This window comes from Myxococcus sp. AB025B (assembly GCF_006518215.1).
Taxonomy (GTDB): Bacteria; Myxococcota; Myxococcia; order Myxococcales; family Myxococcaceae; genus Myxococcus; species Myxococcus fulvus.
Map to the genome: position 1 here is coordinate 1 of NZ_SRLW01000050.1, position 42,283 is coordinate 42,283.

The 42,283-nt window shown below is 70.0% G+C and carries 39 protein-coding genes; 15 read left to right on the forward strand and 24 right to left on the reverse strand.

What is annotated here, in order from left to right; all coding sequences use genetic code 11:
- From FL311_RS10840 to sppA, 8 genes are all read right to left on the reverse strand, one after another.
- Nucleotides 1-439, reverse strand: a 439-nt coding sequence (locus tag FL311_RS10840) for a hypothetical protein (protein ID WP_228556806.1), incomplete at its 3' end; no start/stop codon positions are given.
- A 95-nt stretch (nt 440-534) separates the two neighbouring features.
- On the reverse strand, nt 535-1,311 hold the full coding sequence (locus tag FL311_RS10845) for an enoyl-CoA hydratase/isomerase family protein (protein ID WP_141324917.1): 777 nt from the start codon (nt 1,309-1,311) through the stop codon (nt 535-537).
- Nucleotides 1,312-1,335: 24 nt separating this feature from the next.
- Nucleotides 1,336-2,184: a 3-hydroxyacyl-CoA dehydrogenase family protein gene (locus FL311_RS10850; RefSeq protein ID WP_141324919.1), complete on the reverse strand. Its 849-nt coding sequence runs from the start codon at nt 2,182-2,184 to the stop codon at nt 1,336-1,338.
- Nucleotides 2,185-2,253: 69 nt separating this feature from the next.
- Entirely contained in the window at nt 2,254-2,688 is a 435-nt protein-coding gene (locus FL311_RS10855) for a hypothetical protein (RefSeq protein ID WP_141324921.1), read from the reverse strand.
- A gap of 2 nt (nt 2,689-2,690) precedes the next feature.
- Nucleotides 2,691-3,218: a hypothetical protein gene (locus tag FL311_RS10860; RefSeq protein ID WP_141324923.1), complete on the reverse strand. Its 528-nt coding sequence runs from the start codon at nt 3,216-3,218 to the stop codon at nt 2,691-2,693.
- Between the two features lie 19 nt (nt 3,219-3,237).
- The gene (locus FL311_RS10865) at nt 3,238-4,323 is read right to left on the reverse strand and encodes an Mrp/NBP35 family ATP-binding protein (protein WP_141324925.1); all 1,086 of its coding nucleotides are present in this window, start codon (nt 4,321-4,323) and stop codon (nt 3,238-3,240) included.
- A 201-nt stretch (nt 4,324-4,524) separates the two neighbouring features.
- Nucleotides 4,525-5,127, reverse strand: coding sequence for a hypothetical protein (locus FL311_RS10870; RefSeq protein WP_141324926.1), 603 nt, complete (start codon nt 5,125-5,127; stop codon nt 4,525-4,527).
- Nucleotides 5,124-6,911, reverse strand: coding sequence for a signal peptide peptidase SppA (sppA, locus tag FL311_RS10875; RefSeq protein WP_141324928.1), 1,788 nt, complete (start codon nt 6,909-6,911; stop codon nt 5,124-5,126). Before sppA ends, FL311_RS10870 begins: the two co-directional genes overlap by 4 nt.
- Nucleotides 6,912-7,014: 103 nt before the next feature.
- On the opposite strand from sppA, the gene FL311_RS10880 reads away from it, so the two are divergent.
- Complete coding sequence (locus tag FL311_RS10880) at nt 7,015-7,368, forward strand: hypothetical protein (RefSeq protein WP_141324930.1); 354 nt, start codon at nt 7,015-7,017, stop codon at nt 7,366-7,368.
- A gap of 49 nt (nt 7,369-7,417) precedes the next feature.
- On the opposite strand, the gene FL311_RS10885 is transcribed toward FL311_RS10880, so the two are convergent.
- From FL311_RS10885 to FL311_RS10925, 9 genes are all read right to left on the reverse strand, one after another.
- Nucleotides 7,418-8,437 (reverse strand): hypothetical protein, encoded by a 1,020-nt coding sequence (locus FL311_RS10885; RefSeq protein WP_141324932.1) that lies wholly within the window; start codon nt 8,435-8,437, stop codon nt 7,418-7,420.
- 74 nt (nt 8,438-8,511) lie between these two features.
- Nucleotides 8,512-9,810, reverse strand: coding sequence for a hypothetical protein (locus tag FL311_RS10890; RefSeq protein WP_228556807.1), 1,299 nt, complete (start codon nt 9,808-9,810; stop codon nt 8,512-8,514).
- A gap of 20 nt (nt 9,811-9,830) precedes the next feature.
- A complete protein-coding gene (gene rtcA, locus FL311_RS10895) occupies nt 9,831-10,907 on the reverse strand; it encodes an RNA 3'-terminal phosphate cyclase (protein WP_141324934.1) in 1,077 nt (358 codons plus the stop codon).
- Nucleotides 10,908-11,318: 411 nt separating this feature from the next.
- Complete coding sequence (locus tag FL311_RS10900; RefSeq protein WP_141324936.1) at nt 11,319-13,259, reverse strand: CocE/NonD family hydrolase; 1,941 nt, start codon at nt 13,257-13,259, stop codon at nt 11,319-11,321.
- 89 nt (nt 13,260-13,348) lie between these two features.
- Complete coding sequence (locus FL311_RS10905; RefSeq protein WP_228556808.1) at nt 13,349-14,779, reverse strand: sigma-54 dependent transcriptional regulator; 1,431 nt, start codon at nt 14,777-14,779, stop codon at nt 13,349-13,351.
- A complete protein-coding gene (locus FL311_RS10910; RefSeq protein ID WP_141324940.1) occupies nt 14,769-16,112 on the reverse strand; it encodes a HAMP domain-containing sensor histidine kinase in 1,344 nt (447 codons plus the stop codon). Before FL311_RS10910 ends, FL311_RS10905 begins: the two co-directional genes overlap by 11 nt.
- 12 nt (nt 16,113-16,124) lie before the next feature.
- Nucleotides 16,125-17,339, reverse strand: a complete 1,215-nt coding sequence (locus tag FL311_RS10915; protein ID WP_141324942.1) for an MBL fold metallo-hydrolase — start codon at nt 17,337-17,339, stop codon at nt 16,125-16,127.
- Complete coding sequence (locus FL311_RS10920) at nt 17,336-17,887, reverse strand: TetR/AcrR family transcriptional regulator (protein ID WP_194869157.1); 552 nt, start codon at nt 17,885-17,887, stop codon at nt 17,336-17,338. Before FL311_RS10920 ends, FL311_RS10915 begins: the two co-directional genes overlap by 4 nt.
- A 125-nt stretch (nt 17,888-18,012) precedes the next feature.
- Nucleotides 18,013-18,198: a hypothetical protein gene (locus tag FL311_RS10925; RefSeq protein ID WP_141324945.1), complete on the reverse strand. Its 186-nt coding sequence runs from the start codon at nt 18,196-18,198 to the stop codon at nt 18,013-18,015.
- A gap of 303 nt (nt 18,199-18,501) precedes the next feature.
- Here FL311_RS10925 and FL311_RS45915 point away from each other — a divergent pair, with 303 nt between their 5' ends.
- From FL311_RS45915 to FL311_RS10955, 6 genes are all read left to right on the forward strand, one after another.
- A complete protein-coding gene (locus FL311_RS45915; protein WP_141324947.1) occupies nt 18,502-19,566 on the forward strand; it encodes an HlyD family secretion protein in 1,065 nt (354 codons plus the stop codon).
- A complete protein-coding gene (locus FL311_RS10935; protein ID WP_141324949.1) occupies nt 19,563-20,324 on the forward strand; it encodes an ABC transporter ATP-binding protein in 762 nt (253 codons plus the stop codon). Before FL311_RS45915 ends, FL311_RS10935 begins: the two co-directional genes overlap by 4 nt.
- Nucleotides 20,321-21,259 carry an ABC transporter ATP-binding protein gene (locus FL311_RS10940; protein ID WP_141324951.1) on the forward strand — a complete coding sequence of 313 codons (939 nt, stop codon included), beginning with the start codon at nt 20,321-20,323 and terminating at the stop codon, nt 21,257-21,259. Before FL311_RS10935 ends, FL311_RS10940 begins: the two co-directional genes overlap by 4 nt.
- 4 nt (nt 21,260-21,263) lie before the next feature.
- Nucleotides 21,264-22,397 carry an ABC transporter permease gene (locus FL311_RS10945; protein ID WP_141324953.1) on the forward strand — a complete coding sequence of 378 codons (1,134 nt, stop codon included), beginning with the start codon at nt 21,264-21,266 and terminating at the stop codon, nt 22,395-22,397.
- Nucleotides 22,398-22,413: 16 nt separating this feature from the next.
- Entirely contained in the window at nt 22,414-23,550 is a 1,137-nt protein-coding gene (locus FL311_RS10950; protein ID WP_141324955.1) for an ABC transporter permease, read from the forward strand.
- A gap of 111 nt (nt 23,551-23,661) precedes the next feature.
- Entirely contained in the window at nt 23,662-24,948 is a 1,287-nt protein-coding gene (locus FL311_RS10955) for an MFS transporter (RefSeq protein ID WP_141324956.1), read from the forward strand.
- Nucleotides 24,949-24,950: 2 nt separating this feature from the next.
- On the opposite strand, the gene FL311_RS10960 is transcribed toward FL311_RS10955, so the two are convergent.
- Both FL311_RS10960 and FL311_RS10965 read right to left on the reverse strand, forming a co-directional pair.
- On the reverse strand, nt 24,951-25,145 hold the full coding sequence (locus FL311_RS10960; RefSeq protein ID WP_046713785.1) for a hypothetical protein: 195 nt from the start codon (nt 25,143-25,145) through the stop codon (nt 24,951-24,953).
- A 92-nt stretch (nt 25,146-25,237) separates the two neighbouring features.
- Nucleotides 25,238-26,464, reverse strand: coding sequence for a low specificity L-threonine aldolase (locus FL311_RS10965; RefSeq protein WP_141324958.1), 1,227 nt, complete (start codon nt 26,462-26,464; stop codon nt 25,238-25,240).
- A 284-nt stretch (nt 26,465-26,748) separates the two neighbouring features.
- On the opposite strand from FL311_RS10965, the gene FL311_RS10970 reads away from it, so the two are divergent.
- The 6 genes from FL311_RS10970 (at nt 26,749) to FL311_RS10995 (ending at nt 33,757) form a co-directional block, all read left to right on the forward strand.
- Nucleotides 26,749-28,089 (forward strand): AHH domain-containing protein, encoded by a 1,341-nt coding sequence (locus FL311_RS10970; protein WP_141324960.1) that lies wholly within the window; start codon nt 26,749-26,751, stop codon nt 28,087-28,089.
- Nucleotides 28,090-28,108: 19 nt separating this feature from the next.
- Nucleotides 28,109-28,684, forward strand: coding sequence for a DUF1629 domain-containing protein (locus tag FL311_RS10975; protein WP_141324962.1), 576 nt, complete (start codon nt 28,109-28,111; stop codon nt 28,682-28,684).
- Between the two features lie 82 nt (nt 28,685-28,766).
- A complete protein-coding gene (locus FL311_RS10980; protein ID WP_141324964.1) occupies nt 28,767-30,539 on the forward strand; it encodes a hypothetical protein in 1,773 nt (590 codons plus the stop codon).
- A gap of 127 nt (nt 30,540-30,666) precedes the next feature.
- The gene (locus FL311_RS10985; RefSeq protein WP_141324966.1) at nt 30,667-31,755 is read left to right on the forward strand and encodes an endonuclease/exonuclease/phosphatase family protein; all 1,089 of its coding nucleotides are present in this window, start codon (nt 30,667-30,669) and stop codon (nt 31,753-31,755) included.
- Nucleotides 31,756-31,813: 58 nt separating this feature from the next.
- A complete protein-coding gene (locus FL311_RS10990; protein WP_141324968.1) occupies nt 31,814-32,803 on the forward strand; it encodes a bile acid:sodium symporter family protein in 990 nt (329 codons plus the stop codon).
- Nucleotides 32,804-32,830: 27 nt separating this feature from the next.
- The gene (locus tag FL311_RS10995) at nt 32,831-33,757 is read left to right on the forward strand and encodes a helix-turn-helix domain-containing GNAT family N-acetyltransferase (RefSeq protein ID WP_228556809.1); all 927 of its coding nucleotides are present in this window, start codon (nt 32,831-32,833) and stop codon (nt 33,755-33,757) included.
- Nucleotides 33,758-33,872: 115 nt separating this feature from the next.
- Here FL311_RS10995 and FL311_RS11000 read toward each other — a convergent pair whose 3' ends face one another.
- The 5 genes from FL311_RS11000 to tesB all read right to left on the reverse strand — a co-directional run bounded on the left by FL311_RS11000 (nt 33,873) and on the right by tesB (nt 40,776).
- Nucleotides 33,873-36,284 carry a hypothetical protein gene (locus tag FL311_RS11000; protein WP_228556810.1) on the reverse strand — a complete coding sequence of 804 codons (2,412 nt, stop codon included), beginning with the start codon at nt 36,282-36,284 and terminating at the stop codon, nt 33,873-33,875.
- 147 nt (nt 36,285-36,431) lie between these two features.
- Nucleotides 36,432-38,324, reverse strand: coding sequence for a methyl-accepting chemotaxis protein (locus FL311_RS11005; RefSeq protein WP_141324972.1), 1,893 nt, complete (start codon nt 38,322-38,324; stop codon nt 36,432-36,434).
- Between the two features lie 17 nt (nt 38,325-38,341).
- Nucleotides 38,342-38,881 (reverse strand): PDC sensor domain-containing protein, encoded by a 540-nt coding sequence (locus tag FL311_RS11010; RefSeq protein ID WP_141324981.1) that lies wholly within the window; start codon nt 38,879-38,881, stop codon nt 38,342-38,344.
- A gap of 266 nt (nt 38,882-39,147) precedes the next feature.
- On the reverse strand, nt 39,148-39,843 hold the full coding sequence (locus tag FL311_RS11015; RefSeq protein WP_141324983.1) for a type 1 glutamine amidotransferase: 696 nt from the start codon (nt 39,841-39,843) through the stop codon (nt 39,148-39,150).
- Between the two features lie 54 nt (nt 39,844-39,897).
- Nucleotides 39,898-40,776: an acyl-CoA thioesterase II gene (gene tesB / locus FL311_RS11020; protein WP_141324973.1), complete on the reverse strand. Its 879-nt coding sequence runs from the start codon at nt 40,774-40,776 to the stop codon at nt 39,898-39,900.
- A 101-nt stretch (nt 40,777-40,877) separates the two neighbouring features.
- On the opposite strand from tesB, the gene FL311_RS11025 reads away from it, so the two are divergent.
- Together FL311_RS11025 and FL311_RS11030 are read left to right on the forward strand one after the other, a co-directional pair.
- Nucleotides 40,878-41,075, forward strand: coding sequence for a hypothetical protein (locus FL311_RS11025; RefSeq protein ID WP_141324975.1), 198 nt, complete (start codon nt 40,878-40,880; stop codon nt 41,073-41,075).
- Between the two features lie 222 nt (nt 41,076-41,297).
- Entirely contained in the window at nt 41,298-42,188 is an 891-nt protein-coding gene (locus tag FL311_RS11030) for a bile acid:sodium symporter family protein (protein ID WP_223748601.1), read from the forward strand.
- Nucleotides 42,189-42,283: the final 95 nt, after the last annotated feature.

The window sequence follows — 42,283 nt, forward strand, 5'->3', positions numbered from 1 at the left end:
CCCCCGAGCCGTCCTGACCCCACAGGCCCGCTCCCTCGGCGAGCACCCCGAGGCGCGCCCGGTCCGGGAACATCGACACGCGCGCCCCCGCGAGCAGCCGCCACCTCGCCGGGGCCAGGCGGACCTGGGGCTCGAGGAAGGGCGAGACGAGCAGCGTGGGGCCGGGGAGGTCCCACGCCCCGAGCGCCCACGGATGGATGGGCCAGGACAACACCCAGTGGTCCGGAGCGCCCGAGGCCCACTGATAGCGGACATCGGGAATCAACGGCTCCAGGAAGCACCCGGTGTAGATGCACAGCGAGCGCTTCCACGAGACGAGCGGCGAGGCGCGGCCGTGCTCGTCGTCGGGCGGGGCTTCGGAAACGGACTCCGGTGGCTCGCCCGCGCTGGCGGACAGGCGAACCGACACGTCGGCGAGCGCGTGGCTCGAAGGGCGCAAGCCCCCCTCCAGGACGCTCGTCGGGACAAGCTCGGCGCGGGCCGGCGACGCGGCCAGGAGGACCGTGAGGAGACTCCTGACCGCGCGCGCGTGAGTCACTTGCCCGTGAAGCTCGCGGGGCGCTTCTCGAGAAACGCCTTCATGCCCTCGCGCTGGTCCTCGGAGCCGAACAGCTCCGCGAAGCCCTGGCGCTCGAGCGTGTTGGCCTCCGTGAGGTCCTTGTCCGCGCCCTGCTCGATGACCCGCTTGGCCTTGCCGATGGCCAGGGGGCTGTTCTTGAGCATCTTCGCCGCGACGGCGCGGCAGTGCGCGAGCAGCCCGTCGGCCGGCAGCACCTCCAGCACCAGGCCGAGCTCCTTCGCCTTGGCCGCGTCGATGCGCGCGCCCGTGAAGATGAGCTCCTTCGCGCGGGCCCGGCCCACCACGCGGGTGAGCCGCTGCGTGCCGCCGAAGCCCGGGATGACCCCCAGGCCCACTTCCGGCAGGCCGAGCTGCGCCTTCTCGGACGCGTAGATGAAGTCACACGCCAGGGCCAGCTCACAGCCGCCGCCCAGCGCGAAGCCGTTCACCGCGGCGATGGTGGGGATGGTCAGGGACTCGAGCAGCGCGAGCGCGCGGTGTCCCAGGGCGGCGAACTCCTGCGCCTGGGACTCGTTCAGCGCCGCCATTTCCGCGATGTCCGCGCCCGCGACGAAGGCCTTCTCGCCTCCGCCGGTGACGATGAGCACGCGCGTCTCGGCGCCGAGCGAGCGCACCGCCGCCTCGAACTCCTGCAGCGTCTTGTTGTTGAGGGCGTTGAGCGCCTTGGGACGGTCGATGGTCAGCGTGGCGACCGCGCCGTCGTGCTCCAGTCGGAGGTTCTCGTAGGTCATGTCCGGTGTCCTCTCGCAGGAAGCTCAGTACTTGTAGAAGCCGCGGCCGCTCTTCTTGCCGTACCAGCCGGCGTCCACGTACTGACGCAGCAGCGGGCACGGGCGGTACTTCGAGTCACCCAGGCCCTTGTGCAGCACCTCGGCGATGTAGAGCACCGTGTCCAGGCCGATGAAGTCGGCCAGCTGCAGCGGGCCCATGGGCTGGTTGGTGCCCAGCTTCATCGCGGTGTCGATGTCCTCCGCGGAGCCCAGGCCCTCCATCAGCGCGTAGCAGGCCTCGTTCAGCATCGGGATGAGGATGCGGTTGACGATGAAGCCCGGGAAGTCCTTGGAGACGACCGTCGTCTTGCCCATGCGCTCGGACAAGGCGCGCGTGGTGGCGTAGGTCTCGTCGGACGTCGCGGCGCCGCGGATGAGCTCCACCAGCTGCATCACCGGCACCGGGTTCATGAAGTGCATGCCGATGACGGACTCGGGGCGCTTCGTGGACGCGGCGATGCGGGTGATGGGGATGGAGGAGGTGTTGGTGGCGAGGATGCCGCCCGGCCGGACGACGGCGTCCAGGTCCTGGAAGATGCGGCGCTTGAGGTCCTCGTTCTCCGTCACCGCCTCGATGGCGAAGTCGACATCCTTCGCCTCGGTGACATTCGTGAGGGTGGCGAGGTTGGCCTCGGCGGCCTGCTGCTTCGCGGCGTCGAGCTTGCCCTTCTCCACCAGCTTCTTCAGGCCCGCGCGGATGCGGTCCTCGCCCTTGGCGAGACCTTCCTTGGACACGTCCGCCAGCGTGACGCGCAGACCCGCCTGCAATGCCACCTGCGCGATGCCCGCGCCCATCTGCCCGGCGCCGACGACGACGATGTGCTCCGTTGCCATGGTGCTCTCGAACCCCTCGGTCGGAATGTGAATGACGTCGAGCGGCCTTAGCCCACGCCCCCGGGGCGGTCAACGAGTCGCGGCGGGCAACTCCACCTGGCGGACGATGTAGCGCTCCTCCCCCACCGACAGGCGCTCCTCCACGCGCTGGCGCTCCTCGCGGCCCGCGAGCTTCACGAAGAACACCGCGCGGAAGTCACCCTCCGGCAGGTCCACCTTGAAGGTGAGCTCCGGGGGCGCGCCGGTGTCGCCGAAGAAGCGCTCCTCGCGCTTGATGAGCTCGCCGTCCGCGCCGCTCACCTGGAGGTCCAGGGCGCGCGCCTGTCGCCAGCCGTCACCCGAGGGATGGATGACCAGCTCGCGCTCGGGGATGCCGGTCACCTGCCAGAACCACAGGCCCAGCCCGACGGCCACGAGCAGCGGCAGCCGCTTGGCGAGCGGCGAGGAACGGAAGCCCTTCCGCGCGGGCGCGGCGGGTGTTTCAGGGGGAGGCGTGTCCGCCACCACTACTCCTTCTTCGAGCGCCGGGAGCCGGGGCGGCGGGCATTGAGCTCGGAGATGACCACGCGCGCGGTGGGGGCCGCGGCGTGCTTCTTCTCCTTGGGGCGCGGCTCGGCGGCGGGAGGCTCGGGCTCATCCTCACCGAGCTTCTCGGCCTTGTCCGGCGGGACGAGCCGGACCTGCGCCTTGATCTCCAGCGTCATGCCGGAGACCAGCTTGAGGAACTCGTCGCGCAGCTTCTCGGACTGGAGGAAGCGGCGGAGCTCCTCGGTGATCGCGCCCGTGACTTCATCCTTGGTCTTCTCCGCCTGGGAGAGGATGAAGCCGAGGGCTTCTTTCGGGAGCTTGAGCTGGCCGGCGAGGTTGCGGATGCCCTCTTCGGTCATGAAGAGGGCGCCCAGGCCGGCGACGGCCATGCGGCGGACGAACTCCGGGACGAAACCCGCGGGCCCCGAGGCGCGCCCTTCCCGGCCGGAACGGTCCTCGTCGATGAGCGGGTCGTCGGGATACTCGTCGTTGCCGGCCGGGGGCATGAAGCGTCTCCTGGGTGGGTCAGCGTGCCTGCACCACCGGCAGCGGGATGCTCTTGGCGCTCTGCGCGGACACTCGGCCCGCGATGTTGCGAGCGACCTCCAGGAAGGCCTTGGCCTCCGGGCTGTCCTTGGCGCCCACCACCACCGGTACGCCCGAGTCTCCCGACACACGCACCTTCAAGTCCAGCGGAACTTCCCCGAGGAACGGGATGCCGAACATCTCCGCGGCCTTGCGACCACCGCCGTGGTTGAAGATGGGGGTGACGTGCGAGCAGTTCGGGCAGACGAACTGGGACATGTTCTCCACGATGCCCAGCACGGGGATGTGGACCTTGTCGAACATCTGCTTGGCGCGGACCACGTCGGCCAGGGCGACGTCCTGCGGCGTGGTGACGAGCACCGCCCCCGCGGCGCGGATGGACTGCGACAGCGACAGGGCCACGTCACCGGTGCCCGGGGGCAGGTCCAGGACGAGGTAGTCGAGCTCGCCCCAGTTCACGTCACGCACCAACTGCATCAGCGCGCCGTGGAGCATGGGGCCGCGCCAGATGAGCGCCTGGTCGGCCTCGACGAGGAAGCCGATGGACATGACCTTGAGGCCGTGCGCGATGAGCGGATCCAGCGACTTGCCGTCGGGGCTGACGGGCTTCTTGTCGCCCAGGCCGGTCATCAGGGGGACGGAGGGGCCGTAGAAGTCGGCGTCGAGCAGGCCGACCTTGGCGCCGTGCTGGGCCAGGGCGGTGGCCAGGTTGACGGCGACGGTGCTCTTGCCGACGCCGCCCTTCCCCGCTCCGACGAGGATGATGTTCTTCACCTTGGGGAGCAGCGCGCCCGCGGGGACACCGCCGCCGGCGGAGCGGACCTGTGCGCCCCACTCGATGTTGAAGGACTTCAGGCCGGGGACGGCCTTGAGGGCGGCCTCGGAGTCGGCCTGGATCTTCCCCTTCATGGGGCAGGCGGGCGTGGTGAGCTCGATCTTGAGTTTGACGGTGTCGCCGGTGACGCGGACGTCCTTCACCATTCCGGCCTTCACCAGATCCACGTGCAGCTCGGGATCGATCACCTTCGACATGGCCGCGAGGACGTCGGCCTCGGTAACGCTCATCGGGACACCTGAAACCTTTTGGAAAACGGGCGCTTGGGAGCACCCCCAGGGGCGCGGAACATGCCAGTCCGGGAGGAGCTGTACAACGTCGTTTAACGCGGTGTGGCCCAGGACGCACCCTGGCGGCGGACTGGAGGGCCGGAGGGTGTCGACGGGCTGAAGGTGTCCATCAGGGACACTGTGGGAACGGGCAGGCGGGCCCTACTCGAGAGCGGAGACGCGGTACTCGCCGTCCTCGAGGACCAGGCGGACGGCGCGCTCGTCGCCCAGGGGGAAGGTGGCCTCTCCAGCGCCGACTCGCACGTGGGTGTTGAGGGCGAGCCGGGCCCGGCGCAGGCGCTCCTTGGCGAGAGGCTCGCGCTCGAAGTCCTCCTTGAGGCGCTCGGGGGTGTAGCGGGCGCGCAAGGGAGCGGCGAGGAGGCCGTAGGCGGTCTTCCAGTCCTTGGCTTCGGAGGCGTCGAGGAAGCGGCGGAGCGCGGCGCGAGGGACATCGGCCGGGCGGGCCTCGACGACGCGCCAGTCGGGGCCGGAGCGCGCGAGGGTGAGCGCGGGAGCTCGGGCTTCGAGGACCTTGGCGCTGGAGCGGACGGCGGCGGCGCGCTCGCGGCGGGCGGCTTCGTCGGAGTAGCGCTCCAGGAAGGCCGTCTCCCCGTCGGGGCCGTTGGTGGTGAGGGCGTAGGCGTCCTGGAGCCGTCCCTCGTCGAGGGCTCGCGCGTAGGCCTCCGCGACGGAGACGGGCTCCCGCGACGGCGTGGCGCAGGCGGGGGCCAGCACGAGGAGCCCTGTGAGGACGGTGCGCTTCATGGGGCGCGGACCGTACCACGGAGCTTGTGCGCGAACCGGCGCAGCCACGAGTCGACCTCGGGCTCGTCCGCCAACGACACGAGCGTCTCCTTCGCATCGCCGCTCAGGTCCCACGACACCGGGCACAGGGCATACGTGGCCGGGTGCGCTGCGCCCATCAGGAGCTTCAGCAATGACATCCGCGGCGCGGGCGCACCGTAGGACTTCAGTTCGAAGTCACCCGGCGCCACCTTCGCGAGCGACAGCGCGTACCGGCACGCCTCCTCGAACCCGCCGAGCTTGTCCACCAGCCCGGCCTCCTTGGCGCGCAGGCCCGAGTACACGCGGCCCTCGGCCAGCGCGTGGATCTCCTCCTTGGTCCGCCCGCGCGCCTTCGCCACGTGCCCCAGGAAGGATTGGTACATCTCCTCGATGTCCGCCTCGAGCGCGGCCCGCTCCCCTTCCGTGAAGCTTCGCGAGAACGACAACAACCCCGCGTTCGCCCCGCGCGTGATCACTGTCTTGTGGATGCCCAACATCTGCATCAACCCGGATGTGTCGAACTTGCCCGCGAACACACCAATGGAGCCCACCACCGCGTGCGGCGCGCTCCACAGCTCCTTCGCGCCCAGCGCCACCATGTAGCCCGCACTGGCGCAAACCCTGTCCATGTATGCGATCACGGGCTTCTTCTTCGCCACCCGCTGCACCACCTCGAGGATCTGCTCCGAGGCAATGGCCGCCCCACCCGGGCTGTTCACATACAGGAGGATGGCCTTGGACCGCTTGTCCCGCGCCGCCGCCCTCAACCCCTTCACCACCGCGTCCGACGTCGCGAACCGGCCCCCCGCGTTCCCGCTCCCCGGGACGATCATCCCGGACACCGGCACGAACGCCAGCCGGGGCTTGCGCTTCCACCGCCGCCACTTCACCGGCGGAAACGGCACCGTCTCCAGGTACATCTCCATCGGCTCCAGCTCCGTGTCGTCATCCTCCGGAGCCGCGCCGTCCTTCTTCTCCACCATCCCCAGGTGCAGCGGCAGGTCCACCTCGCTCACCAACCCATCCACCAGCCCCGCCGCCTGCGCTCGCTGCGCGCTGTACGGTCCCTGGTCGATGAGCGCCCTCACCTCGTCCGGCGTCTTCTTCCGCGCCGCGGACACCGCCTCCACCAGCGCGGCGTAGCGCTCGTCCAGGAACGACTCCACCGTGCGCCGCTGGATGTCGGAGACCTCCGGATGCGTGAACAGCTCCGGCGCCGTCTTGTAGTCACCCCGGCGGATGAACTGCGGCCGGATGCCGATGCGCGACAGCCCCTCCCCCAACGCCGTCGACTCCGCCGCGTACCCCACCAGCTCCAGCCGCCCCATGGGCGCGAGCAGCACCTCGTCCGCCGCGCAGAGCACCGGATACGAATCCGTGTCCACCATCACCGCCCACGTCACCACCCGCTTGCCCGCAGCCCGGAACTCCGCCAGCAACGCCAGCAGCGCGTCCCGCTTCGCCTGGGGCAACCCCAACCCCTCCACCTCCAGCAACACCCCCTTCACCTTGGCGTCCCGCGCCAACAGCCGCAGCGCCTCCCCGAACGTCTCCAGGGACGTCACGTCCGAGGGCTCCGGCTTCGAGCCGCCCCCCAGTGAGAACCGGGGCTTGCGCTGCTCCCGGTACGGCGGATCCCCCGTCAGGCGGAAGCGCACGTAGGCTGGACGGCTCCCGGCCGCGAACATCCGGAAGGGCGCACCCAGCAGGGTTCGCAGGAGCAGCAACAGGTTGGCGATGGCGAGGAAGGGCAGGCGCAGCATGGCGTCCCGAGGTCGATGTGGGCACCCAGGCGCGTACTGGACACGCTCTCCCGGTGCAAGCCCTGTTCAGCAGGCCCGTTGGGTCGTGATAGCCTCCCCCACCATGCGAACCCCTTCCCTTGCCCGACTCCTCCTCGTCCTCGCGCTCGCGACGGGCGGAGCCGCGCTGGCCCAGCCGCGCAAACCGGTCCAGGAATTCAACGCCCCCCGTGAGCTCACCGCCGAGGAGCGCGAGGCCGCCAAGCAGCGCGCCATGGGCAACAACCTCAACAACTACGGCAAGGACATCCAGGTGAAGACCCAGCCCTTCCCCTGGAAGGCCGCGGGCCTCGCCGGCATCGTGTTCCTCGTCGCCATCCCCTTCGCCATCCGGGCCTTCCGGAACACGTCGAAGGACATGGACAACATCAATACCTTCGGGAACAACTCCAACCGCGCCGACGACGAGGCGGCCTGAAGCACCCTCGCGCTCCAGCTCTCCGTGGAGCTGGAGCCGACGGCGCGGCCTACGGCTGCGCCACCCCCGTCTCGTAGGCCGTGCGGATGCTCTGCGCGCAGGCCCGTGACTTCTCGCCCTCTTCGCTCCCGAGCTGACGCAGCCGCGCCAGGACCATGTACCGCGTCCGCGCAGCGTTCACCCACGGGTAGAAGCCGAAGGCTCCCGCGGACGAGTGCCCCGTCACCGTCCAGGTGCCGCCGACGCGCTCCCCTTCAATCCAGTGCCCCAGCCCGTAGTACGCCTCACCCGCGGTCCACGGCGTGAACGACACCCCCGTGCCCCCGGGCCCGGCCGGCACCGCGTCCACCGTCAGCCGGGTGGCCAGCGCGGTCTGGTTGTTGAGCAGCTTCAAGAGGAAGACGCGGTACTGCGCCGCGCTCCCGGAGAAGCCCCCCGCAGGGGCCACGTCGCTGTCGGACTCCGGGAAGGTGGTGCCCAGCAAGGGGTTGAGCCAGTCCATCACGCTCGCGATGCCCGTGCCCCTGCGCAGGGGCATGTCATCCAGCGCCAGCTTCTGCATGTGGCCGCCGTTGTAGAAGTAGCGGCCATTCTGCAGCGGGCGGTAGGTGACGCCCTTGAACGACGCTCCGTAGCACGTGGACACGTTCGTCCCGGCCACGTCACACAGCGTGGTGTTCTCGTCGATGTAGCCGCTGGTGAAGTTGAGGCGCTTCTTCTCGTCCACGGTGAGGTTCGCGTAGCCCTTGGACTCCACGTAGGCGCCCGCGTAGAGCCACTTGCTCGCGGAGGCGATGGGCATCACCGTCGTCGCCGTGACGCCGCTCCCCTTCGACAGGCCGTAGAGCGGCCCTGTCCCGGTGCCGATCTCCCAGTAGAAGTTCCCGAGCGACTTGCAGCCCAGCGCTTCGTGGGCCGTGTCGAACGCGGCCTGCTCGTACACCGTGAGGGCCGAGCGCGTCGTCCCTTCATTCGCTTCGAGCGCGGCGTCGGGATGACCACAGCCGGCACTGCCCAGGGACCACAGCGCACACGCCCAGATGAACCGCGTCGTTCCGCTTCGCTTCATGGGACCTTCCTCCTGAAATGGCCCCATGAGAACCCGCACACAGCGCGAAGGTTACGCGGCGAAGTCGCCGTTCTTCAGACCTCCTTGAAGTTCCAACCCGCGAGGTGCTTCAGGTCCTTGGCGCCACCGACGGGGATGCGCATCGGCATGGGTTGGCGGTGCGCTGGCGCGGGCACGCCCACCGCGATTCGCTTGATGCCGGTCGTCTTGTCGAGGCTCGCGCACCAGGTCTGCCAGCGCTCGCCGTTCAAGCGGTCCCGGAACTGGAGGCCCACGACCTGCTCCGCCGTGGGGGGTGTGGGGGACAAGAGGTCGAGGAACTCCATCCGGCCGCGCAGGGTTCCGGTGGGCTCATCGGTGCGAACCTGATGGCAATAGGCCGCGCCCCAGAGGTCCTCTCGGAACTGGATGGCATACACGCTGCCCGGCGTCGGCGGTCCAGGGAGGGACTTCGGTTTCGCGCCGGCGGGAGTCGCCGCGCTGGCCGGCTTGCGTCGCTTCGTGGCCGGCGGTGCCGGGGCGGCGACGGGTTCCTTCTTCGGTCGCTCGAGGTGGCCGAACAGCTTCTCGACGTTCTCCTTCCGGACGCCGTCCTTGGCCGACCACCACGCCAGCGGGGCCGGGACCTCGACCCGAATCGTGGGGCGCTGGTCGCGCTCCACGGCCCGGGTGAAGCGGGTCAGCAGACCCGGGTGCTCGGGCGTCTCGAGGATGCTGATGAACGCGAGCGCCTCCAGCACCGTCTCGCAGCGATAGGTGCTGCTGGCGCTCAGTAGCTTCGCCTTGTGGAGCGCGGTGCGCGCATGGCTGTAGCGCGACGCGGGCGGAAGGCGGCGCAGCAGGTCGAGAATCTGGTGGAACACCCAGACATCGCGCGGCGTGGGCTTGGGCCACTCGGCGGCCTTCTGGTCCAGGGCCCGCGTCAGGGTGAGCACGCCCTCCGTCGGCTGCGCCACGCCCCACATCGCTCCCTGGACGTGATTCAGGTACGCGGTGCAGGTGGCGTCGATGGAGTCTTCCTCGAAGAAGCAGACCCGGCAGTGACCACCGCCCATGGGGTCTTCCTTGTGGGTCGGCATCGCGCGCCCGAGGACCGCTGCGGGCAGGACCGCCAACCAGGCGACATCGGCGGAGGTCATCGAGGCCACGAACGCGTCCGCGGCCCGCTGCAGGTCCACGGCCTTGGCGGCCTTGCGCAGCTTCTGGATGACCGCGTCGTGCTCCCACTGCACGAAGGTGTTGGGCACCAGCCCCGCGGCCTTCAGGCGCTGGTGGTCCTCCATCGTGAAGGTGGTGGGGATGCGGTGGCAGTAGTTCCCGTCGTCGTCGAAGAAGGTGTTGTTCGTGCCGTAGACGCGCGCCAGCAACGCCATGACTGCGGGGTCTGGAGGACTCATCCCGCGGGGCGTACCTCGACGGCCCCGCTCGCGTCCACCTGGACACGCACCGGCAGGAAGCGCTCCACGACGCGCGCGTGTGTCGTCAGGTGGTCCGTCACCCGCGCCGCCGTGAAGCGCGTGGTCCCGGGCTCCGCCTTCCCCAACCGGCCCGAGGCCAGCAGCGCCGCGGGCAGGAGGATCTGATCCGCGAGGTACTCGTCCAGCGCGCCGCCGGTCTCCATGAAGTGCGCCAGGGCCTCGCCCGCTTCTCGCCCCACCTCTTCCGCGGGACGGCCCTTCTCTCCCAGCGCCGTGAAGCCCGCGATGGTGTGCTCGAACTGGGCGAGCACGAAGGTCACCGTGCCCGTCGAACGCGTCACGGGCAGCGGCCGGTTCTCCGCCTCCGCGACGATGCCTCGCTCGCGCAGCGTCGCCACCGTGGCTCGCGACTGTCGCTCCGCGATGCTGAAGGGCAAGCCGCCCACGAAGGACGAGACATGCACCTCGTGCAGCATCCCGCGCGCGGGCAGCTCCACCAGCAGCGGCGGCTGCCTGGGCGCGCCCACCTCCGCGACCAGCTCCCCCGCGCCCTCGGGGTAGAAGCCCGCCTGCGGCATGGTGAGGTGCACCGGCAGCCCGTACGCCATGGCCACCGGCTGCCAGACCGTGGCCACGTAGTGGAAGCTGGGGCTGTGCGGCAGGTGCGTCCCACCGCGCAGCGTCAGCCGTCCGCCGCCCGCGAGGGCCAGCGGATAGACGAGACACTGGAACAGGAGCGGTGTGCTCCCGGCGGTGCCCACCTCGACCAGGTAGTCCCCGGCGCGCACGGAGCCTGGGGTGAAGGAGAGCTCCGAGGCGCCCACGGAGGCGCCCTCGCTCGTGCCGCCCAGGACCTCCGCGCCACGCACACACGCCAGATGCTGCGGACGCAGTCCGGGAGGGTCCCTCCGCGAGCGCAGGTGGGTGATGTGGAACGGCCGGCCGGTGATGAGCGACAGCGACAACGCCGAGCGGAGGATCTGCCCTCCTCCCTCGCCCTCTCTCCCGTCGAGTCGCACCAGCCCGTTGTCGGGCCCCTCGGTGCCAGTCACTGTCCCACCCTCCCGTCCGTCGTCCCGCGATGCGGCGGAACCTAACAGGAACGGGAGGGGATCTCCCGTCCGTCAACCCTCACGCCTCGTCGAGCGGGCGATGCCTGACACATGCACCCTCGGGCCAGCCACCCTGTGTACCAAGGGGTGGCGCCATGCCCACCTCGAGTGCGGCTGCGGCTACGAGCCAGGGCGCATCGAGAGGTCCTGGGTGTCCGGCGCCGCTCGCCGTGCCTCCTCGGCGGGCGCCGAAGGCGAACCGAATGCCGTGTCATCCTTCCACCGTCGTCGCGCTGGGCGGCTGTTGACGGCGCGTCGTCCGCCACAGAGCGGACGACCGTGCCGCGCCCCCGCCTCAGGCCTCCAGCGAGGGCGAGTCCTCCGCCACGGAGCGAGCGGTCAGGCAGGGCCTCACCCGCCCTGCGCGTCCAGCGATGGCAGCACGCCCACCTTGAGCGAGCTCGGGTGCGTGGAGGAGTGGTACACGCGATGGAAGGCGCGCGTGAAGTCCGACTCCTTCGCCTCGAAGATGTTGGGCACGTAGGTCTGCGGGTTCCGGTCGATGAACGGGAACCAGCTCGACTGGACCTGGATCATCACCCGGTGCCCGCGCTGGAACGTGTGGAACACGTCGTTCATCGTGAAGCGCACCTTCGTCACCTCGTTCGGTTTGAAGGGCTTGGGCTCGCTGTAGCTGTCGCGGAAGCGGCCGCGGAACGGCTCGCCGCGAATCAGCGTCTGCTGCGCGCCCCGGTTCTCCATGCCCTTCTCCGCGTCGGCGCGCGACCAGCCGCGCATCGTGCCCGGGTTCACGTCCACCAGCTTCACCACCCAGTCCGCGTCCGAGCCCGTCGTGGAGACCCACAGCTCCGCCTCCAGCGGCCCCGCCACCGTGAGGTCCTGCTCCAGCGGCTCCGTCTGGAACACCAGCACGTCCGGCCGCGTCGACGCGAAGCGCTGGTCCTCCGCCATGAAGCTGCTGCTCCAGCGCGTCAGGATCTCCTGCGTGTACGGCACGGGCTTCGCCGGGTCGCTGATGTACTCGGCGAAGGACTCCGCTGGGTTCGTCCCCGCGGGCGCCTTCATCGACAACCCACCCTTGGGCTGGAAGAACAGCCGCGTCTCACGCAGCCCCTTCGGCGGCCACGCGTCGAACTGACGCCAGCGGTTGGCGCCCGTCTCGAACACCATCGCCTCCGGCACCTCGGGCTTCGCGCCGCCCTTGAGGTGGTACTTGAAGAACCCCTGCGCCAGCGTCTGGAACGCCTCCGCCGTGTTGAAGCCGAACTCCGTGTCCGCCAGCCTGTCGACCTCGCCCCGCGCCCAGCCACCGTGCGGCCACGGTCCGATGAGCAGCGTGTTCTGCGTCCCCGGGTTCTGCTTCTCGATGGCCGCGTACGTCCGCAGCGGTCCGTACAGGTCCTCCGTGTCGTACCACCCGCCCACCGTCAGCACCGCCGCCTTGATGTTCTTCAGGTGGGGCAAGAGGTTCCGCGCCTGCCAGAAGGCGTCGTAGTTGGGGTGCGCGACCACGTCCTTCCAGAACGCGACGTCCCCCTTCATGTGCTTCGTCTCCGCGTTGCTCAGCGGCCCCAGGTCCAGGAAGAACTGGTACCCATCCGGCGTGCCGAACGGGAAGCGGTTCCAGTCCTCGTTGTCCGTCGGCGCGGGCCTCGGCTTGCCGAAGCTGGAGAAGAAGTTGAACGCCAGCGTCAGGTTGAACGCGCCATGCCGGTGCATGTCGTCCCAGAACCAGTCCGCGATGGGCGCCTGCGGCGACACGGCCTTGAGCGCCGGGTGCGAGTCGATGGCGCCCGCCGACGTGTAGAAGCCCGGATACGAGATGCCCCACTGCCCCACCTTGCCGTTGTTGTTCGGCAGGCGCTTCACCATCCAGTCGATGGTGTCGTACGTGTCCGTGCTCTCGTCGATGTCCTTGGGCCCGCGCTTGTTCGGGTTGTGCGGCCGCACGTTGACGAACTCGCCCTCCGACATGTTCCGGCCGCGCACGTCCTGGAAGACGAAGATGTAGCCGTCCTTCTCGAACTCCTCACCCGGCCCCAGGGCGCCGCGGTACCGGTCCAGCCCATAGGGCGCGACGCTGTAGGGCGTGCGGACCAACAGGATGGGGTACTTCTTCGCCGGCGACGCATCCACCGGCGCGTAGACGGACGTGAAGAGCTTCACGCCGTCCCGCATGGGGATGCGGTACTCGAACTTGGTGTAGCCCTTGCGGATGCGCTCGGCGCGCTCCGGAGGCGGGCCCTCGGGCGGTTTCGAGCGCTGGGCCACCGCGGGACTGCCGAGGACGCACAGCAACACTGCCACGAGGCGACGGGATACGGGGGACATGCACGCTCCTGGAAGAGACGCGACATCGTGGGGGACGCAAGCCGGCCCCGAACTCCCCGGAACGACGTTTGTTCCCGAGCCGCCCGGGTTCAGCCCTTCCCCTCTCCGCCTTCCTCGGGGGCGCTGTCCAGTCCGTATTTGCGCAGCTTGTCGTGGAGCGTGGCCCGGCCAATGCCCAGACGCCGCGCCGCGCCACTGCGGTTGCCGCCCTCGATGCGCAGCGCGTCCAGGATGAGCCCGCGCTCGTAGGCCTCCACCCGCTCCTTGAGCCCCAGGCTCGCCCCAGCCTCCTCGCCGCGAGGTGGCACCTCGGACTGCGCCATCGTCGCGGGCGCACCGGTGGTGACGGGGGTCGGCAGGAGGGCCAGGTCCAGCTCGCCGTCACTGGACAGCGCCACCAGGCTCTCCAGCGTGTTCTCCAGCTCGCGCACGTTGCCGGGCCATGGCAGCGCGGAGAGCCTCTCGAAGAACCCCTCCGGCAGCGCCAGTCGTCCCGTGTGGAAGCGGCCGCTGAAGCGGTCCAGGAACATGCGCGACAGCACGGGGATGTCCTCGGGCCGCTCTCTCAGCGGTGGCACGCGGAGCTGCACCACGTTGAGCCGGTAGTAGAGGTCCTCGCGGAACTGCCCCTCCGCCGCGCGCTTGCGGAGGTCGCGGTGCGTCGCCGCCAGGATTCGCACGTCCACCTTCACGGGCCGATCCTCTCCCACCGGGCGGACCTCGCCCTCCTGGAGCACTCGCAGCAGCTTGGCCTGGAGCGGCGGTGCCAGCTCGCCGACCTCGTCCAGGAGCAGCGTGCCGCCGTCCGCCTCGCGGAACAGCCCCTGGCGCGACTTGACGGCCCCGGTGAAGGCGCCCTTCGAGTGTCCGAACAGCTCCGCCTCCGCGAGCTCCTCGGTGAGCGCCGCGCAGTTGAAGCGCAGATAGGGGCGGTTCGCGCGCGGCGAGGCGCGCACCAGCGCCTCCGCCACGCGCTCCTTGCCCGTGCCGCTCTCGCCCGTGATGAGCACCGTCACGTCTCGCGAGCCCGCGCGCTGGACCAGCTGCGCCAGCCGCCCCATGGACTCCGAGGAGAAGACCAGCGAGCGCGACAGGTTGAGCTCTCCGGTCAGTCGCTCATTCTCGTCCCGCAGGCGCACGGACTCGAGCGCGCGCGTGACGACGGCGAGCAGCTCGTCCACGTCGAAGGGCTTGCGGAAGTAGTCGTAGGCGCCGGCCTTCACCGCCTCCACCGCGAAGCGCTCCGAGCCATGCGCGGTGATGACGATGAGGCGCGGAGCCCTCGGCGTCGCGCTCACGCGGCGCACCAGCTCCAGGCCGTCCATCCGGGGCATGCGCAGGTCCGTGATGACCAGATCGAAGGGCCGCGCCGCGAGCTTCTCCAGCGCGGCAGCGCCGTCCTCGGCCTGCTCCACCTCCACGCCCCGCAGGCTCCGGAGCATCTCCTTGAGCGTGAAGCGCACGCCCGCGTCGTCATCCACCACGAGCACGCGAGTCGTCTCGTTCGCTTCAGCCCGCACGCGCCACCTCCCGCTCCCGCACGCCATCGAGCGTGCCCGCGGGCAGCTCCCGAGGCAACATCAGCTCCGCGACACAGCCCCCCGCGTCCTCGTTGCGCAGCGTCACGTCGCCCCCGTGTTGCCGCGCCAGCGCGCGCGCCACCGTCAACCCCAGTCCCGAGCCCCGCGCCTTCGTGGTGACCCCCGCCTCGAAGACGCGGTCGACCAGCTCCGGCGACAGCCCCGTCCCCGAGTCGCGGACGGTGACGCGCACGTCACCCGCGCTCCCAGACTCGACATCCATGGACACCTGGCCTCCCGGAGGGCTGGCCTCGATGGCATTGTGGAGCAGGTTCATCACCACCTGCTTCACCTTGCGAGCGTCACACACCGCGAGCACCGGCCCGTCCCCACCGCGCGACAGCCGCACCTGGTGCTCGGTGGCCAGGCCCTCGTGGAGCACGAGCGCCTCGTCACACAGCGACGCCAGGTCCACCTGGTTGACCGAGAGCGGGACGAGCGGGCGTGAGAAGTTGAGGAACTCCTCCAGGATGCCCTGCATCCGCGTCACCTCGCCCGCGAGCACCTCCAGTCGCTCGCGAGGCTGCGCGCGCCCGTCCTCTCGGAGCATGAGCTGCGTGAGCCCCTTCACCGTGGCCAGGGGGTTCTTCAGCTCGTGGGCAATCTCTCCCGACAGCGCCTTCAGCGTCCGCGCGTGGGTGCGGTGCGTGGCGAAGAGCTCGTCACGCTGGAGGAAGGACTCGGTGAGCATGTCCTCGAAGGTGCCGCGGATGGCGGCGCCCACGATGTTGGCCGCGACGACCAGGAACAACATCCCCACGGCGATGGCGATCAACAGCGCCTTGGGAGGCTCGCCCAGGAACGACAGGTGCAGCGGCGGGGTCCACTCGAACAGGTGGGCCGCGGACAGGAGCGACACCAGGACCAGCTCCGCCGCCATCAACGCCCACCGCTGCCGCTGGGGCAGCACGGCGGCGCCCACGAAGGCGAGCGGCAACACCAGCGGCAGCAGCGGACTGGCCAGCCCTCCCGTGCCCCACGTCAGGCTCTGCTCCAGGAAGATGCCCACCGCGAGGTTGCCGGAGATGCTCCGGGTGGTGAGCCCCTCGCGCTCGTAGCGGCGCAGTTCGTAGAAGAAGAACGACAGCGCCACCACCACCTGCCCCACCAACCAGTAGCGCCGCCAGGGCGCGCCATCCGCGAGCGCCGCGGTGGACACGGCGAGCATCAGCACCGCGCCGCCGTACGCCCTCAGGCGGACCATGCGCCCGAAGATGTGGGCGATGTGCTTGAGCTGGATGGCCTGGAAGCTGCGTCGACTTCGCGGTTCCATTTTCGCCTTCGGTCAGCGAGCGGCGGGCCCGCCTGGAGAGGTGACGGTGACAGGGCCGTCCATGCCCGTCGAGAGCACCGGATGCTGCGCCGCCGTCTCCCACGTCAGCGTGGGCCACCACTGCTCGCGGACGGGCTCCGCGCCCGGCTCCACGCTCTGCCCCGGCCGGGGCAGCAGCAACGTCACGGAGGCGCTGGTGGCCGCCGCGCGCACCCGCTCGGCGGGCTCCGTCCAACCGTGGTAGGCGAGCCCGAAGAGGGCCCAGTGGATGGGCAGCATCACCTGCCCCCGTAGCATCTGGTGTGCCAGCACCGCCTGCTCCGGACCGATGTGCCAGTCCGGCCACGCCCGGTGGTACTGCCCCGTCTCAATCATCGTCACGTCGAAGGGCCCCAGCTTCTCCCCGATGTCCTTCATCGCCGGGAACAGCCCCGTGTCGCCGGAGAACCAGGCGCGGCGCGTGGGGCCCACGAAGGCGTAGCTGGCCCAGAGCTTGGCGTCGTTGTCGAACAGGTACCGGCCGGACGCGTGGCGCGCGGGCGTGGCGACGATGTCTACGTCTCCCACCTTCGTGCGCTCCCACCAGTCGAGCTCCACGATGCGGTCCACCGGCACGCCCCAGTACTCCAGGTGCGCCCCCACGCCGAGCGGGACGATGAAGACCGCCTTCGTCTGCTCCTTCAGCGCCGCCATCGTCGGCTGGTCCAGGTGGTCATAGTGGTCGTGGGAGACGACGACGGCGTCGATGGGCGGCAGGTCCTTCATCGCGATGGGCGGCTGGAACCAGCGCTTGGGGCCCGCCCAGGTGAAGGGGGACACGCGCTCGCTCCACACCGGGTCCGTCAGGATGCGCAGGCCGTCGAGCTCCACCAGCTGCGACGAGTGCCCCATCCACGTCACCCGCAGGCCCGACGCGGGCGGCGTCTGGAAGCGCTTCGGGTCGATGGGCGCCACGGCGAGCGGGGCCTCGGGGCTCGCATGGGGACTGGCGTCGAGCAGTCCCCCGAACATCTCCCCGTAGTGGTTCACCAGGGGCTGTGGGTTCACGAAGCGCCCGTCCTTCCACTGGGGCGAGCGCTCCATGCGAGCCCTGCGCTCCCCCGTCGCCCGCTTGCCGAAGGCCGTGTAGCCATCCACGACCAGGAAGAGCGTGCCCAGCACCAGCGCCGCGCCCAGTCCCATCGCCCCGCGACGCAGCACGCGTCGGGCCGTTCCTCGTGTCTTCATCGTGCCGCTCCCAAGGGCATGCACAGCGCGCGCACGGCGAGGGTCAGCCCATCGACGAAGGCCTCGCGTGTGTCACCGCTGTGTTTGAGTCCTCGCGCCGTGGCGTTCAGCGTGTCCACGAGCTGCCGGGCGGACAGTCCCGCCGGCTTGTAGGCGGCCGCGAGCCCCGAGGCCCGCACCACCTTCGTCACCGCTTCCACGAACAGGGCCTCGTGCTGGACGACGACCTCGCGCGCGGCGGTGCCGTTCACCGCCTCGGTCAGGTCCGAGGCCCCCGCGCCCACGCTGCCCACGAAGTGTCCCATCCACGCGTCGAACCCGCGCACCAGCCGGGCCTCGATGGACAGGGAGCCGTCCGAGAGGCCCTCGCGGGCCCGCTGGAGCGCGCCCTCCATCGCGTGCCGCAAGGTGGCCTGGAACAGCTCCTCCTTCGTCGCGAAGTGGAGGTACAGCCCCTGGCGCGAGATGTCGGCGGCCCGGGCCACCTCGTCCATGGACGTCTTGCGGAAGCCGTAGCGCAGGAAGACGCCGAGCGCCGCGTCCAGCAAGCGGTGCCTCCGTGCGTCCTCCGCCGCGGGCCTGGCGGGAGTCTTCGTGTCCGTGCCCATTCTTGTCAGATTTGACAAGATGGACCCAGATTGTCAACTCGACCTGCCGGGCCCGTGGCTGGGGCTCAGCGGAGGCTGGAGCGGCCGCCGTCGATGGCGCGCAGCGCGGGCTTGGAGGTGCGACGGGCCGAGGCCTTGGGCTTGCTCGCCGCCTTCTTGGGAGGCGCGGCGGGCTTGGGCTTCTGGGCCGGCAGGCGCCTGCGTGGGTGTGGGAGTGGCAGGCTGAAGAACAGGTACATGTCGAGCAGCATGGGGCCTCTTCGCCTTCGGGACTTGCGCGTGGAGCGTGGCGCGCGGCCGTAGAGCAATGGCGGTGCCACGGCGAGCGCAAGGTGCCATGGCGCTGCGTCCACGGGCGTGAAGAAGCATGAAGAAGGGATGTTGGACTGTCGTGGGGTGTCGGGCTTCCGGCGGGGGTGCCGGATATCCGGCGGGGTGGCCGCGCGGGACTCCGACACCTGGCGGGCGGCCCTGGTGTGGAAACCCTGGCATGCGGTTTGCCATCGAGGGCGGTCGTCACGCGGCGCGAGGCCGCGGCATCGAGGGGAGACTCCATGCGACGTGCCGTCGTGTTGTTCGTGGTCCTGGTGGTGGCGCTCGCCACGCTCCTGGGCGTGCGCATCCTGAAGGACCGACGGGCCGCGGAGGGGCCAGCGGGAGGCTCGGGGGTGGTGGAGGGCACGGCGGTGGACCTCCGCGCCCGCATCAACGCCCGCGTGCTGTCGCGGCAGGTGGAGGAAGGCGCTCGCGTGGAGAAGGACGCGGTGCTCGTCACGCTCGACTGCACCGAGCCCGAGGCCGGGCTGGAGGAGGCCCGCGCGAGGTTGGCCATGGCCCAGGCGCAGGCGGACGCGGCGCGAGCGGCGGCGGTGGCCGCGGGCCGCAGCAGCGAGGCGGTGGCGGCGCAGGCGCAGGGAAGCCAGGCGCAGATCGCCTCGCTGGCGGACCAGCAGGGCCTGGCCCAGCGGCAGGCGGACCGGCTCCAGAAGATGGGTGATGCGACCACGGAGGCCGCGCTGGACCAGGCCCGCGCGCAGGCGCAGTCGTTGGAGCAGCAGCTCGCGGCGGCGCGCCATGCGAGCACGGCCGCGTCCCGTCAGGCGCGCGCGGCCACCGAACAGGAGCGCGCGAGCCTGCAGCAGGCGGAGTCCGCGCTGCGCGCCATCCAGGCCGCGGAGGCCACGGTGAGGCGGGCCCAGGTCGCCGTGTCGGAGTGCGAGCTGCGCGCGCCGCTGAGCGGGACGGTGGAGACGCTGGCGCTCGAGGTGGGGGAGCTCGCCCTGCCCGGCGCCGTCGTGGCGCGGCTGGTCGACACGCATCGTCCCAAGGCGACCTTCTATCTGCCGAACGCGGAGCTCGCGGCGGCGCGGCCGGGCCAGTCCGCCACGGTGCGCGCGGATGCGTATCCCGACCGGATCTTCAATGCCCGCGTGGTGACGGTGGCGCGCGAGGCCGCCTTCACGCCTCGCAACGTGCAGACGCGCGGCGACAGGGACAGGCTCGTCTATCCCGTGGAGGTGCACATCGAGGCGCCCGCGGACGTGCTGCTGCCCGGCATGCCGGTGGAGATCACCCTGGGCCCGGTGAACGACGCGGCGGTGGCGGAGCAGCGGCCATGAGCCCCTGCCCCGACGTGGACGTGTCGCTGGAGGACGTGCGCCGGAGCTTCGGGAAGGCCCTCGCGCTGCGAGGCGTGTCGCTGGCCGTGCAGCCCGGCGAGGTCTATGGACTGGTGGGGCCAGATGGCGCGGGGAAGACGACGGCCATCCGCTTGATGTCGGGGCTGCTGCTGCCGGACGCGGGGCGCGTGAGGATGCTCGGTGAGGACCCGGCGGACACCCGCTCGGCGGTGCGTGAGTCCCTGGGCCTGGTGCCCCAGCGCAACACGCTCTATGGCGACCTGAGCGTCGACGAGAACCTGCGCTTCTTCGCGCGGCTGTTCGGCCTGTCGCGCGAGGACTTCGCGGAGCGGCGCGAGCGACTGCTCGACATCACCCGCCTGGGCCGCTTCACGGAGCGGCGCGCGGATGCGCTGTCCGGAGGCATGTACAAGAAGCTGGCGCTGGCGTGCGCCCTGCTCCACCGGCCGCGCGTGCTGCTGCTGGATGAGCCCACCAACGGCGTGGACCCGGTGAGCCGCCGCGAGCTGTGGGAGCTGCTCTACTCGCTGGTCCACGAAGGCATGACGCTGCTGGTGTCCACGCCGTACATGGACGAGGCGGCCCGGTGTCATCGGGTGGGCCTGCTCTACTCGGGCACCCTCATCGCGGAGGGAGACCCTCGGGCCCTGGCGCGCGAACACGGCGCCGCGGCGTCCAACTTCGAGGCCGTGTTCCTGGCGCTGGTCGAGAAGCACACCGGCGGGAGGGCCGCATGACGCCGGCCATCGAGGTGCGTCACCTGACGCGCAGGTTCGGCGCCTTCACCGCCGTGGACGACGTGAGCTTCGATGTGGGGGTCGGAGAGATCTTCGGCTACCTGGGCGCGAACGGAGCGGGCAAGTCCACCACCATCCGGATGCTGTGTGGCCTCTTGCGGCCCACGGGCGGAGACGCGCGCGTCGCCGGCTTCGACGTGGAGCACGAGCCCGAGCGCGTGAAGGCGGGCATCGGCTACATGTCCCAGAAGTTCTCGCTCTACCTGGACCTGAGCGTGCGCGCGAACCTGGAGTTCTTCGCGTCCGCGTACGGTGCGCATGGGAAGGAGCTGCGCACGCGCATCGGGGAGATGGTGGAGCGCATGCAACTGGAGGCGGTCCAGGACGAGGTGACGGGCGCCCTGCCCGGCGGCATGCAGCAGCGCGTGGCGCTGGCGAGCGCGGTGCTGCACCGTCCTCGCATCGTCTTCCTCGACGAGCCCACCGCGGGGGTGGACCCGGTGCAGCGGCGCTCCTTCTGGGAGCTGATTCGCGACCTCGCGTCCCGCGGAACCACCGTCTTCGTCACCACGCACTACATGGACGAGGCGGAGAACTGCGCCCGGATTGGCATCATGGTGGATGGGAGGCTGGTGGCGCTCGACACGCCGGCGGGCCTGAAGGCGACGCATGCGCCGGGCCGGGTGTTGGAGGTCCGCGGGCCGAACCTGTCCTCGGCGCTCGACTCGCTGCGCGGCATGGACGGGGTGCTGGACGTGAGCCGCTTCGGCTCGGGGGCCACGGTGCGGGTGGACCCGGCGCGGCTCCCCTCCGAGACGCTGGCCGGGTGGCTGCGGGCTCGGGGCGTGGACCCGCTGGAGCTCGAGGACTCCGCGCCGACGCTGGATGACGTGTTCCTGGCGCTCACGGCCCGCGCGCAGCGGGGGGATGACTGACACCATGGCCGCGACACGCGCGAATCATCGGGTGGGACGCATCCTCGCGATGGCGGAGAAGGAGGTGCTGCACATCCGCCGGGACATCCGCACCCTGTATCTGGCCCTGGCGATGCCGGTGCTGATGCTGGTGCTGTTCGGCTTCGGCATCAGCTTCGACGTGGACCACCTGGAGCTGGCGGTGGTGGACCAGGACCGCACGGACCTGTCACGCGAGCTGGTGCGCCAAGTCACCGCGTCGAACGAGTTCGTCGTCACGCACGAGGGCACCTCCCCCGAGGCCGCCCTGGGCGAGCTGCGCCGTGGCGCCGTGACGGGCGTGCTCCTCTTGAACAAGGGGTTCGCGGAGGACGTGAAGCGCGGCGGCGCGCAGGTGCAGTGGCTGGTGGACGGCTCGGACGGGAACACGGCGACCCAGGCGCTCGCGAAGGCGCAGGCGCTGGTGCAGATGGCGGGTCGCTCCATGGGGGGCACGGTGCTGCTCGCGGCGCCGCCGCTGGAGGCGCGCGTGCGGACGCTGTTCAACCCGGACGCGCGCTCGGCGATGTTCCTGGTGCCGGGGCTGGCCGCGTACCTGCTGGCCATCGTCGCGGTGCTCATCACCGCGCTGACGGTGGCGCGCGAGTGGGAGCGCGGCTCCATGGAGCAGCTCTTCGCGACGCCGGTGGGACGGTTGGAGATCGTCGTCGGCAAGCTGCTGCCCTACCTGGGCATCGGCCTGCTCCAGGTCCTGCTGGTGCTGACGGTGGGGGCCTGGGTGTTCGACGTGCCGGTGCGCGGCAGCCTCGTGGTCCTGGGGCTGGGCTCGGTCCTGTTCCTGGTGGGGATGCTGGGCCAGGGGCTGCTCATCTCGGTGGTGACGCGCAACCAGGTGGTGGCGACGCAGGTGGCGACGATGACGTCGGTGCTGCCGTCGATGCTGCTGTCGGGGTTCATCTTCCCCATCGAGAACCTGCCGGTGCCGCTGAAGCTCATCAGCACGTTGATTCCGGCGCGGTACTTCGTGGCGACGCTGCGCGGGGTGCTCCTGCGCGGCAATGGAATGTCGGTGCTGTGGCCTCAGTTGGTGGCCCTGGCCCTGTTCGCGCTCTTCATGCTGGTGCTGGCGACCCGCCGCTTCCAGCGGCGCCTGGATTGAAGGGAGGGACACGGACATGCATCCGCTGATGGTGCAGTACCGGGCCGTGGTGGTGAAGGAGGTGCGCCAGACGGCCAGGGACAAGCGCGTCATGGCCCTGCTGACGCTGGCGCCCCTGATGCAGCTCTTCCTGCTGGGCTTCGCGGTGAACTTCGACGTGCGCCATGTCCCCACGGTGGTGGTGGACCGGGACAGGACGGCGGAGAGCCGCGACTACACGCGCTCCCTGCTCGCCGGGGACACGCTGGACCTGAAGGCGGAGCTGTCCGACGAACGCACCGCCGAGGAGGCGCTGGAGCGAGGCGAGGCCTCGGTCGCGCTCATCATCCCCCGGGACTTCCAGAGGGATGTCTTGAAGGGACAGGACGCGCGGGTGCAGGCGCTGGTGGATGGCTCGGACCCGACGCGCTCGTCCGTCGCGGGGAACGCCGTGGCACAGTTCGCGGTGCTGCGCGCGACCCGGCTCGCCTCGGCGCAGGCCCAGCGGCAGGGAGACCTGCTTCCCCGCGCCCCCGTGGAGCTGGTGCCGCGCGTGCTCTACAACCCGGAGCTGGCCACGTCCGTGTACGTGGTGCCAGGCATCGCGGCGATGCTGCTGCTCATCGTCACCACCGTCATCATGGCCATGGGGTTGTCGCGTGAGCGCGAGACGGGGACGCTGGAGCAGCTCCAGGTGACGCCGCTGCGCCCCGGCATCCTGATGGCCGGCAAGGTGACGCCGTTCCTGCTCATCGGTCTGGTGGACGTGGGGCTGGCGCTGTGCGTGGGCGTGTGGGTCTTCGGGGTGCCGCTGCGTGGCAGCCTGACGCTCGTCACGGTGGCCACGCTCTTCTATCTCTTGTCCACGCTGGGCGTGGGGCTGCTCATCGCCACGGTGAGTCGCACGCAGCAGCAGGCGTTCGTCGGAGGCTTCCTCTTCGTGCTGCCGGCGGTGCTGCTGTCGGGGGTGATGAGCCCCGTCCGGGCGATGCCGGACTGGCTCGCGTGGGTGACGTACCTGAACCCCGTGCGCTACTACGTGGAGGTGCTGCGCGGGGTCCTGTTGCGAGAGGCGGGGCTGCCGGACTTGTGGCTGCAGCTGGTCCTGCTCGCCCTCTTCGGCGTCATGGTGATGGCCGTGGCGGCGCGGCGGTTCCGGAAGACGTCCGCCTGAGGACGTGTGGGGTGGAGTCGTCAGGGGAGCGAGCGCTGCGGAGGCTCGCTCCCGTGCGCTCGCACTGAGACTGGAAAGCGCGCGGGGCGTGCGTTACAGGCGGGCACCAGCATGTCCGAGACCGCCGCCCCTGCCCTCTCCGTCTTCCGTCATCGCGATTTCCGCCTCTACCAGATCGCCCGGCTCTGCGCGGTGCTCGCGATGCAGGTCGAGTCGGTGGCCATCGGCTGGCAGGTGTACGAGGTGACCGGGAGCGCGCTGGCGCTCGGGTACACGGGGCTCTCGCAGTTCGTGCCCTTCCTGTGCTTCTGCCTGATTGGGGGACAGGTCGCGGACCGGTTCGACCGACGGAAGATCCTCGCCATCTGTCAGGGCGTGATGCTGCTGTGCAGCCTGGCGCTGCTGTCGTTCTCGCTGGGGCACATCCGGGATGTCCGCTTCGTGTACGGCGTGCTGGTGCTGTTCGGCACGGCGCGCGCGTTCTACGCACCGGCGGGCTCGGCGCTCACGCCGCACCTGGTTCCGAAGGAGGAGCTGACGCGCGCGGTGGCGGTGAACTCCACCACGTGGCAGGTGGCCACCATCGCGGGTCCGGCGGTGGGCGGTGTGCTCTATGGGTGGGCGGGACCGACGGGCGCGTACCTGGGCTCGGCCACGCTGTGCGCGCTGACGGTGGTGTGGATCCTCTCGCTGAAGGTGCGGACGGGCCGGGCCTCCTCGGCGCCCCTGTCGTTCTCCACGCTGGTGGCGGGACTGGGGTTCGTGCGTCGGCAGCGGATGCTGTTGGGCAGCATCACGCTGGACCTGTTCGCGGTGCTGCTGGGTGGCGCGGTGGCGCTGTTGCCCATCTATGCGCGGGATGTGCTGCACATGGGGCCGTGGGGGCTGGGGCTCTTGCGGTGTGCTCCGGCGGCGGGCGCGGCGTTGGTGGCGGTGGTGCTGGCGATGCGGCCGCTGGGGGGACGGGCGGGCGTGAAGATGTTCGTGGCGGTGGCCATCTTCGGCGGAGCGACGCTGGTGTTCGGGATGAGTCGCTCGCTGCCGTTGTCGCTGCTCGCGCTGGCGGTGGCCGGCGCGGCGGACATGGTGAGCGTGGTGGTGCGTCACACGCTGGAGCTGATGGCCACGCCCGACGAGATGCGTGGGCGCGTGGGCGCGGTGAACATGATGTGCATCGGCGCCTCCAATGAGCTGGGGGAGTTCCGCGCGGGTTGGCTCGCGGAGCACGTGGGCGCGGTTCCCGCCGTGGTGACGGGCGCGGTGGGGACGCTGGCCATCGTGGTGCTCTGGGCCTGGGGCTTCCCCGAGCTGCGGCGCGTGGACCGGCTGGAGACGGCGACGCGAGCCACGCAGCCCGAGCCCCGGGAGGCTGGGGCTCCCGCGTCACAGGCAGGGTGAGGTCAGGCCGCGGCGCCCTCGTAGCTGACGCGCAGGCCACGGTGCGTGACGGTGATGACGGGGCGGCCCATCCATCCGCAGTGCTTGCAGACGCCGCTGGGACCTGACGCCGTGACACGCACGGGCAGGTCCGATGCGCAGACGGGGCAACCCTCGGGAATCTTGAAGTCGCGAGATGCGGGGTGTGCTTCGGTCATGCATTTGAGGTAACGCAGACGTCGACCTCCGCAAGCGCGCGGGACTGTGCCGGAAGCAGGCGGGCACACGAGGGGCTGTGTGCCGTGCCGCTTCAGGTGGCCTCGTCGAGCAGCCGGCGATAGGCGCTGACGATCTCCGCGTCGGTGAGGTCGTTGAGGCCCTCGGTGACTTCGAGCTCGGTGTCGATGATTCCGGGGACGCGCGTGGGGGCGAAGCCTCCCAGCCAGATGCGTGACTGCTTCGCCTGGGCGAGGGAGCGGAGCGAGAAGGCCTGGGCGTCGCCTCGGACGTAGACGCGGAACATGTTCGTCTGGATGGGACTGGGTTGCACGGTGAGCCGTGGGTCCGCGGCCAGGGCTTCGCTCAAGGATTTGGTGCGGCGGAACAGCGCGGGCAGGCCGGCGATGGCGCCATCGAGACGCATCGCCGCCGAGGCGACGGAGGGATAGTGGTGGTAGAGGTTGCCGCCGTGTCGGTGGCGCCACCGGCGGGCCTCGCGGATGAAGTCCTCGCTGCCCACGAGCATGGCTCCGCTCAGCGCGCCGATATGCTTGTAGAGGGAGACATAGACGGAGTCGAAGCCTCGGCAGATATCGGCGAGGGGGCGGTCGTAGAAGGGCTGGCACTCCCACAGGCGGGCGCCGTCCATGTGCAGCTTCACGTTCTTCTCGCGACAGGTGCTTTTCAGTTCCTGGAGCTGCTCCCAGGTCTGGAGCTGACCGCCCAGCCAGCGCACGGGCAGCTCGACGCTGACGGTGCCGAGCGCTTCCGGTGAGTGTTGTACGTCGCGGGCGAGGAGCGGACGTGTCCAGGGCGAGAGGATGACGTCGCGCAGCTGGTGGAGGACGATGTGGCTGCTGTCCTCGTGCAGCACGTGGTGCGAGGACGGGTGGAGGCCGACGTTCCGGTTGCCGCGCGCATCCGCATAGATGCGGAGCGCGATGAGCTGGGCCATGGTGCCGGTGGGCATGTAACAGGCGGCCGTGAAGCCGAGCAGCGTCGCGAGCTTCTTCTCGAAAGACTCGACCAGCTCGCCCTGTCCGTAGAAGTCGCTGCCGGCGCCCTGGCGGCGCATCCATTCACCGATGGCGATGAGCTCCGCGGCGGGGTCGGAAGCGATGGTGCCGGTGACGGAGCCGCGACAGGCACGGCGGATCGCATCGACCTCTGCGCGGGTGGGCGGAGCGGTCGCGGGCTTCGAGGCCTGGGGCTTCGCGGGGGCGGCGGCGTGTGAGACGACGGGGGCGAGCAGCGCGCTCCCCGCGAGCAGGCGGGTCAACGCGAGGAACTCACTTCGGCTGAAGCGGTGATGGGACATCGAGCATTCCTCGGGGCACGGATGATGGTCCTCGCGCTCGAGCGTAATCTCGTGGCCCGTGTGACCTGGGCGATTCCCGCCTCCGGCACACGCAATCCCGGATGCGGACGGTAGAGCCCTGGCGTGTCGAGTAGGCCAGGTCGCGACGCGGGCATGGCCCCTGTGCAGCCCTTGGTGTGCGATGGGCCCGTCCCTCGAGCGGACGGGCGCGGAAGGATCGAAGTGTATCCTTGGATTCCACGGATGCGCCTTATCTGTGGCGAGCCATTTGCTGGGGAGCCTTCATGTCGCTTCGCTGGGCGGTGCCGGTCCTATTGCTTGCGGTCACCACCGGTTGCTCGACGAGTCGAGTCGTGCGGCTGGATACCGACCATGACTCCTTCGTTGTTACTCCTCGCGAGGAGCCAGGCGCGGAAGTGGAGGCATCCGAAATCGATGGCGACGAATTCGAGGACGTCATCGCGGAGCTGGCTCGGGACGTCCGCCCGTTCCGCAGCCCTCTACAGGAAGCCCGGAGTCTTTTCGGTGTTCCATCCCGAAGTGGGGTGTACCGCTACGAGGGCCGCCCTCCGAGGCTCACCCTCCAGAGTCGACCGGACGATAGCGGCCCTCTCCTGTTGGAGTTCTACGAGGATGACGAACTGACGCGCGCATACGGTCGATGGTGCAAGCGGAAGAACCTCCCTGGGGACTGCCTCCGCCTATTGGAGGAAGGCCCAGTGCTGGCCAGCGATGGCAAGTACTCGTTGGCCCTGGCCATCGCGATGGACTCGGTATGGGAGGAGACTGTGGAAGCCCTCGAGGGCATGGCGGACCCCGGAGCGGTCATGGCCACGATTACGGCCGCTGCAACGATGTACCTCTTGCTCTGGGCCCTACCGGAACCGCTTTCCAAGGGCGTTGCCGCGACCATGACGGCCCTCGCCATTGCATATCTGGGTGTGGACACGGTGTGGCGACTGCTGGACGGGTGGCTGACCCTGGTGCGTCAGGTGGACGAGGCCACGACTTTCGCGCAGCTCAGCACGTCGGGCGAGGCGTATGGCGAAGTCCTCGGGGAGAACGCCGCGCGCGTCTTCGTCATGCTCGCCACGGCAGCTATCGGTAGCACCGCTGGATTGGCGGCCAAGGCGTCGAAGCTGCCAGGCTCATCTCAGGCGGCACTTGCCGTGGAGGCGCAGGCCGGCATCCAGTACACCGCTGTAGGGAGTGTGCGGTCGGTCGCGGTGTCGGCGGAGGGCTTCACCATCGCGCTCGCCCCCAACGCCCTCGCCGTGGCGAGCCAGGGGATGCGCCCCCGAGCAGAGCGCCACCATATCGCCACGAACAAGAACAACGTCTCAGCGGCGCGTGGCGGGCCCTGGACACCGAGGTTCGAACAGCTGTTCAAGAGGGCTGGGATGGAGCTGAAGGATCCCGAGAACATCATCGAGATCGTCGGACACAAGGGCCCACATCCGGAGCGCTACCACGTGATAATCCGTGATCGACTCAGGGATGCCTTGGGTGGGTGCCGAAAGGTCACTGACTGTCGGAAGGCCCTGACGCTGGAACTTCAGAAGCTGGCCAGAGAGGCCTCGACCAAGGGAACGGAACTCCACCGCCTTGTGACCCTGGGGCGGTGATGTATTGAGGACCCTCACCATGCAACATCGCGTTCGCTACTTTCGACTCAGCGAGAGTGTGCAGGCCGGGAACTGGTACCTGGGAGACCCTGTCGATGCGCAGGGCCAGGAGGTCGAAGACATCTGGGAGTTCACGGAAGGGCGGCCCGTTCAAGTCAAGGGACGCCTGACGCTCCCCATCATCGAGACTGGGCGTCGGCTGGACTTCAATGCTGCCGGCGCCGGCGTGACCCCTGTGGTCCACGTCAGGGTGGCCACCCTGTTCGCGGAGCTGGCTCCCGATGATGTGCAACTCATCCCGGTCGACATCCCGGGATGCCCCGAGCAGTACGTCATGCTCGTGGCCACGAAGCTCGTTCGCTGCATCGACGACAAGGCATCCAAAGAGGTTCAGTACTGGATGCCGGAAGATGAGCGACCCGAGAAGGTCGGCCACTATAGGGGCGTCATCGACCTGCGGATTGACCGCGCGAAAGTGGGCAACGCGAAGGTGTTCCGGACCTGGGGATGGTCGGTCGCGCTCATTGTCTCCGAGGACATCAAGGCGGCCCTGGCGGCCGCGAAGATCACAGGCGCTCGATTCGAGGAGGTCTAGCGCCCTCCTTGGTGCCATGGCCCGAGTCACCCGTGCCCCGCCTTGATGCGCTGGAGGCTTTCGCGCGAAGGTGATGTCCACCATGGCGGAGAGCCCTCCTCGCGCGAACTCCTGGTGGACCTGGCCCCGTTCGCTCCTGTTGGCGCTCGCGCTCGGCACCCTCGTCTCCCTGCCCTCCCTTCGCGTCGGACTGCTGCTCGATGACCTGGTCCACCGTCTCGCCCTCTCCGGACAGGTCGCCGCGCTGGGCGACTGGGGCCCCCTGACGCTCTATGAGTTCGTGGGCGGCCCTCGCACCGATCCACAGAGACTCCGTGAAGCCGGGCTGCTCCCCTGGTGGACCTCGGACACGCTGTCGATCCGCTTCTTCCGGCCCATCCCGAGCGCCCTCCTCACCGCCGATGAGTGGCTCTTCGCCGACGCTCCCCTCCCCGCCCACCTGCACAGCCTCGTCTGGTTCCTCGGTCTCGTGACCGTCGTGGGCTGGCTCCATCGACGACTCCTCCCCGCCCCCGTCGCCGCGCTCGCCACCGTCCTCCACGCCATCGCCGCCGCGCACCTGTTCCCCGTCGCGTGGCTCGCCGCCCGCCATCCCCTGGTCTCCGCGCTCCTGGGCCTCCTCGCCCTCGCCGCGCACCTGCGCGCCCGTGAAGACAGCTGGGCTCCCGGTCGTGTCCTCGCGCCCCTCGCCCTCGCGCTCGCGTTGCTCTCGGGCGAAGCCGCGCTGAGCGCCGTCGCCCTCCTCGGCGCCTACGAGTTGTTCGGACGGCGCGACCCACTCCGCACACGGGTCCGCCGGCTCGCGCCCTATGCGGTCCTCGTCATCGCGTATCTCCTCTTCTACGCAATCCAGGGCTACGGCGCGCGCGGCAGCGGCGGCTACCTCAACCCCATCGCCGCTCCCGGAGACTTCCTCGCCACCCTCCTCCAGCGCGTCTTCATCCTCATGGGCGAGCTCGTCGTGGCCACCCCCTCCGACGCCGCCGCGGGCACCCCCGCCTTCCACGCGGGCTTCGCGGCCTGGGGCGCCCTCACCTCGGCCCTCGTCCTGCTGATGTTCCGCGCCATCCGCCCGCTCCTCTCCGAACAGGAGCAACACGCCCTGCGCTGGCTCATCCCCGGAGGCATCGCCGCCACCCTCCCCGGCGCCGCCGGCATCATCGGCGGCCGTGTCCTCATGGTGCCGCTCCTCGCCGGAAGCGCCCTGGTCGCGACGCTCATCCTCCGTGGATGGACCGCCGCTCGCGAAGCCCAGCGCCCCCGTCGCCATCGATTGCTGCTCTGGACCGCCGTCAGCGCCCTCGTCCTCGGCCACTGTCTCCTGGGCCCCGCGTTCCGCGTGGGGCTCGGCATCTCCCTGGGCCGTCTCGCCGACGCGCAGTGGCGCATCGCCCGCGAGGCGCCTCCTTGCAAGGGGACCCTCGTCCTGGTCGCCGCCGCGGACCCGAGCATCTCGCTCTATGTCCCCGCCGCCATGGCCCTCCAGGGCCGAGCCCCCCAGCACTACCGCCTGCTCAGCGCCGCCCCCCACGACCACGTGCTCGAGCGGACCTCCGCCCACGCGTTCGACCTCATCGTGCGCGGAACGCCCCGCAACCTGGGGTTCTGGGAGCAGGTCAACCGCGACGTGCCTCCGCCTCCAGGCTCACGGCTGACGTTGGGCGACCTCCTCGTCACCGTGAAGGAGTCCACCGACACGGGCTTCACCCGCGCGAGCTTCGACTTCGGCCAACCCCTCGAGTCCGACGCGTTCTGCTTCGTCACCTGGAGCGACACCGGCCTGCGTCGAATCGCGCTGCCCGCTCCTGGCGAACATCTCGCCCTGCCTTACAGCCGGGGTCCCGCAGGGATGTGAACACTCCCCCGCGAGGGGCTGTGCATGAGCCGACGCGGGCCCGGCAGGTCGATTGCCCGAGCCAGGGCACCGGCGCGCAAATCGCGCCACTCCACCCCTGCCCCAGGCCCTCATGAAGCCACTCCGCATGCTCCGCCTCGCGCCGCTGCTCGCGTGCGCCCCGTTGTTCCTCTCCGCCTGCAACGACGACAACGACGATGACTCGCTGGAGCCCGACGAGGCGCAGTTCAAGGTGATGACCCGCAACATCTACCTGGGCGGCGACATCGAGCTGCTCGCCACCGCCCAGGCCCCCCAGGACATCCCCGCCCTCGCCGCGCGCATCTACACCACGGTCCAGGCCACCGACTTCGCCGCGCGCGCCAAGCTGCTCGCGGATGAAATCCAGGCCACCGACCCCGCGCTCATCGGGCTGCAGGAGGTCTCCCTCTTCCGCACCCAGAGCCCGAGCGACTTCAGCAACAACCCGCTGCCCAACGCGACCACCGTGACGTATGACTTCCTGGCCATCCTCCAGGCCGAGCTCCAGGCCCGGGGCCTGAGCTACCGCGTCGCCGCCACCATCCAGAACGCGGACGCGGAGGTCCCCGCGGCGCTCGCCGGCAACGCCACCGACCTCACCGATGTCCGCCTCACGGACCGCGACGTCATCCTCGCGCGCGGCGACGTGCAGATCGCCAACGTGGAGACCGCGAACTTCGCCTTCGCCCAGGACGTCCCCGTGGGCGGCGCGTCCATCCGCTTCACGCGCGGCTACGCCAAGCTCGACGCCACGCTGAACCGCGTCCCCTTCACCTTCGTCAACACCCACCTGGAGACGCTCCGCCCCGGCAATGAGAACCAGGCCGCGGAGCTGGCTGCCCTCGTCAACACCTACAAGCGGCCGCTCATCGTCGTCGGCGACATGAACACCGGCCCGGGCGCGGTGACCACCGGCTACGACACCCTCGTCAGCGCGAACACCGGACTGGTCGATGCCTGGACGCGCGTGGGCACGGGCGACGGCTTCACCTGCTGCTTCAGCGAGACGGTGAATGACACCACCACGGCAGCGCTCGACGAGCGCATCGACCTGGTGCTGTTCGCCGACGCTGACGACGACATCGACGTGCGCTCGGCCATCATCGTCGGCAACCAGCTGGACGACCGCAACGCCGCGGGCCTCTGGCCGTCCGACCACGCGGGTGTGGTGGTGGAGTTCCGCATCGAGCGTTGAGGGTGCGACACACGGAGGGCTGGAGGTCTCCCAGGTCCGGGGGTATTCAAGCCCCCACATGTCTCTTCGCCTCATCAAGCGCCTGTCGCGGGACTGGTTCCTCCTGGGGATGCTCGGTGCCGTGGGGCTCGCGCTCCTCTTCCCCGACTTCGGCAGGTCCGGCGGCGCGATGCACGCCGACGTCGTCACCAACGTCGGCATCTTCCTCGTCTTCTTCCTGCACGGCCTGGGCATGCCCACTTCCCAGCTCAAGGCCGGCGCCCTCCAGTGGCGGCTGCACGTGCTGGTGCAGTCGTTCACCTTCCTCGTCTTCCCCGCGCTCTGGGTGGTGCTCAACCTCACCGTGGGCCGGTGGGTGTCGGACGAGGTGTCGCTCGGCTTCCTGTTCCTCTGCGCCGTGCCGTCCACCATCTCCTCGTCCGTGGCGATGACCGGCGTCGCCCGGGGCAACGTGGCGGGCGCCATCTTCGACGCCAGCCTGTCCAGCCTCCTGGGCATCGTCCTCACCCCGCTCATCGTCGGCCTGCTCGCGCAGACCACCGGGGCGCGCCTGTCCATGGGCGAGGCCATCCTCAAGCTGTCCGCGCTGCTGCTGTTGCCCCTGGCCCTGGGACAGCTGGCCCGGCCGCTCCTGGGCGCGACGTTCGCCCGCCATCGCAAGTACACCAACGGCATCGACCGGCTGTTCATCCTGGTGCTCGTCTACGCGTCCTTCTGCGACTCGGTGGCCTCCGGCATCTTCGGCCTCCACGGCGGCGCCACCCTGGCGCTGGTGCTCGGAGGGGCGGCGCTCATCCTGGTCATCGTCCTGACGCTGAGCACCCAGGCCGCGCGGCGGCTGGGGTTCAACAAGGAGGATGAGATCGCCGCGGTGTTCTGCGGCTCGAAGAAGACGCTCGCCTCGGGCGTGCCCATGGCGCGGCTCCTGTTCGGCGCGCACCCGGCCCTGGGGCTCATCGTCCTGCCCCTGATGTTCTACCACCAGCTCCAGCTCATCGTGTGCTCGGTGCTCGCGGAGCGCTATGCGGCCCGCCCACGGGCGCCCTGAATCGGCGATGCTACGCCGATGGCACCGATGCGACGTGCCCCCACCGTGGCGGCGGTTCGGCACTTCAACCGCTTCTACACCCAGAAGATCGGCGTGCTGGACGAAGGCCTGCTCCACAGCGAGTTCTCGCTCACCGAGGCGCGTGTCATCTACGAGCTGTACCACCGCGAGTCCCCCACCGCGACGGAGCTCAGTCGCGAGCTGGCGCTCGACGCGGGCTACCTGAGCCGGCTGTTGCGCAACTTCAGCAACCAGGGCCTCATCGAGAAGGTCCCCTCCGCGCTCGACGCCCGCCAGCACCTGGTGCGGCTCACCGACAAGGGCGAGCAGACCTACCACCGGCTCAACAGCCGCTCCAACGACGCCATCCGAGCCCTGCTCTCCCCGCTGCGCGCCGACGAGCGCCCGCGCCTCCTGGACGCGATGCAGACCATCGAGGAGCTGCTGGGCGAGCGCTCCACCCAGGCCGTCCCGGCCCACGTCGTCCTGCGCGAGCACCGCCCAGGCGACATGGGCTGGGTCGTCCAGCGCCACGGCATCCTGTACAGCCAGGAGTACGGCTGGGACCTGCGCTTCGAGGCGCTGGTGGCCGGCATCACCTCGCGCTTCATCCAGGAGCGGGACCCGGCGCGGGAGCGCTGCTGGATCGCCGAGCTGAACGGCCGCCCCGTCGGCTCGGTGTTCCTGGTGCGCGACACCAAGACGGTGGCGAAGCTGCGCCTGCTGCTGGTGGAGCCCTCGGCCCGGGGCCACGGCGTCGGCACGAAGCTGATGGACGCGTGTCTCCAGTTCGCGCGTGAGGCCGGCTATCGCAAGGTGCGGCTGTGGACGGAGCAGCAGCTCCACTCGGCGCGCCGCATGTACGAGCGCGCGGGCTTCACGCTCGTGGGCACGGAGCCGCACGCCCTGTTCGGCGAGGGCCTGATGAGCGAGACCTGGGAGCTGAAGCTCTGAACGAGAAAGGCGGCCCCTCGCGTGAGCGCGAGGCCGCCGGGAGGACCCCGGGCGACGGTGGGAGCGCCCCGCGCGAGCGCGCCCCACCGTGCCTGAAGTCAGGGTGCGCGCCGGACTACAGCGGCGTCACGCAGGCGCAGGTGCTGGCCTGGCTGTAGCAAGCGGCGCTGCTGCCCGCGGCGACGACGGAGTAGCAGGTGTTGTGGCCGGAGAGGACCTCGCCGTCCACGTAGTTGGTGGCCGTCGTGGTGGCGATGCGCGCCTTGCCGTACTGGCAGCCGTTGACGCCGTCCGACTTCATCACCCAGTACTGGGTCGCTCCGCTGACGGCGCCCCAGCTCAGGGAGACCTGACCCGTGGCCGGCGTCACCGTGACGGTGGGCCTGGCCGTGGGGCCCGCGCTACAGCCGCTGTTCACCGGCGCCGGCGTGGCACAGGCGATGTTGTGGCGGTTGAACGCGGCGTAGATGGCCGTCATGTGCGGCGTGCCGTCGTTGATGTTGCCGTTGTCGTCGTCCGCCGCCAGCCACTGCTTGTAGCCGTTGGTGGCCGCGCAGCCGTCGGACGTGCCCGCCGTGCAGTTGCAGGCGTGCCACGAGCCGATGTTGCCGCTGCCCTGGTAGAACACCTTGTTGCCGATGTTCTGCGCCGTGTTCCAGTCGTAGTTGAACGGCGGGGACTGGAGGTCACGCGCGACGAAGTCCCAGGCCGCCTGACGCACGGGGGACGCGGCGCAGTGGACCTGGCGGCTGCAGGGGCCGGTGCCGCTGGAGCAGCGGGTGCAGACGAAGTTCTGCGGCGTGGTGGGCGTGGGCGGGTTGTGGGCCGCGTAGTCCGCGTCACGGACGCCGGAGCAGTTGGTGGCGCACCAGGCCCCGCCCGTCTGCGCCTCGTTGACGTTGTAGCCCGTGCCGTCCGCCGTCATGCCGCAGCCGTTGTTGGTCGTCTGGAAGAAGCCGAAGCCGATGCACGACGAGGGCGAGCGGCCGCTGGTCGCCGTGGCCGCGGGGTTGAACGGCAGGCGGTACATGGACGCGATGTCGGCGTAGGCCTCGCTGGAGTTGCTCAGCGTGCCGGCCGTGTCGTTGTCATCCATGCCGTGGCCCCACTCGTGGTCGAACACGGCGCCAATCTCCCCCGTGTTCCGGCAGCCTCCGCCGCTGCGGTAGAAGTTGACGGTGGAGCCGTTCCAGAACGCGTTGCAGGTGCTCTGGATGTTGACGTTGGCCGTCATGGCGCCCTGCAGCCACGCGTTGGTGGGCAGCCAGCCACGCGCCAGCTCCGCGATGCGGTTGAGCTCGTAGAAGGCCGAGCGCGAGGCGGGCGTGTTGCCCGCGCCGCCGCCGGTGCCCACGGTGCAGTCGTGCTGGTTGTTGGTGCCGCCCAGGCTGATGTTGCCCGAGCCGGTCGCGCTGATGGCGCCGCACCGGTCGCTGATGCGGATGTACTTGCCGGTGAGCGTCGTCGTCGTCGTCCCGGAGGTGTAATTGTAGACGCCGTAGCCGTCCGTGAAGACGTTGGTGCCCACGTTGGCCCAGGGCATGGGGTAGTTGGCCTGCATGGCGCCGCAGAACGAGCCGGGCGTGCACGGCACCGGGACGCCCGTGTTGGTGAAGACATAGGCGCCGCCCCTCACCGACTGGTCGATGTAGTGGTTGTCGTCCTCGAGCGCGAGCACGTCACCGGTGAGCGCGTCGACGGTCACCTTCCAGTGCTCGTGGCCCTCGGTGGTGGTGAAGCCATACGTCCACACCAGCTGGTGCGTCATGCCCTTGGCGAAGCCCGCGTTGGGCACGGAGACCGGCGCCACCTCCAGCGTGGGCTCCTTCCAGATGGTGGACGGGCTCTCGTACAGGCCGAAGCGCTCGTGCGCGAGCACCGTGGCCTTCTCCGCGTCCACCAGCGGCATCGGCGACACGCCGATGTTCGCCCAGGACTCGGTGCCCAGGAGGATGAGGTTGCCGTGGCTGATGGTGGCCGCCAGCCGCCCGTACCGCACGGGGATGCCCTGGTACTGCTGCGGGATGGAGACCTGCCACAGGTCGGGGTTGATCTGATCCACCCGGGCCTCGCCCAGCTGGAGCAGGTCCACGCCCACCGCGTCGCGGTTGGCCTCCACGAACTTGTAGACGAGGTCAGCCACGACGGCCTTGTCCACCTTGTCGACCGAACGCCCGAGCTGCCGGCCCAGGCTCCCCAGGGTCAGCTTGTTGCCCACCCCGTTGCCGGGGATGAGCGGGACGGCGCCCTGGATGTTGGCGGCCGTCCCCGTCACGACGTCGATGTAGATCTCGAAGTTGTTCCCGTTGCGGGCGAAGAAGTCGTCCCAGACCTTCTTGCTGTCAGGGCCCAGCTTCGGCAGGGCCTCGGACAAGGGCACCTGCCCGCTGGCCAACGACAGCTCGGGCTTGAAGAACGCCTGGGAGGCCAGGGCGCCCTTGGGGGAGTTGTCCGTGGGATTGAAGCCCCATGCCTGGGACGTCGCCATCACTGCCATGCATACGGCGGCTTTCACGACGCTGCGCATTGCGGTGCTCCTTCACGTGAAGGACCAACGAAACGGGGACTCCGTGGGGCCGGGATTGGCCCGAGGAATCCCCGGGTTGCGCATAATCCTCATTTGTACGGGGAGTGCTTGATGTTGGCACTCAAAGTGTTTCCTGCAAGACTTTGACTAGACGCGGTACGTGGCCGCCACGGTGTCCATCCGAGCGGCGACCTCCCGCAGGGAGGCGGTGATGCGCTGGGCGGCCTGCAGGCCTTGCATGGACTCCTCCATCATCCGGGACAGGTCGGTGACGGCGGTGAAGATCTGCGCCACGCCGGCGTTCTGCTGGGTGACGGCGGCGGCGATCTGCTGAGCGGCGGAGGCGTTGTCCTGGATGATGCCGGTGAGCTCGCGGAGGCTGTCGCCGCTGGCGCGCACCTGGGTGAGGCCCGTCTCCGCGCTGCCCTGGCTCTGCTCGGCCTGGGTGACGGTGGACTGGATGGAGCGACGGATGTCCTCGAGGATCTCCCGCACGCGGCCGGTGGACGTAATCGACTGGTCGGCGAGGCTGCGGATCTCCCGCGCCACCACGCCGAAGCCCTTGCCGTGCTCGCCGGAGCGGACCGACTCGATGGCGGCGTTGAGCGCGAGCATGTTGGACTGGTCGGCCAGGTCCTTCACCGTCTGGGTGATGCCGCCAATCTGCTGGGTGCGCTCGTTGAGCGCGGCGATGCTGCGGGCGACGACGCCCACCTGCTCGCGCAGCTCCTCGAAGCCCTGGAGGCTGGCGGAGACCGTGGCCTCGCCGGCCTGGCCCACCTCGCGGGCGCGGGCGGTGACGCCGAGCACGGCCTGGGAGCGCTCGGCGGCCATCAGCGAGGTCTGCTTGATCTCCTGCGCGGTGACCTGCGTCTCCTGGAGGGCGGCGGCCTGCTTCGTCAGCGTGCGCTCCTGCTGGGCGGCGGCGGCGGTGAGCTCGGAGACCGTCTGGCTGAGGACCTTGGTGCCCGCCTGCAGGCCGCGGGTGGACTCGCGCAGGTGCTCCATCATCAGGGCGAAGGCGGAGGCGAGCTCCCCCACCTCGTCGCGCCGGGTGGAGACGTCCACGCGCTGGGTGAGGTCGCCCTCGCGCACCACGCGGGTGACCACCTGGCTCAACCGGGAGATGGGCCCGGTGGCGCCGCGCGCGAGCAGGAAGCCGCCCACGCCGGCCACGACGAGCGCCAGCGCCGTCAGCCCCACGGCCACCCGGCCCGCCTCCGCCAGCGGCGCGTACGCGTCCTCCGGGTCCACGGTGGCCACGAAGCGCCAGCCGTCGCCCACGTCCCGCACGCTGCTGGCGTTGACCGCCTCCACGCGGACGACGTCATCGGGCCGGGCGATGTCCCGCTCGTGCGTGTCGAAGAGCGTGGTGCCCTGCGCGTCCAGCACCTCCAGCGCGAAGCTCTTCTGGCCCCGGGCGCGGGAGCGCTCCAGCGCGGGCGCCACCACCTCGCCCACCTGGCTCCACTCGTAGGCGGCCAGCAGCACGCCGATGCGCGCGCCGCTGATGGGGCTGAGCACGGGCACGGCCAGCGGGAGCACGGTGCGCTCGAAGAACGGGTCCACCTTCGTGAAGCCGGTGATGTCCTGGGTGCCGTTGAGCGCGGCCTTGAACCAGGGCGAGGCGCGCACCTGGCTCTCTCGGCCCTCGTAGGCGCGCCGCAGCTTCTCCTCGCTGGCGGACACCGCGCGGCCGTCCTCGGTGAAGAGCACCAGGCCCGCGAACGAGGGGTGGCGCTTCTCCAGGGCGACGAGCACCGCGTCGCTCTTCTCGAAGGTGTCGAACAGCAGCGCGCCTCGGAGGATGGCGTCCTCGGACCAGGAGCGCGCGTTGGCCTCGCGCTCCACCAGGGCGCTCTCCACCAGGTCTCTCAGGCCCTGGGCCTCCACGCGCAGGGTGGCATGGATCTGGTCCTGGAGATTGTTGAAGACGAAGACGCGGCCCAGCAGGTTGAAGGGCAGCAGGGCCCCGAGCGTGAGCAGGGCGACGGCCACCGTCAGTCGGGTACGAAGGGAGAGTCCGTCGAAGAGGCGCATGGGGTGGCGGCGGGACTTCAGAGGTCGAGCAGGGAGAGCGAGAGGGTGACGGCGCCGATGACGCGGCCCGCGTCGCGGACCGGCAGGGACACCTGGACCACGTAGGACTGGGAGGACTCGTCGAAGAAGGGCTTCTCCTCGAGCATGCGTCCCTCGCGGAACGGCACCTGGAACTTCTCCTCGTCACCCTGCCAGTAGTCGGACGTGCGGCGCGTGGCGCCCACCAGCGCGCCCAGCCGGTCCATGGCGAAGGCCTCCGCCACCACCCGGTTGCCCAGGGCCTCGCGGTGGCGCGCCAGCACCTGAGAGCACCGCGTCTCGAGCACGCGCTGCTTGAAGGGCGTGAGCGCTGGCGTGGACAGCCACACGTCGTCCTCCGCGCGGATGGTGGCGAGCGTCATGCCACGCGCGTTCTGGGCCCGCACGGCTTGAACGAGCTCCGGATCCGCGGCCACGCGCTGCAACGCCGCCTGGAGCCGGCTCACCTTCGCGAGCTGCGCGGCGCCGTCCGGAGGAAGTCCTCCGAGCAGCAGGAGCGCCATGCCGAATTGCCACATCACGACCTCAACGCGTCCGCACGCTGCATCGGCGAGACAGACTTCCCCCTCTCCGCCGGCGGATGTGTCGACGATACATGAATGAGACGTCGCCGGTGAGTCCCACACCTGAACGGCCCCTCACCTTCCCTCCGCTCACCTGCCCGCCCGGAGCCATCCTGACCCAGGCTCAGCCCCGCTCATTCGTGAAACACCGAAACCCCAAGCGGACGACGAGGCGGCGCCGGGTACATCGTGACCGCGAGCCCTTCGCGTCGGCGACGTCTTCAGCGAACCGCCTGGGCGAAGTGACGTGCGAGTCTTTGCAGCAGCTCGCGGTTCTCCGGCTCCGCGGCCTCGAGCCTGGGGAGCTGGCTCACCAGCTGCGTCACGTCCTTGTGACGCAGAGCGAGGTCCTTGGCGCCCAGCTCGAACCAGCGTCCCAGCTCGCGCGCGGTGAGCTCCAGGTGGAACTGGAAGCCGTAGGAGTTGCCCAGCCGGAAGGCCTGCTGCGTGTAGCGGTCCGTGGACGCGAGCAGCGTCGCGCCGGGCACGGCCTTGAACGTGTCACCATGCCAGTGGGCCACGGTGCCGCGCGGGCGCGCGCCGGTGATGACGGGGTCCTTCAGGGCCTCCGGCGTCCAGCGCACCGGGCCCACGCCGACCTCGAAGCCGTTCTTGCCGGGGAAGACCTCCGCGCCCGCCGCGTCGGCGAGCAATTGCGCGCCCAGGCAGATGCCCAGGCACGGGCGCTCATGGGCCAGCCGCTCCATGAGGATGGAGCTCTCGTCGCGCAGGAACGGGTGCTGGTCGGCTTCGTGGACGCCCATGGGGCCGCCCATCACCACCACCAGCTCCGCGTCCACGTCCTCGCGCCGGACGGCGCGGAAGCGGTGGACCAGCGTGAAGCCCACCTCCGTCAACGCGGGTCCCAGCAGGCCGACGCCCTCGTGCTCCTCGTGCTGATACACCACCGCGCGCATCGTCACGTCCCTTTCCGCCCCGCCTGGGGCCGCTCGGCCAGCGACGTCCTTCGCTCACGACGTGGGCTTGTCGCCCTTCAGGATGCGCAGCAGTCCCTCCTGCGCCACGGACGCGACGAGCCTTCCGTCGCGCGTGTAGACGGAGCCGCGAGACAGGCCGCGCGCGTTGCCGGACCACGGGCTGTCCATGACGTACAGGAGCCAGTCGTTCACCTTCAGGTCCCCATGGAACCAGAGGGCGTGGTCCAGGCTCGCGCCGATGACGTGGGGCTGGAAGAAGCTGGCCGCGTGCGGCAGCAGCGCGGTGCTGATGAGGTTGAAGTCGGACGCATACGCGAGCACGTACTTGTGCACCTGCGGATCCTCCGGGAGCGCGCCGTCCGCGCGAATCCACACGGCCTTGCGAGGCTCCCCCGGCACCGGGTGGAACGGGTCCATGTAGTCCACCGGCCGCATCTCGATGGGCTTGTCGCAGAGGATCTTCTCGCGCAGCCGCGCGGGGATGCGGTCCACCTGGCGCTTGAGCAGCTCCAGGTCCGTGGGCAGCCCCTCGGGAGGCGGCACCGCCGGCATGGGCGACTGGTGCGCGTACCCGGGCTCGTCGCCGTGGAACGAGGCCATCATCGTGAAGATGGGCTGCCCCTTCTGGATGGCGACGATGCGCCGCGTGCTGATGCTGCCGCCATCGCGCACCCGGTCCACCGTGTAGACGACGGGCTGGCTCGCGTCGCCGGGCCGCAGGAAGTACCCGTGCAGCGAGTGCACGTGCCGCGCGGTCTCCACCGTCTGGCTCGCCGCCGACAGGGCCTGTCCCAGCACCTGCCCGCCGAAGAGCTGACGGAAGCCCAGGTCCTGGCTTTTCCCGCGAAAAAGGTTTTCCTCGATGACTTCCAGCTTGAGGAGCTCCAGCAGCTCGTCCAGGACGCGGCTCATGAGGCGTCGTCCTAGCCGACCCGGGCCACGGCTGTCGCGCCCCGCGTGCGTGACGCGTCCCGGAGAGGACGGCCGCTCGGGGCACGAAAGGAAGGAAGGCGATGACCTTCGCGGCCCCGGCGCTGGATGAGAGCACGGGTTTGAAGGTGGGCGTCACCGTCAACGCGGCCCACGCGCAGAAGCGGTTCGCCGGCGCGCCGCACTCGCTCCAGGGAGCGCCCGCGCTGGAACGACGACAGCTTCTTCCTGCGCTTCGCGCCGACGAAGGCAAACGCGACCCCTCCCTGAGCAATCCATGACACCGCCCATGCGGGCCCGGTAACACGCGTACAGGTGTAGCTTTCCATCAACGTGACAAACAATGACGCCAGGCGTCATCGCTGCTCACGTGCGGGATGCAAATCGCAAGGGGTGGCTTGAAGCGAGACACCCATTTGCGCCACGCTTGTTTGCATTGAGACATCTGCCGCGAGACGGGCGAGGAGCGCCCGCACATCGACGGGGGGCGAATGCAGTCAAACGTGTTCACCGCGGTTCTGATTCCACTGTCGTTGGCCGTCATCATGCTCGGCCTGGGACTGTCGCTGACGCTCGCGGACTTCAAGCGCGTCATCGTCTACCCGCGAGCGGTGATTGTCGGGCTCGTGTGCCAGATGCTGGTGCTTCCCGCCGGCGGTGTGCTCATTGCCCATGCCTTCGGACTGGGGCCGGAGCTGGCGGTGGGGTTGATGTTGCTGGCGGCCTCCCCCGGCGGCGCGACGGCGAACCTCTTCAGCCACCTGGCCCGCGGTGACGTGGCCCTGAACATCACGCTCACGGCGGTCAACAGCGCGCTGACGCTGGTGACGCTGCCGCTCATCGTGAACTTCTCGCTCAACCACTTCATGGGCGAGGACCGCGCGGTGCCCATGCAGTTCGCCAAGGTGCTGCAGGTCTTCATCATCGTGCTGGGGCCGGTGAGCATCGGCATGCTGGTGCGCTCGAGGAAGCCCCAGGTGGCGCTCAAGCTGGACAAGCCCATCCGCATCATGTCCGCCGCGTTCCTGGCGGTGGTCATCGCGGCGGCCGTGTACCAGGAGCGCCAGAACATCGGCGCGTACTTCCAGCAGGTGGGCCTGGCGGCGCTGAGCTTCAACCTGTTGAGCATGGGCGTGGGCTTCGTGACGCCGCTGCTGTTCCGGCTCCCCCGGCGTCAGGCGGTGGCCATCGGCATGGAGATCGGCATCCACAACGGCATCCTCGCGATGACCATCGCGATGAGCCCGCTGCTGTTGGGCAACGCCACCATGGCCATCCCGCCGGCCATCTACAGCATCATCATGTACTTCACGGCCGCGGCGTTCGGCTACGCGGTGACGCGACGCCACGCGGACGAGCAGGACTCTCCCGCCGCAACCCCCAGTCGTTCCTGAAGCACCCGCCGCGGTTGCTCCCCGCCGCGGTCTCCCCCACCCGAGGAAGTGTCGAGATGATGCTCAAGCGTCTATCGCTGTCCATCTGCACGCTC

Excerpts from the sequence above, each read along its gene's own strand:
- FL311_RS10845 (WP_141324917.1), bottom strand. The coding sequence starts at position 1,311 with ATGACCTACGAGAACCTCCGACTGGAGCACGACGGCGCGGTCGCCACG.
- FL311_RS10850 (WP_141324919.1), bottom strand. The coding sequence starts at position 2,184 with ATGGCAACGGAGCACATCGTCGTCGTCGGCGCCGGGCAGATGGGCGCG.
- FL311_RS10860 (WP_141324923.1), bottom strand. The coding sequence starts at position 3,218 with ATGCCCCCGGCCGGCAACGACGAGTATCCCGACGACCCGCTCATCGAC.
- FL311_RS10865 (WP_141324925.1), bottom strand. The coding sequence starts at position 4,323 with ATGAGCGTTACCGAGGCCGACGTCCTCGCGGCCATGTCGAAGGTGATC.
- FL311_RS10870 (WP_141324926.1), bottom strand. The coding sequence starts at position 5,127 with ATGAAGCGCACCGTCCTCACAGGGCTCCTCGTGCTGGCCCCCGCCTGC.
- sppA (WP_141324928.1), bottom strand. The coding sequence starts at position 6,911 with ATGCTGCGCCTGCCCTTCCTCGCCATCGCCAACCTGTTGCTGCTCCTG.
- FL311_RS10880 (WP_141324930.1), top strand. The coding sequence starts at position 7,015 with ATGCGAACCCCTTCCCTTGCCCGACTCCTCCTCGTCCTCGCGCTCGCG.
- FL311_RS10885 (WP_141324932.1), bottom strand. The coding sequence starts at position 8,437 with ATGAAGCGAAGCGGAACGACGCGGTTCATCTGGGCGTGTGCGCTGTGG.
- FL311_RS10890 (WP_228556807.1), bottom strand. The coding sequence starts at position 9,810 with ATGGCGTTGCTGGCGCGCGTCTACGGCACGAACAACACCTTCTTCGAC.
- FL311_RS10900 (WP_141324936.1), bottom strand. The coding sequence starts at position 13,259 with ATGTCCCCCGTATCCCGTCGCCTCGTGGCAGTGTTGCTGTGCGTCCTC.
- FL311_RS10910 (WP_141324940.1), bottom strand. The coding sequence starts at position 16,112 with ATGGAACCGCGAAGTCGACGCAGCTTCCAGGCCATCCAGCTCAAGCAC.
- FL311_RS10915 (WP_141324942.1), bottom strand. The coding sequence starts at position 17,339 with ATGAAGACACGAGGAACGGCCCGACGCGTGCTGCGTCGCGGGGCGATG.
- FL311_RS10925 (WP_141324945.1), bottom strand. The coding sequence starts at position 18,198 with ATGCTGCTCGACATGTACCTGTTCTTCAGCCTGCCACTCCCACACCCA.
- FL311_RS45915 (WP_141324947.1), top strand. The coding sequence starts at position 18,502 with ATGCGACGTGCCGTCGTGTTGTTCGTGGTCCTGGTGGTGGCGCTCGCC.
- FL311_RS10935 (WP_141324949.1), top strand. The coding sequence starts at position 19,563 with ATGAGCCCCTGCCCCGACGTGGACGTGTCGCTGGAGGACGTGCGCCGG.
- FL311_RS10940 (WP_141324951.1), top strand. The coding sequence starts at position 20,321 with ATGACGCCGGCCATCGAGGTGCGTCACCTGACGCGCAGGTTCGGCGCC.
- FL311_RS10945 (WP_141324953.1), top strand. The coding sequence starts at position 21,264 with ATGGCCGCGACACGCGCGAATCATCGGGTGGGACGCATCCTCGCGATG.
- FL311_RS10950 (WP_141324955.1), top strand. The coding sequence starts at position 22,414 with ATGCATCCGCTGATGGTGCAGTACCGGGCCGTGGTGGTGAAGGAGGTG.
- FL311_RS10955 (WP_141324956.1), top strand. The coding sequence starts at position 23,662 with ATGTCCGAGACCGCCGCCCCTGCCCTCTCCGTCTTCCGTCATCGCGAT.
- FL311_RS10960 (WP_046713785.1), bottom strand. The coding sequence starts at position 25,145 with ATGACCGAAGCACACCCCGCATCTCGCGACTTCAAGATTCCCGAGGGT.
- FL311_RS10965 (WP_141324958.1), bottom strand. The coding sequence starts at position 26,464 with ATGTCCCATCACCGCTTCAGCCGAAGTGAGTTCCTCGCGTTGACCCGC.
- FL311_RS10970 (WP_141324960.1), top strand. The coding sequence starts at position 26,749 with ATGTCGCTTCGCTGGGCGGTGCCGGTCCTATTGCTTGCGGTCACCACC.
- FL311_RS10975 (WP_141324962.1), top strand. The coding sequence starts at position 28,109 with ATGCAACATCGCGTTCGCTACTTTCGACTCAGCGAGAGTGTGCAGGCC.
- FL311_RS10980 (WP_141324964.1), top strand. The coding sequence starts at position 28,767 with ATGGCGGAGAGCCCTCCTCGCGCGAACTCCTGGTGGACCTGGCCCCGT.
- FL311_RS10985 (WP_141324966.1), top strand. The coding sequence starts at position 30,667 with ATGCTCCGCCTCGCGCCGCTGCTCGCGTGCGCCCCGTTGTTCCTCTCC.
- FL311_RS10990 (WP_141324968.1), top strand. The coding sequence starts at position 31,814 with ATGTCTCTTCGCCTCATCAAGCGCCTGTCGCGGGACTGGTTCCTCCTG.
- FL311_RS10995 (WP_228556809.1), top strand. The coding sequence starts at position 32,831 with ATGCGACGTGCCCCCACCGTGGCGGCGGTTCGGCACTTCAACCGCTTC.
- FL311_RS11000 (WP_228556810.1), bottom strand. The coding sequence starts at position 36,284 with ATGCGCAGCGTCGTGAAAGCCGCCGTATGCATGGCAGTGATGGCGACG.
- FL311_RS11005 (WP_141324972.1), bottom strand. The coding sequence starts at position 38,324 with ATGCGCCTCTTCGACGGACTCTCCCTTCGTACCCGACTGACGGTGGCC.
- FL311_RS11010 (WP_141324981.1), bottom strand. The coding sequence starts at position 38,881 with ATGTGGCAATTCGGCATGGCGCTCCTGCTGCTCGGAGGACTTCCTCCG.
- FL311_RS11015 (WP_141324983.1), bottom strand. The coding sequence starts at position 39,843 with ATGCGCGCGGTGGTGTATCAGCACGAGGAGCACGAGGGCGTCGGCCTG.
- tesB (WP_141324973.1), bottom strand. The coding sequence starts at position 40,776 with ATGAGCCGCGTCCTGGACGAGCTGCTGGAGCTCCTCAAGCTGGAAGTC.
- FL311_RS11025 (WP_141324975.1), top strand. The coding sequence starts at position 40,878 with ATGACCTTCGCGGCCCCGGCGCTGGATGAGAGCACGGGTTTGAAGGTG.